Below are 57671 nucleotides of genomic sequence, written 5' to 3' on the forward strand. Positions count from 1 at the left end.
CCTCTGTTGACCCGAACGCTGCTGTTCCAAATGCCGTTGTTCCGACCTCTGTTGACCCGAACGCTGCTGTTCCAAATGCCGTTGTTCCGACCTCTGTTGATCCGAACGCTGTTGCCCCGAGCGCTGTTGACCCGAACGCTGCTGTTCCAAATGCCGTTGTTCCGACCTCTGTTGATCCGAACGCTGTTGACCCGAGCGCTGTTGACCCGAACACCGTTGTTCCAACTGCTGTTGTCCCGAGCGCTGCTGTTCCCGGATTTCTCGGATTCCCATCGCGAGCCATTCCCGGGCTCCTCACGTAAAGGAATCATTCCGGGAGCAAACGCGAACGCTGCGCTTCTCCGGAACATGCGCGTTGTGGCCGACCACGCTGATGATTCCCTTGTTCAACTTTTATCGATGGGGCTTGTCCCGTTTTATCGATGGGGCTTGTCCCGGGCCCCGGGGCTATCTGCGCCGATAGAGTACGGTCGCGCCGTCCGCGCCCGTCTCCTCCGCAGCCCGGCCCGCTTCGCGCAGCCAAATCAGATGAGCGATCGTCTCCGACAGCGCGAAGCGGAGCTGGTGCAGGCTGAGTTTGTCGCCGAACGCCTCCCGGCAAACGTCGTATGCCGTCTTCGGCGAGGCGGCCATGGCCAGCATCGTCTCCAGCCGTTCCCCGTGATGGCGGATCAGCTCGGCCGCCCGCTCCCCGAAACGGGAGAACGGCTCCCGGTGGCCGGGGTACGCCATGCGCACCGGCAGCGTGCGGACGCTATCCAGGCTGGCCAAATAGCTGGCCAGAGGATTCTCGTCCACTCCCGGCAAATAGCTTACGTTCGGGGAAATTTGCGGCAGCACGTGATCTCCGCAAAACACGACTTCCTCCTCGCGGCGGTAAAAGCACAGATGGCCCGCCGCATGCCCCGGCATCTCCAGCGCCTCGTATTCGGCCGCTCCGAGCCGGATTCGCTCGCCGCGCGCGATGACCGTTACCTCCGGCTGCGGCGATACGAGCGGCACGAAGCTGTCCATATGCTCCCGCATCGGGGCCAGCTGCTCCTCCGGCATGCCGTGCCGCCGGAACAGTTCGAGCAGCCTGGCGGTCATCGGCTCGCCCTCGCCCCACAGCAGCTTCACCTGCTCCAGGCCGGTCCCGGACAGCAGCACGGGAGCTCCCGTCCGCTCCTGAAACCAGCCGGCGAGCCCGTAATGATCGGGATGATGATGCGTCAGCACGATGCGGTCGATATCCCGCCAGCCGATCCCGAGCTCGGCCAGCGCCTGCGTCCACAGCGCCTCTGCCGCTGCCGTCCGCAAGCCAGGATCGATCAGCGTCCAGCCATCGCCGCCGCGCAGCAAATACGCATTGACCCAGCGCAGCGGGAATGGCAAGGGCACCTTGACCTGTATGGCGTGCTCCCGCCTGATGACAGCCTGCTTCGTGTGCAGCACAGCCTGCGTCTCCATCGTCATCATTCTCCTTTGCGGCCTACAAATATCATTCGGGGCGACGCCTCCGGTTCGTAGGGGGACGCGTCATATCCGCCATACAACCGGTCTGCCGCCAGCCCCGCCTCCTTGAGCAGCGCCTCGAACCGCTCTCGGTCGTAGAGCTTCACCCGCTCCTCGTACGTTCGCTCCGCGCCGCCTTCGCTCAGGACGATCTGCTTCTTGACGAAGCCGTTCTCGATGCGACGCTGCTCCCGAATGAGCACCGAACCGTCCGTCCGTTCCGATTCCGGCACGAGATGAGCCTTAACGTACGGCGGGTTCAAATAATCGATGATGAAGGAGCCGCCCGGCTTCAGCAGCCGCTTGATTTCGCGCAGCACGCGGACGTTCTCGGCGTCGTCCTCAAAATAGCCGAACGACGTGAACAAGTTAACTACCGCATCGAACGTATCGGCAAGCGGCACCTCTCTCATATCGCCGCGAACCCATCTCACTTCGCCGGCCGCATCCTTCCTGCGGGCTTCCGCAAGCAACGCTTCGGACAGATCGACGCCGGTCACCTTGAAGCCGAAGTCGGTCAGCACCAGCGAATGCCGACCCATGCCGCAGCATAAATCGAGCACCTCCGAGCCTTCCGGCAGCTCGAGCCATTCCATCATAGAGCGCACTTCATTGTAAGCGCCCTGAAGATCTCTATGTTTGTAGACGAGCAAATAATCGCTGCCGAAGCTCTTCTCATACCACTCCGCCATACCGAATCTCCCTTTCTGTAATCGCCTGCCGCCCCGGCGCTGCCGCTTGAGCAGGCGCGCGGGCCGGGTCTGTCATTCTTTTTATTGTATCAGTCCCTCGCCCGCAAATCACTAATGTTTCGTTATCGATGTTAAAATTCAGTTGTTTCTTTGAATGAAAACCTTTTCTATGATGAAGATGACACTGATCCAATCTTTGTTTCAAGGGGGAGAAAGCAATGAGAACACATGGTTTCGTAAAGCTCGCCGCAGTGGTTGCAACCACCGTCTCGTTAGCTGCCTGCAGCGGCGCCGGCGGCAATGGAGGTGCAGGAGCGCCGCAGGACGGCGCCGCTTCCGCTCCGGGGAGCGACAAACCGCTCGCCGGCACGGAGCTCGTGCTCGTGACCGCCAACCATCCGTGGTCCGAAGCGTTGACCCCGCTGCTGCCGGAATTCGAGCAGGCGACCGGCATTAAAGTCAAGGTCGAAAATTACTTTGAAGACCAGCTGACGCAGAAGCTGACCGTGCAGTTTACGGCCGGTTCGGCGACGCCGGATGTGTTCATGTACCGCCCGCTGCAGGAAGGGCGCTTGTTCTTCAAGAACGGCTGGGTAACGCCGCTCAACGATTACGTCAACCAAAATGCGGACTACGATTTTGCGGACTTCTCGCAATCCGCCGTCGGAACGACGACGGTAGATGGCAAGATCGCCGGCATCCCGATCGTCACGGAGCGCGAAATTCTCTACTACCGCAAAGATTTGCTGGAAGCGGCGGGAATCGAGGCGCCGAAGACGATCGACGACCTCATTGCGGCAGCGAAGCAGCTGCACGATCCAAGCAGGGAAATGTACGGATTCGTCGCCAGAGGCCAGCGGTCGCCTCTCGTTACCCAGCTGTCTTCCTTCATCTTCTCCGAAGGCGGCGATTTCATCACGGACGGCCAAGCCTCGATTCATACGCCGGAAGCGGTGAAAGCGATGACGACCTACGGCACGCTGCTCAAGGAAGCCGGTCCTCCCGGCGTGCTGAATATGGCCTGGCCGCAAGCGTTCGGCGTCTTTGCGCAAGGCAAAGCGGCATTCCTGACAGACGCCGATTCCTTGTATACGAACTTGACCGACCCGCAAAAATCGACGGTCAGCGACAAGGTCGGGTTCGCGGTATTCCCGGCCGGCAGCGCGGGCTCCAAGCCGTTCAACATCACGTCTTGGGGACTGGCGATCAATGAGAGGTCCGAGAAGAAAGAGGCGGCATGGGCGTTCATCGAATGGGCGACCGGCAAGGACATCGTGCTCAAGCAGCAGCAAAAAGGCAATCCGGGCGCCCGCAGCTCCGTATGGGACAATCCGGAAGGCGTCAAGGCGTTCCCTGACGAGCTCGTGCCGGTCATCCGGGAGTCGATGGAGCTCGGCGTCGGCCACGACCGTCCGCTCGTCATCAGCGTCGGCGAAGCGCGCGACGCGGTAGGCGAGGTCGTTATGAGAGTGATTACAGGCGAAGGGGACATCCAGGCGGCGGCCAACCGGGCGAACGAATTGCTGCAGGCCGTCATCGACAAAGACAACAAGTAATCGGCAACAGCTTCTTGCGCCGTCTTCAAAAGGCCTTGGCCATGGAGGCCTTTTGAAGCGGCTGAAGGGAAAGGGGGAAATATGCAGTACAGCTGGTTTAACCGCAACCTGAGATGGATCTATGTTCTTCCGGCACTATTATTTGTGCTGCTGATGATGGTTGTTCCGGTGTTGTATACGGTGCGTCTAAGCTTGTTCGAGTGGAGCATGTCCGCGGTTTCACCGCCCGTATTCGTCGGGTTCGCCAATTATGCCGCATTGTTTCGGGACCAGCGGTTTTGGGACGCGACGGTCAATACGTTTTATTTCACCATCGTCGCGCTGGCGATCGAGGTAGCGCTCGGACTTGCCGTCGCCCTTCTGCTCAACCGCAAATTCAAAGGCAAAAACATCGCCAAAACGGTCATGCTGCTGCCGATGGTGGCAACTCCCGTCGCCATGGGCATGGTCTGGATGCTCATGTACGAGCCAAGCATCGGCGCGGCGAACATGCTGTTGAAAGCGATCGGCCTGGAGCCGCAGCTTTTTCTCGCGTCGATGACGCAGGTCATTCCGTCGCTGATCCTGGTCGACGTGTGGCAATGGACGCCGATGGTCTCCCTTATTTTGTTGGCCGGGTTGTCGACACTGCCGACCGATCCTTACGAATCCGCCGACGTCGACGGGGCGAACGCCTGGCAAAAGTTCATTCATATTACGCTGCCGCTGCTCATGCCGACAATCATCATCGCCACGATGCTGCGCCTCATCGATGTGCTGAAAACGTACGACATCATCTATGCGACGACACAGGGCGGCCCGAACCTCAAATCGGAAACGCTGAATATCTACGGGTATGTGCTCGGCTTCCAATATTTTAAATTCGGATACGCTTCTGCCCTGCTCGTCGTCTTCTTCCTGATCGTTCTGGCGCTTACGCTGCTTTTGATCATGTTTAGAAACCGAACGAGGGATGCGCTATGAGAAGAAAAAATACAGCGAATGTTCTATGGGGCCTGTTGACCGCCGCTATCCTTCTGATATTTATTTTTCCGTTTCTCTGGATGCTGCTCGCCTCCTTCAAAACGCAGGCGCAGATCATGTCGGGCGAACTGACTCTGCTTTTTGCGCCTACCGGACAAAATTACTTGAGCGTCTTTCAGCAGTACGATTTTCTCCGGTATATCGCGAACAGCATGATCGTGGCTGTCGCTTCGACCCTGCTGTCGCTGCTCATCGGGCTGCCGGCCGCGTATTCGATCGCCAAATTCCGGATGCACAAATTAAGCGTCATCATTTTGATCGCGCGCATCGTGCCGGGCATTTCTTTTTTGGTGCCGTGGTATATCATTTTCTCGCAGCTGCGCCTGGTGGACACCTACGCGGCTTTGGTGCTCAGCCATATGCTGGTCGGATTGCCGTTTATCGTATGGATCATGATTTCGTTCTTCGAATCGCTGCCGTACGAAGTCGAGGAAGCGGGACTTATGGACGGCTGCACGCCGCATCATGTGTTCTGCCGAATCGCGCTGCCGATGTCGGTGCCAGGGATCGTGACGTCCTCCTTGCTGTCGTTCATATTCTCCTGGAACAACTTCATGTTCTCGATCATCCTTGCCGGAGACAAAACGAAAACGCTTCCTATTGCAGTATTCAATTTTATGTCCTATGCTGAAATCAATTGGGGCGGCTTGATGGCCGCGGCCTGCATCATCACGCTTCCGGTGCTCGCGATCGCCCTGATGGCGCAGCGGTACGTGATCAGCGGACTGTCGGCGGGAGCCGTCAAAGGATAATCTCCGCAGGGGAGCGGGAATTTCATGCACAGCATCTTTAGAAAAACCGTACTTATGATCGTCCTTCTCCTCGTGCCGATCTTGGTGTTATACAGCGTATCCACGATGACAAGCACGGAAGTGGTGCGCAAGCAGATCGAATCGACTAATTTGAGCCAGCTTATATTTTTGATGGATCAGATCGATACGAATATCGAGCAGTTGTCCATGTTCCCCGTGCTGCTCAGCTATGACCCGAACATTCGGGAATTTCTGAATCACCGTCCCGCCAATCGGATTGACGCGCTGAACGCCGAATACCGGATCATCTCGAAGTTAGGTTCGCAAAGCGTATCGAGCGGATGGCAGAACGACTTGTCGCTCATCCTGCCGCAAGAAAAGCGGTCGATTACGTCCGGCATGTTCGTGCAGCGGTCGGACGAAGATTGGCGAGGGCCGGTTTACACCCGCTGGTTATTTGTTGCGGATGGAACCGGCAGCGGCGCGAGCCGCCATTTTGTTCGCGAGATTGCGGAACCGCTCATAGAAACAAACAAGGAAGCAGCGAGCGCCGTGTTTCGCGTCCGCTTCTCGGCAAGCAATGTGACCGCCATGCTGGACTCTTACAAAATCGGAAAGGAGAACAATCCTTTTCTTTACTTTCCGGGCGAGCCTCCCATCTTAAACAGCTCCTCGTCCGCGGAAATGGTCTCCCAGCTGATCGGCCAGCTGCATTTGCCGGAAGGCGGCGGCAGGAGCTCCGGGCAGCAGTTGGTCCGTCTCGACGGGGAGCAGTTTCTTGTCAGCTTCGCCGTATCCGAGCAGCTCGGCTGGTATTTGATCGACTACGCGCCGTATCAGAGCATCATCACGCCGATCCTGGAACAGCGCAATTTCTTTTATTGGATAATCGGCCTATTGCTTTTGCTCGCGATCGGCGCATCGTTCTCGCTGTACCGCAATGTGCAGCGCCCGCTTGCGCAGCTCATCTCCGGCGTCAAGCGCATCAAGCACGGCGATTACTCGGCGCGCGTCTGCGTAAAGGCGAACAACGAGTTCGACTATCTCGGATTTCATTTCAACGAAATGGCGGAGCAAATTCAGCTGCTGATCGAGGACGTGTACGCGGAGAAGCTTCGTTCCCGCGAAGCTACGCTCAAGCAGCTGCAATCCCAAATCAACCCGCATTTTTTGTACAATTCGCTGTTTTTTATCATCAACTCCGCGATGCTGGGCAACCGGGAATCGGTCGTCAAAATGGCGCAAAATTTGGCGGCATTTTTCCGCTATTCGACCCGGGTGGAGAATCAGTCCGTATCGCTCAGGGATGAATTGGATCTGGTGCGCAGCTATCTCGTCATTCAAAACTTGCGCATGAACCGCCTTATGTTTGAAATCGACGTGCCCGAGCCGATGCTGGAGCTGGCCATGCCGCGGCTTATTGTGCAGCCGATCGTCGAGAACGCCATCGTTCATGGAATCGAGCCGTCCGTGGACGGCGGCATGATCACGATCACCGGCAAGCAAACCAGGCGGTACAACCTGCTGTTTATCGAGGACGACGGCGTCGGTATGACGCCGGAGCAAATCCGCAAGCTGAGCGCCGAATTGGAACAGCCGCTCACGGAAGAAGCGGGCACGGGCACATGGAATGTGCACAGGCGCTTGCAGTATCAATTCGGCGAAGAATCAGGGCTCGCCTTCGAACCGATCCCGACGGGAGGTCTGCGAACGACGATCCGTTGGGCACGCTTTCGCAGCATGGACGGACGGACAACAGACTGACGACCAGGGAGGCGGATGGCATGCATCTGTTGATCGTGGATGACGAAACGCATGTGGTCGACCGGCTGGAGAAGACGGTTCCGTGGCAGAAGGCCGGCATCGATCATATTTACTGCGCCTATTCCGCGCGGGAAGCGCTCGCCCTCATGCAGCAATGTCCGGCGGACATCGTGGTGACCGACATCCGCATGCCGGGCATGTCGGGCCTTGAACTCATCGCGGAAATCCGGCGCCGCTGGAACCGGACCAAATGTGTGCTGCTGTCGGGATATTCCGATTTCCACTACGCCAAAGAAGCGATTCGGCAGCAGGTGGAGGAATACCTGCTCAAGCCGGTCACCGAAGAGGAGCTGCTGCAGACGGTATCGCGGCTGTGCCGGAAAATCGCCCAGGAGTGGGAAGAGGTATGCTCGCTCCGCACTTTGACCAGGACGCTGGCCGACAATCTGCCTCTGCTGAAAGCGAATTTGCTCAATGAGCTGCTGCAGGGATGCGCCTGGGGCGAACAGCAGCTGCGAGAAAAAATGGCCGCGCTCTCGCTGCCGGATCTGTATGGCCGCCCCTGCGCGGTCATGCTGATTCGGCTGGAGGAGCCTTTTATTAACGATGATTTCCGCAGCTTCTCTCTGATTGAATATGCGGTGTGCAATATCGCCGAGGAGCTGTTCCGGGATCAATTCGATTTATGGCAGGCAAAAGACGCCCATGACTACTTGATTTTCGTGGCGGCCAGCAAACAGGGGAGCGATCCTGACTCGAGCGCGCTACGGTTTGAACAAACCGCCGTCAAGCTTCAGGCTGTCGCGCAGTCGCTTCTGAAGGGGCGCATCTCCGTGATCGTCAGCGATTTTGGCCTGTTTCCCCGCGAGCTGCCGGCCAAATACGACAACTGCGTATCGGCGGCGCGCAAGCGGGTCGCAAGCCGACAAAGCTTATTCCTCCGCACCGAGGGCGAGCCTGCCGCCGCGGCGGTCCAATCGATTCGCAGCCTGTACGAGCCCCCCACATTGATTCACCTGCTGGAAGCGGGGCGCTGGGGGGAGCTGGAGGAGAAGCTGGCGTGCATTATGCGCGAGCTTGAGGATAACCGGCCGCAATCGCAGGAGCATTTGCTGGAAGTGTATTTTGCCGTTTCCTCCGCTTTTACGTATATTGCCCATAAAAACGGACAGCCGCTATCCGAACTGATCGGCAAAGATTACGAAAAGCTGGCCAGCGGCATTCCGCCCCGCTCCATCTCCCAGCTGAGGAATTGGTGCGGGCACATCCTGCAGCGGCTGAAGGAAGACACGGATCGCGAGAACAGGGACAGCCGCGCCGCGCTGATCCGGGACATTCATCGGTTTATCGAAGCAAATTTGTCGCGCGACGTGACCTTGCAGAGCATCGCCGATCATGTGCATATGCATCCGGTGTACATTTCCAAAATATACAAGCTGGAGACAGGCGAAAATATTAGCGAGCATATTCATAAGCTGCGGATGGAAAAAGCCGTCTATGCGCTCGCCAACAGCCAGGAGAAAACGTATGAAATCGCCGAAAAATTAGGCTATCAGCGCTCCCATTCGTTCATTCACGCCTTCAAAAAGCATTACGGCCTCACGCCGCAGGAATACCGGGAACGGCTGACCAAGGCTTCTTTCGCGAGCGAAGCGCGCGCCCCCCGTTGAATAACAAGGACTGCTCAGGCCCCGACACGACCTGGACGGTCCTTTCTTCTTTTCCTTTTTATCACATTGGAATTAAGGAGACGACAAAGACGTGTTGCACTTAATAATCCTATGGAAATAGTCGGTTTAAACAGCCGTTATTGCATCGAAATCAAAAAATTTGTCCCCTCCTGTCAATAGTTTATTCCAAAATGAAATTAAGTGTGATATACTGGCATCAGCAGACAAGGGGGGACGAAATCTTGAAAGGGCAGCAGCAATGGAAACTGCTTCGCGACATTTTTATTTCTTTCTTCAAAATCGGCCCCGTCACATTCGGCGGCGGCTATGCGATGATCCCGCTCATCGAACGGGAGGTGGTCGAGCGGCGCGGCTGGGTGAAGTCCCGCGATATTGCCGATGTGTTCGCCATATCCGAATCGATTCCGGGCGCGATCGCCGTCAATTCGGCTGTCTTCGTCGGCTATCGGATCGCCAGGGTGCCCGGCGCGCTGGCCGCCATGATCGGCGTGGTGCTCCCTACCTTTTTAATCGTTATCGCCCTGTGCGTCCTCTTCATGCAGGTACACGATCACCCGAAGGTGGAGGCGGCCTTCCAGGGAATCCGCGCGGCGACCGTCGCGCTGATCGCCTACGCAGGCATCAAGATCGGCAAAACGGCCGTGCTGGACAAAGCGACGCTGGCTGCCGCCCTCGCGACGACCGCCGTGCTGTACTTCCTGCACCTGAACCCGGTCTTGATCATTGCCGCCGGCGCTTTGACGGGGATCGCTCTGGTCAGGATCAAGCAGCGGCTCGGCCTTCAGGTGAAGCTGGAGCATGAGGAAACGATGAAATACAAATACAAGGATTACTTCATAGGAGACGGGATCTGATCGTTTTCTTATCGGAAGCAAGGAGGCGGGTAGGTTGGTTTTATGGGAACTGTTCACAACGTTTTTGGTCATTGGCTTCGTGTCGTTCGGCGGCGGCTATGCGATGATTCCGGTGATCGAGCAGCAAGTATCCTCCCATGGCTGGATGACGACGCAGGAGTTTACGGATGCCATCGCCGTGGCCGGGATGTCGCCCGGGCCGATCGGCACGAACAGCGCGATCTTCGTCGGCTACAAGACGGCCGGTCTGCCCGGGGCGATCGCTTCCGCCGCCGGCATGGTCGTCCCTTCGCTTATCATCGTCATCGCCGTTGCGGCCTTTTTTTATAAAATCCATCACAACCACTGGGTCAAAGCCGCATTTTACGGACTGCGCCCCATTATCACCGGGTTGATCATCTACGGCGCCATTCGCTTCGCCGTCAGCAACGGAGTCATCGGCACCATGTCGGCACATACCGTGATCGCTCTGCTGCTGTTTGCCGCCTCGCTGTTCGCGCTGCTGTACGTCCGGCTGCACCCCTTCTTCGTGATCGTCCTCTCGGGCCTCGTCGGGATCGCCATATACGGCTAGGGATTCCTGCCTTTCCCATTCTGTTGTATAATATATGCTTGATCCGGTATGCTGCGGTCAATCCGTCCCGGGAGGGCTTACAACAATGGAACGCAAGGCAATTGAAGAACGAATTGGCGGCCGCAAGGCCAAAGATATTTATGAGCTGATCCGCAGGCAGGGCACCGTGTCGAAGCAGGAGCTGCTGGAGCAGAGTGGCCTGACCGGCAGCACGCTGACGCGAACGCTGGAGGACCTGTCAGCCCAGGGGCTGATCCTGGAGGCGGGGTTCGGCGACTCGACGGGCGGGCGCCGGCCGATTCTGTACGAGACGAATCCCGCCTACGGTTACGTGTTCGGCCTCGATATTTCCAGGGTATATTCCAGGCTCAACCTGTACGATCTGCATTTGAACCGCCTTGAATCGGAGCGCTGGGTCATGACGGAGGACGCGACGCCGGACAAGCTGCTCGCCGACATCGTCCGCTCGGCCAAGGCGATGCTGCAGCGCAGAGGGCTTCGGCCGCAGGATGTCATCGGCATGGGCATCGGCGCCGTCGGGCCGATCGACCGCTCGGCGGGGACGATTCTCGAGCCGCTTCATTTTGCCGCGCCGGGCTGGAACCACATTCCGATCGTCTCCCGGCTCGAGGACGAGCTCGGCTTTCCGGCGCTGCTGGACAACGGCGCCAACACGGCCATCATCGGAGAATGGTGGGCCGACCGGGAGCGGGAATACCGTCATTTGCTGTACGTGCATGTCGGCGTCGGACTGCGCTCGTCGATGATGACCGGAGGCAAGATCGTGTACGGGGCCGTTGACATGGAAGGCTCCGTCGGCCAGATGATTATTCAGACGAACGGAGACCGGCTGAGAAATCACGGCAACTACGGCTCGCTCGAATCGTACGTATCGGTGCACGCGCTGGAGGAGCAGGCCCGCTCGAGGCTGAAGCAGGGCCGCGACAGTCTGCTTCGCGAGCTGGAGCCCGATCCGGACAAAATATCCTACATGCATCTGGAGCAGGCGCTGCAAAGCGGCGATCCACTGGCTGCCGAGCTGTTCACCCAGGCCGCCACCTATTTCGGAATCGGCCTGGCCAATTTGCTGAACGTGCTTCATCCGGAGAAGGTCGTTCTCGGCGGCACGCTGATCGGCAGCCATCCTTCCTTCTTCCATACGGCGACCCGGGTGGCGATTCGCAACACGTACCATTATCCGAAGTACCAGGTCGTGTTCAGTCTGGGCCGGCTCGGCGATGAGGCGCTGGCGGCAGGGGCCGCCACGATGGTCATCAACCGGATGACAGAGCAGTAAGCAGTAATCAGTAAGCCCTCGCCAAAGGCGCGCGTTAAGCAATTCATCATCATTGTCTCAGAAAACCATCGGAGGCCCCGGGGAGCCTAAAGCTGTACTCCCGGCCTTTTGAAACGACAACAGCCCCAAGCGGCGGCAGTATGCCGAACGCTTGGGGCTTTTTGGGCAGCTTGCGTTTAAGCCGTCGCTTCGTCTTCTTCGATGGGATCGCCGTGCATTTGCTGGAACAGCCGCACGAATTTGGCGTGCTTGCGCAGCGACTTCTCGTGGATCAGGTTCAGCTTGCCGTTGTCCAGCTTGCCGAACTCCTCGATCAGCATCTCGTTATCGTGCGTCCAATCGAAGCCCTCGAAGATGCTCAGGCAGGAGGTCCAGTTCTTCACATACTTGCCGTCCGAGAACAGATGGCGGTGGGCATACAGGGCGATGCTTTCCTGCATGGCGCGCGACGACGAGCTGTACTGCGGCAGGCCCGGCTGCTCGGGCATGAGCGGCAGCAGCGTGCTGTAGAACTGATGCAAAATCTCGATGTACGTCGACGGGTCCTGCTTGATCTTTCTCGCCAGCTCGTAGGACGGCTGCATTTTTCCGGTGAACAGCATCGTCGCCGTCGAATAAATCCAGCTGAACGAGGTGAAATTTTTGTTGTACGCCGTCAGGTTGGCCCGCCGCTCGACGCCGGCCCCTTTGAGGAACACGTTGTGATCGACGACCTGCTGAATGATCACATTGAGCGGATCGATCGAGTCGAACGAGTGGCCGAGCTCCTTGCTGACGAGCTGCACTTTGGAGTTGATATCTCCGAACAGCTGCTTCTCCTGCTCTTCATCCAGCCCGATGTACAGCTGTACGGCCAGCTCGCTTTCCATGAGCTCCAGGCGGCGCTGCTCCAGTTGGCGCACCTGTCCTTCCAGCTGCTCCAACTCCTGGGCCAGCTCGGCGATGTCCGGATTTTTGCGGCACTTGATCTTGAGCGCCGCCACCTTCTTGTCGAGGCTGCGCGCTTCCTTCAGCATCTGCTCGTTGACATAGCCGAGCGCCAGGATGCGGTGCTGGCCGTCGAGAATGCTCAGCTTCGCGCCGGGACGCAAATACAGCCCTTCCTCGGCCTTGGCCAAGCTGCTGACATCGCGCAGCGACAGCGTCACCGGTCCGAAAAAGACGCGGTCCAGGTCGCGCTCCTGCAAGTAATTGGATATTTTCCGGCGCTGGCCGGCGCTGAGCTTCCGCTGAACCATCGGATCGATCGTCGTGTAGTTGAGCAGATCCTGCACCTGGATCGCTACGGTTGCCAAGCCGAATTTATCGCAGAACGGATGAATCGTCATCCGCAGACAAAGTCCGTCCATCATACGACGTCCTCCTTATCCCGAATCAGGAACAGATGGTGCTCCTGATAAAATTCTTTGACGTACTGATAAGCCTTCATGATGCGCGTGCGCCGCGGCAGACGGTCCTTCTCGTCGCCCGAATAGATCGCGTTCCAATCGATATGCGGCAAAATTTTGACGGCATAATCCAGCGCGTATTTGTTGAAGGTGCCGGTCTTCTTCACTTCCTCGTGGAAGAACATCGCCAGCGCGATCTGCAGGTTCTCCGTCCAGCAAAGCTCGCCCTTCTCCGGCTCGGGCAAATATTTCAGCAACGCCTCGAAGTAGGCGGAGGCCAGCTTCAGATGCTCTTCAATCTCGGCATCGGTGAAGTAGTAGCCGTTGTTGCGGGCGGCCGATTTCAGGCGACCCTCGAACAAGCCGATCAAAATCTCGATCAACAGGTGATACGAGAACAAATATTCCGGCCCTTTGCCCCGTTCGGTGAACATATCGACCGGGATGCGCTTCATCACCGGCGCGCTCTCCACCAGCTTCGAAGCAAGCACGTGATAGAAGCGGCGCTGCTCGCGGAGCACGGCCAGGTTGCCGCCGATTTTGCGCGGAAGCTTGTTGATGTCGGAGAACAGCTGGCGCTCCTGGCGGGCGTTAATATCCAGATAGATCATGGTGGACATCGGGAAAGCGTACAGCTTCCGCATCTTGTCCGTAATCTCTTCCATTCGATCGTACTCGCGCCGGTCTTTAGCCCTGGCCATGGCGCTTTGCAGCGTTTCCATCAGCCGCTGAAAGGCAGCCAGACGATGCTGCCCGTCGACGACGTACAGCTTCTCGATCGCCTGCAGACGGTACACCTGCGCCGCCTCGTCGTATTCTCCCGCGCCTCTCGCCGACAGAATGATGCCCGGGAAATAGATCGTCTGTCCGTGATCGAGATACAGCATGATGTAATCCATCAGCTTGGACAAGTTTTGCGGCACGATCGAGCGCTGCACCTCGAGATCCACCTCATAAATAGAAAAAAGCTTGCTCATCGGCAGCGTCGTTGAAAGCGTCGTTTGCCCGAACGTGCGGGAGAGAACTCCCGGAATTTCGATGAAAGAAGACGCTTTTTGCTCTGCCAGCAGTTCCGATAAAGATGAAACCGGATCCATTCATACTCCTCCTTCTATATGCGTTGTCAGCTTTAAAAGCCGAACCGAAAGCCGCGCCAGAATGCCACCGGAATGCCAAAAGCTTGAAACTGGATGCGCTTCAGCGAAAGCCATAAGATCGGGCAATGCAAATCCGTCGAAAGCTTCTTGACACAAGGCAGATATACTAATTTTACGTTAGTAGGTTCATATAGTTCCATTATACACCGATTTGTCACGAAACATTCAGCATATTGGTATAAAAATGTAGGATTTATTGCCCGCTTGTTTGCAGACGCCGCAGAAGGCTCTGCGTCAGGCGACGGCTTCCCTCCCCAGCCTTCCATAAACATAAAAGCGTTTCCTATTCTTTACAGGCTTCAGGGCGCTCGAACCCGTCATTCGAGCGGGAGGCAAGCGATCGGATGCCAATAGCCGCAGCCGGTTCACGGACCGCTCGAAAGGCATTCCGAATGATCAGCCTATTCTATTTTACTGATTGTGCGGCAGAAATTAAAGTCATACTTTAACGATTCATGAAGAAATGGGCGGCGATTGGCGACGGCAGGCCGCAAAAAACCGAAATGAAGCTGCCGACATCGGCCCAGCGGCGTTGCCCGAGGGGATGCTTTACGGTTTGACAATCTTTAACTAGCTTTCATGAGGAATAATTTGCTATAATAGACAGTATCAAATTATGGTAATCAAGGGGCTTTTTTCATGATTCCTATGTCGTATGCATTCAACTTCTTTCTGGAAAGAAATGAGGAAATCAATACGGCTGTGCCGCCGCTCCCGATACCTATAGAATACCACATCCTGATTCTGGCCGTGCTGCTCGCCGCCTGTTATTGGGCCGACCGCAAATACCGCCGCAACAGCAAGAACAAAAACAAGGATTCCAAGGATTGATCCGCCTTGTCAACCGGGGCGGGGAACACGGTCCGCAGGCTGCCAGCCGTCTCCCGCATTTTTCCAGACGAAGCAGGGCTGTATTCCGCCGCTCCATCTGCGGAATGCAGCCCTGCATCTTGCCTGCCGCTGTTGCCGGAGCCGGTCTAACGGTCCAACTGGTAGCCGAGCGCCTGCTTCCAGCCGGAATAGACGGACTCCCGGTATTCCTCGCTTCGCTCCGGCTTAAACGTGCGGTCGTAGCCTGACAGCTGCCCGATCTCCTCCAGCCCGCTCCAGAAGCCGACCGCCAGGCCGGCAAGCAGCGCCGCTCCGAGCGCCGTCGTCTCGACCACTGCCGGCCTCGTGACGGCCACGCCCAGCAAATCCGCCTGGAACTGCATCAGGAACCCGTTCCTGGCCGCTCCGCCGTCGACGCGCAGCTCGCTCAGCTTGGTGCCCGACTCCTGCTGCATCACCTCCAGCACGTCGCGGCTCTGGTAAGCGATCGCTTCCAGCGCGGCGCGCACCAGATGAGCGCGGCCGGTACCCCGCGACAGCCCCGAGATCATGCCGCGGGCGTTCGGCTGCCAATGCGGCGTGCCGAGCCCGGCAAAGGCGGGCACGAAATAGACGCCGCCGGTGTCGGGCACCGACAAGGCCAAGCTTTCGGTTTCGGCGGAATCGCCGATGAGGCCGAGCCCGTCGCGCAGCCACTGAACGACCGCCCCGGCGATGAATACGCTGCCCTCCAGGGCGTAGGTCACCTCGTCGCCGATCTGCCAGCCGACCGTCGTCAGCAAGCCGTTTTGCGACATGACCGGCTTGCCGCCCGTATTGGCCAGGATGAAGCAGCCGGTGCCGTACGTATTCTTGGCCATACCTGCGCGGAAGCAGCCTTGGCCGAACAGAGCGGCCTGCTGGTCGCCGGCGACTCCGCCGATCGGAATGGCGCTGCCTTCTCCAAGCAGCGCGGTATGCCCGTACAAGCCGCTCGACGGGCGGACCTCCGGCAGCATCGCTCTAGGAACGCCCAGCTCCCGCAGCAGCTCGTCGTCCCATTGCAGCGTATGGATGTTGAACATGAGCGTGCGCGAGGCGTTGGACACGTCGGTGGCGTGCACCGCTCCGCCGGTCAGCCGCCAAATAAGCCAGGAATCGATCGTCCCGAACAGCGCCTCTCCCCGCTCCGCTTTCTCGCGAATTTCGGGGTGACGGTCGAGAATCCACTTCAGCTTCGTACCGGAAAAGTACGGATCAAGCACAAGTCCCGTCTTCTGCCGGAACAGATCCGTCAGCCCGCGCGCCTTCAGGCTCTCGCACAGCTCCGCCGTCCTGCGGCACTGCCATACGATGGCCGGATGTAGCGGCTTGCCCGTCGCCTTGTCCCAGACGACGGTCGTCTCCCGCTGATTCGTAATGCCGAGCGCGGCGATGTCGGACGGCGCGATGCCTGCTGCGGCCTGCTTCATCACTTCCAGCTGCACCTGCCATATTTCTTCGGGATCGTGCTCGACCCAACCGGCCACCGGGAACCGCTGGGTGAATTCCTGCTGCGCGGTTCGCACGACGGCTCCGCGATGATCGAACATAATGGCCCGGCAGCTCGTCGTTCCCTGATCGAGCGCCAACACGTATTTCGGTTTCGCCGCCACGGGTAATCTCCTCCTTAAGAGCGCTTTCTTTATTTCGAGCATCCGGGCACAATGCGCGCAAAACTATAGGGCGCGGCCGGGCTCGGGGAAGCAGTCTCGATTCATGTAAAATAAATCACAACCGACAAGAACAGTTCATCGGCAATCTAACATAGCGCTCTTCGGCCTGTCAAGACCCGGGCGGGCGCAACCAAAGCGGGAGGCCTGGCGCAAACGCGGGGAAGCAGCGTACCCGATGCCGTCCAAAAGCGTACCAGAAGCCGCTAAAGGGCGCACCGAAGCTGCTAATGAGCTTCCGAAGCCGCCAAAGGGCACCACGGCTGCTAATGTGCTTACCGAAGCCGCTAAAGGGCGCGCCAAAGCTGCTAAAAGGTGTACCAATGCCGCCAAAGGGCGCTCCGAAGCCGCTAAAAAAGGTTGCGCCGATCCCCCCGCTCGTGCTATAGTAACGTTAACAAGTTAATTACGTACGGGTCAGAGATCAAGAGAAGACCGCAGCAAGCTCTACGCTTGCTCTTTCATCGGCATTTGCTGCCGGGAAGGGCTACGCCACGCATAGAGCTCGTTCTGCGTGTCTTCTTTTTGTTTGCTCCGGCCCGGGAAGGATGATGACCGATGAGCAATATCCGATTTTCCGGAAACAACCGACAAGAAATCATCCGGCGCATGGCCGCCGCGAAGCTGGACCTGCTCGTTATCGGAGGAGGCATCACCGGGGCGGGGATCGCGCTCGACGCGCAAACCCGGGGGATGAAGACAGGGCTGATCGAAATGCAGGACTTCGGCGCCGGCACCTCCAGCCGCTCCACCAAGCTGATTCACGGCGGGCTACGCTACCTGAAGCAGCTGGAATTCAAGCTGGTGGCGGAGGTCGGCAAGGAGCGCGCGATCGTCTACGAGAACGCGCCGCACGTGACGACGCCCGAATGGATGCTGCTGCCCATTATCGAAGGAGGCACCTACGGCAAGCTGGCGACATCCGTCGGCCTGCTCGTGTACGATATGCTGGCTGGCGTGAAGCGCGAGGAGCGCCGCATCATGCTGTCGAAGGACGAAACGCTGCGCCGCGAGCCGCTGCTGCGAACCGACAAGCTGAAGGGCGGCGGCTATTACGTCGAATACCGCACGGACGACGCCCGGCTAACGATCGAGACGATGAAGGCGGCGGCCGACCGCGGCGCGCTGGCGGTGAACTATGCCAAAGCTGACGAGCTGTTGTACGACAACGGCAAGCTGGTTGGCGTCCGCGTGAAGGACCAGCTGAGCGGCGAAACGTTCGACATTTTTGCCAAAAAAATCGTCAACGCCGCCGGGCCGTGGGTCGATACGATCCGCGAGATGGACAAGTCGAAGCAGGGCAAGCGGCTGCACCTTACCAAGGGCGTTCACCTGGTTATCGACGGCGGCAGGTTCCCGCTCAAGCAGGCGATCTATTTCGATACGCCGGACGGCCGGATGGTGTTCGCCATACCGCGGGACGGCAAAACCTACATCGGCACGACCGATACGAACTATCAAGGCGACATCGTGCATCCGCGCATGACGACGGCCGACCGGGATTATCTCGTAGCCGCCGCCAACTTCATGTTCCCGTCGCTCAAGCTGACGGCCGCCGACGTCGAGTCGAGCTGGTGCGGCCTGCGTCCGCTCATTCACGAGGACGGCAAATCGCCTTCCGAGCTGTCGCGCAAGGACGAAATTTTCATCGCGCCGTCCGGGCTGATCACGATTGCCGGCGGCAAGCTGACCGGCTACCGCAAGATGGCCGAGCGGATCGTCGATCTGGTCGGCAAGCAGCTCGGGCAGGAAGGCGCGGGCTCCTATCCGGCCTGCTCCACCGACCGCATCCGCCTCTCCGGCGGGGACGTGGGCGGCTCCAGCGCCTTCCCGGATTATGTGCGGAAGCAGACCGAGGCGGCCGTGAAGCGCGGCTGGGACCGCCAGGAAGCGCAGCGGCTGGCCGAGCGGTACGGCTCCAATGCGGAGCGCGTCTTCGCCATGTACGAGTCGCGGCGCGGCGAAGCGGAAGCAAGCGGCCTGCCTGCCGCGGTGTTCGCCCAGCTGCTGTACGCGATGGAAGAGGAGATGGCCGTGACGCCGCAAGACTTCTTCATTCGCCGTACCGGAGCGCTCTACTTCAACAGAGCCTGGGTGGAGCGATGGAAGGAGCCGGTTGCCGCCTTTATGGCGAACTATTTCGGCATGTCGCCGGCGGCGATCGGCGCGCACATGGAATGGCTGGACAGCCAGCTGCATGACGCGGTAGTACCGGCCGAGACGGAGTAAAGCCGAGACGGAATAACGCGGGCGGCGGGGCTCGGAAAGCGCTGGCGGAGCGGCTCGGCCGGGGACCGGCCGCCTGAGGAACCGCAGGCCGGGCGCGCTTGCCGTTCCATGCGCAGGCGACCTGTGCGCCGCGGGCTCCGGCCGCAATCAGCGATGGCGATTATCCGCCATGAGTACGACAAGACCGCCGATCAGCGCTGCGGTCGGGATCAATCCGCCGAACGAGGCGCCGGGCGCTACGAGGCCAACAAAGCCGAATCGCCCCGGCGACGACGACGGCCGACCCGGCCAGCGCCACGCTGATGAACAGCAGCACCCGCGCGGTGCCGCTCCAGCGGCGAGCCCAGTCCCATGGCGACACTGTCCCCAATTTCCCTCCCGCCTTCAACACCAGGCTTGCTCGCGCAAATTCCCCAAGTAATGAAAAAAAATCATCTTACTTCCCCCGCTTGCTCCGTTGCGGAAGAAATAAGATGATTCATCCGTCCCGAGGCGGAACGGGCTTTTAAGAAGAACCGGGCGCATAGCGCTCCCAAATCTCTTTCTGGGACGTCGTCACGGCGACGGCCCCGGCCGACAGCGCCTGCTCGACCTCCGCCGAAGTGCGGATCAGCCCGCCGGCCAGAATAGGGACGGCGACGCGCTCCCGAATTTCGGCAATGATGTGCGGCATCACGCCAGGCATCAGCTCGATATAATCCGGCCGGATCTTCTCGCTCATGCGGCAGCTGGATTCCACGGCCGTCGAATCGAGCAGAAAATGCCGCTGGATCGCGATCATTTTCAGCTTCTTGGCGGTCGCTACGGCGCTCGATCTTGTCGAGATCATCCCGGCCGGCCTGACTGTCTGGCTCAAAAATTCGATAGCGTGCTCGTCGTTCTTCAGTCCGTGAATGAGATCGACATGAACGAGAAGCTGCTTCCTCGCTTTGCGGGCGAGTCCCGCGATGCCGATCAATTGAGATACGTGGCTGTCCAGCAGGACGAGCCAGCGGTACGGGCTTTGCAGCAGCTGCTCCAAATCTTTCGGCTTTCTGATCGCCGGAAGCACCTGCTGCCCGTCGAAATGGTTCATCCCTGCTCTCCTTTCCTTCCTGCGGCTGGCCCGCTCGCGGCATTTCCGCGGCGGCAGCCCTTAGGCGCGGCTTGCTGCCAGCTGCGCCTCCAATCGTTCCAATTGGCGAAGATGATGCCGAAAATGCATGTCGACCAGACAAAACCACTCTTTCGCGTTAAGTGCGCCAAGCGCGGGATGGCGAACAGTCTGCGCAGGCGGAATGGCGTCCAGCGTCGGCTCAAGCTCCCGCATCCGCTCGGCTACGCGATGCAAGCCTTCGACAATTTGCCGCTTGCTTTCCGGCTGCGGAGGGGCAGCCTGCTTGTCGGCCGGAACCCGAATCCGGATCGGCGGAAACGAACCTGCGGCGAACACTGCCTGTCCGTTCTCCGTTTTCCCCTCCCCGCCAGCCGCCGCTTCCTGCGGATTGCCGCACAGCTCGGCATTTCTGAGCTGCATATACAGCGCCGATTGGATCAAATGCATGTACATTTGCCCAATCGACCAGTCGTCCTCCGCCGTAACGCGGGTCAGCTCCTCCAGATCGAAGCGGTCCAGAGCGCGGAGATAAGTTTCTTGTACCTGTTCAAAGCTTTGCAGTGCTGCTTTCGTATTCATAGGGGGTATCGCTCCCTTCACTTTAGTTAAGCTTACGATACCAGACCGCTGCTGACAGCAGTATGTCAGTAGCGATTCAGCATCTTTTCCGCCTCCTCGCGAAGTTTGCGGCGCAAAGCTTCCGGTTCAAGCACGACGGCTTCCGCCCCCCATCCAAGCACAGTGGGCAGCACCTCTTCAACCCGGCGCACGCGCAGCGTCAGCACCAGCCCCTCGTCCTCCGCTTCCTCCGTTTCGATCCAAAACGCGGCGTCTTCCTTCACCCTGTCGGCAAACTCGCTTCTCACCCGAATGCGCACGCGCAGCGTCCGGTCATCTGGAGGCGTGTACGCTTCCAGGTCGAAGCCGGCGGGACGCTTGAACCGCTCGTCCGTCAGCTCCAGATCGCTCATCCGGCTCAGCCGGAAATGCCTGATCCCCTGCCTGAACCGGCAAAAAGCAAGCAGCATCCAGACGCCCCCCGCAAATGCGAGGCCGTACGGATCGGCTTCGCGGACGCTTTCCCGGGTGCCGTCCGGGCCGGCGATTTTTTTCACGTAGCGAAAGCGGACGGTGCGTTCCTCCAATACGGCCCGGCGCAGCAGCTCGAGCTTGCGCTCTTCCTCCGGCCGGCTGCCATCCCGCCGCGGGGCGATCAGCTTCATGCCGGCGATGACCCGAGCCGCATCCGCCTTCACGGCCTCCGGCAAGATCGCCTCAAGCTTGGCCTTGGAGCTCTCCGCAGCGGCGCGGTACCCGGCGTCAAAATAGCGCTCTATGAAGCTGGCGCCCATGAGCAGCGCTACAGCCTCCTCCGCCGTAAAGCTGACCGGCGGCAAAAAATACCCCTCCGCCAGCCAATAGCCTTGCCCCGGCGAACCGACGATCGGCACGCCTGCCTCGCACAGCGCCTGTACGTCCCTGTATATCGTGCGCGTACTCGTCTCGAACGTCTGGGCCAAATCGGCGGCGCGCTGCCTTCCTTTGCGCTGCAGCTCGAGAACGAGGGCGAGCATTCGGTCGGTTTTGTTCATCGGCGCTGCAGCCTTTCGGAATAGGATGCCGCGAACCATTCGTAATTGTCGGCAATGCGCTGCCGCTCCGTTTCGTCTAGGCCGTCGTATCGTCCGGCAATGGCAAGAAGCAGCCCGCGCGGAAGCTGCCGGCCGAACGGCTGCAGGCTATCGGCAGACAGGCAGTCCATGATCGTGCCGAGCACGGCGGCGGGCACTTCTTGCGGCATATCGCTCATGAACAGCATCGCCTTCTCCCGGTCGCCGTAATACAGCACATGCAGCGCCATCGCCTGTACATAATCGTCGCCGAGGCTTTTGGCAAGAATGGTGGTTGACAAAGACAATGCCATCGCCGAATTGCGGCTGGACAGCTCTGTCAAAGCGCAGGTCGCCTCCTCCTCATTTTCCATCCGCAGGACGATTTCCGCCAATTCGTGTTCTGTCATCCGCCCGATATAATGCTCGAAGTTGACGATGCGGTCGACAGCACCAGCGATATCGATACTGCGCTTATCCAAGCTTTTCCCCCCCAAGGTGCAGCATGTTCCAGGCACTGCGATGAGCACTAACCAGGCCCTCGCCGGGCGCGCCCCGTCAATCTGTTCAATTTGTTTGTTCCATTGTATCACTTGGATCTGCGGATTCAAACGGGACGAGGACAAAATATTTCGGCCAGAAGCCTGCAACATACTCGCATAGCGTTGCTCGCGAGCCTTATGCCGCAAGGAATTTTCCAAGCATAATCCGGTTTCCGATGTGCAACATGAAAGGGGGTTACTCGTCTGCTGCTGCCGCGGACTCTCCCCGAAAATTCAGCGGTATCTCGCGAGCCGAATTTTCAACACCGAAGGTAACGACCGATGACAGTAGAAATCGCTGCGTCATCGGCGTCCATATGAAACGAGGAGTAAACGAATGAGAAAAACAATGCTGCTGGCGATCGGCGGAATGTCCTTGTGGGCCTTGCTGCTCGTTCCGCCCAAGCCGCACGCCGCCGCGTCGCCGCAGACGGAACGTATCGTGCTGACGGTGCAGTCCGCTCCCGAAGCCTCCTTCCGCTCGGAGCTGGAAATCCGTTCGGACAGCTTGAGCCGGGCGCTTCGCAAGGAAGGACGGCGAATGAGGGTCCCGGGCATTCCGTTTACGGACGCAACGCTAACGATCGAGGGGAAGACAGTTGCCCGTTATTGGGTGGACGGCCGCGGAAGACTCTACGATGGCAGCCGCGGGGAGATGCAGGTGCTGCCAAGCTCTGCTCGGGACGAGCTGAGCCGGCTTGTCGGCGCTTTGCGCCAAGCGCATTACGGACGGATCGTTCCCTGGAGCGAAGCGGAGAAGCTGATCCCCCGCAAGTCTGTGCTCACCATCGTCGATCCGGTCACGGGCCTTAAGTTTCGCGCCCAGCGCAGAGCCGGCTCGAGCCATGCCGACGCGCAGCCGTTGACGAAGGAAGATACAGCCGTCATGAAGCGGATTTACGGGGGCGACTGGAGCTGGAAGCGCAAGGCGATTCTTGTCCGCACCGAAAGCCAGGTGCTGGCCGCCTCGATGCACGGGATGCCGCACGGCGGCGACGGCATTCCGAACAACAATTTTTCCGGCCACTTTTGCATCCATTTTCTGGGCAGCACAACGCATGGATCAGGCCATATCGATCCCGAGCATCAGACGATGATCCGCAAGGCGGGCGGGCAATTAGAGGAATACATTCGGCAGGCGTCGCCTACTCAAATCGCCGAGCTGTTCGTCATGGCTCTCAATCTGCAGGATGCCGAACTGCTGAGAATGCTTTTCCCGCATGACGCTCACCCTCAGTTTGCCGCTTATTTAGCCGAGCTGCCGAAGATCGGCGGCATGCGCCAAACGAAGGAATCGACCGCGGCCGACTTCGCCGATTCGCTCGCGGCGGAAATTCCCGTGCACGTCTCCATGCTGCGCGCCGGCGAAAAGGAGCAGCGGCTAACGCTTACGTTCACATTAACAAGAAATTCGCTTGCCGAGCCGTGGAAAATCGATCATATTGCGCAAGTTTCCGCTCGTTCAGGGCATACTACCAGCAAATCCGAAAAGGGAGGTCGAATGAGATGAATCAACGTTTGCTTAAAGCGGGCGTCGCTTTAAGCGCGGCGGCCTTGCTGATGACGACAGGCTGCATGAACGGCGGCAATAATAATGGAGCGAATCAAGGCGGCACTGCGCAGCAGCAAAGCGCCGTGCAGCAGCAAGGGCAGCACGCCGGGGCAATGCAGGATCATGCCGGAGGCGCTCAAGCCCAAATGGATAACCGGATCGAAATCGCCGATCAAGCGTCCAAAAATATCACCCGGTTGAACAACGTGAAGCAGGCGAATGTGCTGATCACTAATCGCAATGCTTACGTCGCTGCTGTCGTGCAGGATGAGCAGGGACAGCTGTCTCGCGAGTTGGAGAACCAGATTGCGCAGCAGGTACGCGCAGCCAAGCCCGACGTGCTGAACGTCTACGTCACGACGAACCCGGATTTCGTCAGCCGCGTCAACTCCTATGTTGCCGCTGTGCAGCAAGGGCAGCCGGTCTCCGGATTCGTTAGCCAACTGAACGAAATGATTCAGCGCGTCTTCCCGGAAGCCCGATAACCGTCCAGGACGAAAAACGCTGATCCGCGGCAAGCCGGAGGCTCAACAAAGCCTCCGGCTTTTTCGGTTCGATTCGCCGTCTATCGATGCCCTTTCAAGGATGAGCGACCGCGGTTAAAGCGGTATAAAAAACACCGCCCTTCGCGCGGGCGGCAATTTTTACGTTTTTCAGCGGATTAACAAAGGTTTCACCTCGTCGATCACTCGCTGCATCTGCTCGGAGCAGCGCTCGTACATAAATTTGGCCCCCTCGTCGTCCGTCGACAGGCCGAACATTTCCAGGTCAGCTTCGCATTTTTTGAGCTGGGCCAGCAGCTTTGCCTTTTGCTGAGGCAAAGGCACCTGCAGCTGATCGTCGTACAAATCGACGTAGAGCTGGCCGTAAGCATCGACTTGACCCAAAAACACGTTTTCCAGCGGGATGCCCAGCTTTTCCAGTTCCGTATGAAGCCATTCGCGGCTTAACCCCATCGTGGCCAGCGGCTCGTCCATCATTTTGGCGTCCATGATCACAGTTTGCGGCTCCTGCTCCGGCCCGACCTTGACCCCTAGATGGTGAGGAGTCAGCGGCTGATGCTCCTTTTTAAGAAGCACGCTCAGCTCGCCGCTCGTCTCCAGAACGGCGAATTCGACGTCGGCGGCGCGGAACACGTTCTTTCTGCGCAGTTGCTCCAGCAGCTCGTCGGTGGTCAGCCGTTCCTTCTTCATATTGTCTTCGAGAATTTTGCCGTCCTTGATAATGACCCGCGCCTTGCTGTCGACGAGATCCCGGGCGAGCTTGCTTTTCAGCTGAAGCACCTCGAATCCGTACGATACCAGCACCCAGACGACCAGCGAGACGAGCCCGAGATACCAGTTGGCCTCAAGGTCCAAGGAAATGTAGGCGGCAAGGCTGCCGATCGTGATGCCGGTAATGTATTCGAATAAGGATAATTGGGATACCTGCCGTTTGCCAAGCAGTCTCGTCAGCGCTAAAAGAACGACGACAGCGAACAAGGTTCGTAAAGCTACCTCCAACCATTCGGGCATCGTGTTCACCTTCCTCGTTCAAAATTACACATCCGCCTGGACAACAACATTATTTTACAGCAGGCATCCTTTTAACCGCCGCGGCGGCTGCTAATTATTGGGGAACCACCTATCGCATAAGAAAAACGTCTATCGAAGTCCATTCAAGGTGAGCGACCGCGGTTTAGCGGTTGTTTTTCTTGGTACAGAAAGTCGCACTTCGCTTTAATCCGAAGTTAGACAAAAACGCGCCTTGCGGCCGTCTGGCGACAGCCCAGGGCGCGTTTGGCAGGCGTGACCATATGGTTATAATGCTGCGACGTCGATCTGCTGCAAGAGCGCATCGACATCTTCGCGGCGGACGAACCCCGCCTGCGGATGAAGCGCATTGGCCCCGCCCGCCGCCGCGGCGTGCCGGAGCGACTCCTGGGGCGGCAGACCGCGCACCCAGGCGGCGGCCAAGCCGGCGACGAAGGCGTCGCCGGAGCCGACGGCGTTGACCGCCTGAAGGGGCGGCGGCTTCACGCGGTACAGCGTGCCATCAACGCTGGCGATCGCCCCCTGCGCGCCGAGCGACAGCACCGCGCAGCGAATGCCGCGCGCCGCCAGGCGATTTAGCAGCTGCAGCCGCTCTTCCCCCGTCCGGCAAGATCCGCCGGCCAAAGCGGATGCTTCTGCCTCGTTCGGCTTGATCATATCCGGCCCGGCTTCGATACCGAAGCGGAGAGCAGCGCCGCTCGCATCAAGGAAGACGTCCGCCCCTTCGCCGCGGGCGAGACGAATCAGCTCGGCATAGGCCAACTTCGGCAAGCCGGCGGGCAAGCTGCCGCTGAAGCAGACGAGCCTGGAGCGCCGCGCCAGCCGAACGAGCCGTTCGCAAAACGCAGCGTATTCCGCTGCGGCGACCTGCGGCCCCGGCTCCAGCAGTTCGGTCGATACGCCCGTGCTTTCCTCGATCACGTTCAGGCAGCTGCGCGATTCTCCCGCGACCGGCTGCATGTCGTGGCGAATGCCGAGCCTGTCCAGGTCGACGGCGATCAACCGGCCGCTGGCGCCTCCGGCCAGGCCGGTAACGGTTACCGGCTCGCCGAGCAGATGCAGCACCCGCGCTACATTGATGCCTTTGCCTCCGGCGACGGCGATCGCCCGCTCGACCCGCGTCGTCATGCCCTTCTCAAAGCGCGAGACGAAGTAGGTTTTGTCGACCGCCGCGTTCAAGGTGACCGTCGTGATCATCCGCCGCCCTCATCTCAGCTCGGGCGCCCGGCCGATGCAGCCGAGCATCGCCATCTTGCCGATGGCTGCCGCTTTTACCGCCTGCTTGGCCGGTACCATGTATTTGCGCGGATCGTTCTCGTCCGGATGCTCCGCAAACACGCGCTTGATCGCATCGGAGAAAATGATGCGGATCTCGGTCGCGATGTTCATTTTGGCCATGCCGAGGGAGACGCAGCGCTTCACCTGCGCTTCCGGAATGCCGGAGCCGCCGTGAAGCACGAGCGGCACTGCGACCCGGGCGGCGATCGCCGCGATCCGCTCGAAATCGATGCGCGGCTCGCCCTTGTAGATGCCGTGCGCCGTGCCGATGGCCGGCGCCAGCGTCGGCACGCCGGTCAGCTCGACGAACCGCGCGCATTCGTCCGGATCGGCCATCAGCGCCTCATGCTCGGCCACGACGATGTCGTCCTCCACGCCGCCGACTTTGCCGAGCTCGGCTTCCACATTGACGCCGGCCGCCGCCGCAATCTCCGCGACCTTGCGGGTCCGCCGGACATTGTCGTCGAACGGATGCATGGAAGCGTCGATCATGACGGAGGTGTACCCCGCCCGAATGCATCTTATGATCAGTTCAAAATCGGTGCAATGGTCCAGGTGCAGGGCGATCGGCACCCGCGAACGGCTCGCCGCCGCCCGGGCGGCGGCCGCGATATAGTCTTCGCCGAGATGCTTGACGGTGCCGACCGTCGTCTGCAAAATAAGCGGCGAGTTCGTCTCCTCCGCCGCTTCCACTACCGCCTGCAGCATCTCCAGTGTATGCACGTTGAACGCTCCGATGCCGTAACCGCCCGCGCGGGCCGCCTGCAGCATCGGAGTCGAGGATACGAGTGGCATGTTTGGTGCTCCCTTCCGAGTAAATGACAAGCATCGCTTTCGGCCGCCAGCTAGCTTCGCTCTGCGCTTCGCTTGGCGTAGATGGCGCTGCCGACGACGCCTGCTTCTTCCAGCAGCGCCGCGGTCCGGATGCCAAGCTGGTTCCAATATGCGGGCAGCAGCCGCCGCTGCAGCTCTTCGCGCATCGGCGCCAACAGCCGCTCTCCCGCCCGGGCGGCGCCGCCGCCGATCACCAGCATTTGCGGACTGTACAGCGTGATCGCGGCGGTCAGCCCTAAGGCCAGCGCCCGGCCGGTGCGATCCATAATCTCATGGGCCAAGGCATCGCCGGCATCCCATGCCCGGGTGACGTCGGCGGCCGTCAGCCTGCCTGCTTCTTCCCCCGGGAACCAATCGGCCAACACCGTCTGCCTCCCCTGTTCCATCGCCTGCCGCGCCTGCCGCACGAGGCCGTTCGCGGAGGCGACGGTTTCCAGGCAGCCGGTGAGGCCGCAGTTGCAGCGAAACGATATGCCCGGCACAGGAATATGGCCGATCTCCCCGGCGATCCCGCCGCCGCCGTAGAACAGCTCCCCTTCCTGCACAAGCGCGCCGGCCATGCCGGTCCCCAGCGTGATGCCGTAGACGTGGCTGACGTCCTTTCCCGCGCCCGCCATCGCTTCGCCGTACACATACATGCGCACGTCGTTATTGATATAGACGGGCGCCCCGATGCGGCCGGCAAGCTCCTCCGCCAGCGGGAAACCTCGCCAGCCGAGGTTCACCGCCAGCTCGACGACGCCCCGCTCATGGTCGACAAAGCCGGGCACGCCGATACCGACGGCCGTCCAGCGGCCTTCGCCGAGCGTCTCCCGCCTCAGCTGCTCTGCCGCAGCGGCGATGCGGCTGACGACGTCAGCGCTGCCGCGGTCCGCTTCGGTGGCCAGCTTGCGCATGCCGATAAGCCGGCCCGCTTCGTCCACCGCGCCGCAGACGATATTCGTCCCGCCGATATCGATCCCCAAATAATGAGCCATTTGTCGCTGTCCTCCCCAACCTATCTTGAAAAATCAGCTTAGCCTACAAGCCGAATTTTCAACACCGAAGGTGACGACCAATGACGAAAGGAATCGCTCGTCATAGGCCGTCTATCTTGAAAAATTGGACGGAACCCTCCGGCGAATTTTTCAACACCGAAGGTGACGACCGATGACGAAAGGAATCGCTCGTCATAGGCGTCTATCTTGAAAATAGCCCCTGGCCCGCAGCCCATCATCTGATGGTGCTGCGCCAGCGGCATGGGCGTTATACGTTATCCAGAAAATTCGGCAACGTCCCTCTGGCCGAATTTTCTGGCACCGCATATGACGACCGATGCTATGCCCCCGGCCGATTACGGGACCGCGGCGGTCTCCGCCACATAGACAGGGATGCCCCGTTCCTCCAAATAACGTCCGACCTCGCCCTCTGGCTGCCGGTCCGTGACGCAACCGCTGACGGCATCCAATCCAGCGAAGCTGAACAAGGAAGCTCTGCCTACCTTCGTATGGTCGAACACCGCGTAAGAAGATACCGACCGCTTCAGCATCAGCCGCGCGATGACGGCCTCCTGCTCCGAATATGTCGTTAGCCCCTGTTCGGCCGTCACCCCGTCCACGCCGGCGAACATGATGCCGATGTTCAGCCCCTCGACGACCTTCTCCGCCAACGGTCCGCACAGCTCGTAGCTGTTCTGACGCATCACGCCGCCTGTCAGCACCAGCTGAATCCCGTCGCAGTCGGCCAGCTCCATAGCAATGTTGACCGCATTGGTGACGACCGTAATGCCGCGCAGCTCCTTGAGCGCCTTGGCGATCAAATACGTCGTCGTCCCTCCCGTCAGCCCGACGACGTCGCCAGGCTTCACCATCGCTGCCGCCTTGGCGGCGATCGCTTCCTTCTCCAACAGCAGCAGCTGCTTCTTCTCATGGAACGGAATTTCCCGGCTTGCCGGCAAATGGTCCAGCTGCGCGCCGCCGATCGTCCGGATCAAGCTTCCTTGCCTGGCAAGCGAATCGAGGTCCCGGCGGGCGGTCGCCTCCGAGCAGTGCAGAGCGTCGATAATCTCCTGTATCGTAATTTTCCCCTGCCTTTTCAGCATGGTCATAATGCGCTCCCGCCGCTTGTCGCCCTTGTTCGGCCCCCGTTCGCTCATCCTCATTCACCTTTCCTTATCCTCTGCAGTTAAATAATGACCACCTGGGTCAAATTGCGCGGCTGATCCGGGTCCACGTCCCGCTTCAGCGCCGTATATAAGCCGAGATATTGCACCGCCGGCATGTACAGCACGCCGCGCGCCTCGTCGCTCAGCGCCTCCCCGCCGACCTCGAATACCGCATCGGCGAACGCCGTATCGTCCCCCGCCCGGGCCGTCAGAAGCACGACAAAGGCGCCGTAGCCCTTCATCTCCTCCGCCACCTTCAGCTCGTACGACCGGGCTCGCTCGGAGACAAGCAGACAGACGAGCGTCCCCGGATCGACGATCGCTTTCGGCCCGTGCCGAAACTCGAGCGTGCCATAGCTTTCCGTCCATACATAGGACATTTCCTTGATTTTCAGCATCGCTTCCTGGGCAAGGCCCTGGTATGCGCCCATGCCCAAATAAATATATTTGTTGAATGCGCCGTTTGCAACGAGCTGCTTCGCGAAGGCGTCGGCCTTCGGCACGACCGCTTCGTCCAGCTCCGCGACCTGCTTCAATTCTTCTACTATTGTATCATTCCCGGCAGCTTGCGCAATGGCGGCCTGCATCATGAAGGTCATGCTGCTGAACGATTTGGTCATCACCGTGCTTTGCTCCTTGCCGAGCGGTGAGAGGAGACAGTCCGCCTTCTTCGCCATCGTGCTGTCCTCATGGCAGGTAATGCCGGCAACCGTATAGCCCGGCGTATCCTTCACGGCATCGAGCGCCAGCACGACTTCCGACGACTCGCCGGAGCGTGATACGCCGACGACGAGCACCTGGCGGCCGGCGGCAACGTGGCTGTCCCTGAACAGCAGCAGCTCGGAGGACGGCAACGCTGCGGCGCTGCGCCTGGTCCAGCGGCGATATGTCGCCGCCATCGCGATCGCCTGGTAATAGGACGAACCCGAGCCGATGAACACCACTTCGTCGAAAGCCTGGTTGCCGATATAGCGGCGAACCCAGTCCTGCTGCCGTTCCAGCTGCCGCAGCGCCGCCTGCAGCGCCTCCGGCTGCGCCGTAATTTCAGGATAAGTCTGTTGTCCGTAATTTGACATACACTTTACCCCTCTCCTCATAATAATGAAATATTAAATCATTTTTTTGACTTTTTCAATCATTTTTCATTTAAAAAATTTGATATCCCCGTGCTCCGACAGGAATTTTCGCCAGCTGTGCAGAATTGGACTATGATAACATCCCTACGAAAAAAGGACCGGTGCCTGCCATGTCGCGAACGTCTTCGCCAGCCTCGCCGAATTCGTCTTCACGCCGAGACTGGGCCATGCTTTTATCGATGCCTGTGCTGTCATGGGCGTTGTACGATTTTGCCAACACGATCTTCTCGTCCAATCTGGTCACGATCTTTTTCCCGCTGTATTTGCAGGCGCAGGTCGGCGGCAGCGAGACGACGAATCAGATCGCCAGCACCTTTGTGACGTATACGAATGCGGCGGCGAGCCTGTTGCTCGTGCTCCTCTCGCCGCTGTACGGCGTTTGGGTCGACCGGACGGGACGAAAAAAAGCATTTCTCGTGCCGTTCACGCTCGCCTGCATTATCTCCACACTGCTGATGGGAGCCGCCGCCTATTGGCAGACCGATCTGACGATCGCCGGCTTGCCCGCTTCGCTGGCTGCCGTGCTGCTCTTGTTCATGGTCGCCAAGTTCGCCTACAATTCCGGGCTCGTGTTCTACGATGCCATGATTTCCGATATCGGCAAAGGGCGGAGCTTGTCTGTCATCTCCGGCTTCGGCGTGGCGGTCGGCTACATCGGCACGCTGGCGGGGCTCATCGTCTATCCGCTCGTAAGTGGCGGCGGCTTCCACCATACGTTCATTCCGAGCGCCCTGATGTTCCTCGTCTTTGCGCTGCCGCTGTTTTTGTTGTACCGGGACCCTCTCCCGGCTCATCCTGCAGCAGGGGCGAGAACAGGCGGCAGCGGGAGGCGCTCCTTCTTCAGCGGTTATGCCGAAATTGCCGACACGTTCCGCGAAGCGCGCGCTTATCGGCCGATCTTTCTGTTCATGATCGCTTATTTTTTCTTCAATGACGCGGTGGCTACGGCGATCGCCGTGATGGGCGTCTACGCGACAGGCGTTATGGGCTTCTCGACGGGCCAATTCATCCTGCTCTATCTCGTATCGACCGTCTCCAGCATCGTCGGCTCGTTCGCTTTCGGCTACGTGACCCGCGCAACCGGAGCCAAAACGTCGGTCGGCATCGTCGCCGCCGTCATGATGCTGTCCATCCTGCTCGCTTCCATCGCCCGAGGAGGACCGATGTTTTGGGCCGCCGGCAGCCTGTACGGCGTGGCGATGGGCGCGATGTGGGTGACATCGCGCACGATGATCGTGGAACTGTCGCCCGAAGGCAAGCGGGGGCAATTTTTCGGCCTGTTCGCCTTCTCCGGTAAAGTTTCCTCCATCGTCGGCCCCTTGCTGTACGGCTCGATCACGTGGGCGCTTGCCGATTGGGGCAATCTCGCCAGCCGGCTGGCGCTCGGCTCGCTCTTCGTGCTGGTGCTCGTCGGCCTGCTTGTGCATATGAAGGTGCCTTACCGGAAGATAAGCCAGCAGATCGAGCCAAAAACACCGTAAGAGTCGTCTAACGGACTTAGGTCGTCATTTTCGTTGCAATCGGCGGTTTGTAAACGGACGCCGGAGGGCATAATGGGCGCGGATGAGCCAATACGCCGCCTTTTTCGAGTCCATGATTGCTCTCCTGTTCGTTGTTTACACTCCAATCGCCGCGGTCCCGCTTTAACGCAGCTCAGTACGCCTTGCCCCCAAACCAAAAAGCCCTCCGCTTACGTTCCCGCCAGGAGGAAGCGTAAACAGAAGGCTTTTGTTCGGAACATTCAAATGACCTCAAATGTAAAGCTCACCGAGCTTGATCAGCTCGACGACCGCTTGCGAACGCCCCTTGACATTTAATTTTTGCATGACGTTCGTCATGTGTTTTGAAATACTTTCCATGACAAAATTTCTGGCAATGGTGGTTTACCGGAAGGACAATTTATGACATTATTATACATGGAAGCCCCCATCTTGTTATACAAGAGATTCCCATTCGGGAATATGACTAATCAACAGGGATACTATCCCTACTCCTGACCTAGGTGTATACCTAGGTAATAATCGTAACCTTATTTGAGGGCTTTCTTTTCACATTGATCTTTTGGGTGATTATCTAAATGAGCGAATTTACTGTCTCAGAAAGATTAGATGTACTACTTAACAAAATCTATCGAACACGGAAGGCTCGAATCAAAGCAGAAGAACGGCTGAATAAATATGACTTCATAGCACAGATACTTCTTAATTATATACAACGAAGGGGAACTGTTAAAAATCGATGTTAGTTCACTTAAACCTATATTCAATCGACTCTTTTGTGAAAAATCAGTAAAAGAATGCTATCTCAATAAAATTAAGAACAAATGTTCCCCAGGGATAGATAGAATTAATCGACTTTCATTTGAGAGCAGAATTGATGATTACATTAGGGTCATCTCTACCAAAGCACTTAACGGAACTTACAAATATATACCTTATAAGGAAAAACTTATATCTAAAGGAGCCGCTCGCCCACCACGACAAATTTCAATCCCTACAATAAGAGATAAAATTACATTGAGGTTATTAAATGACTTCTTAATAAAGGTTTTCGAAAAAGAAACTAATCAGAAAATCATCCAAACAATCATTGATGAACTCAAATTTTCTATTAATTCTGGCAAATACGATCACTTTATTAAAATTGATATCACTGATTTCTACCCATCAATACATCACGATATACTATTGAAAAAGACGCAGGCAACTCAGTTCCTGCTCTAATAACACTTCAAACTCATCAAGCCTTTCAAACTTCCTGTAATTGGTCAGTCGTTATTTTCATTCTATATGTAGTTCTTATGACTACTTCTCCCTCCCTCGATACAGTAATTCTCTCCACCAACTTCCTCAAGATAAGATGCAATTCGTCAAAATCCTCATCGTCGTCATAATTCAATTCAAGCAGATCGTCCAATGCCTCCCTGACTTCCTGATACAGGCGAAAAATGTTTTCTCTTTTCTGCTGGTTCTCCCGTTTCTCTACAAGTCGCTGCTCCAATTGCCGAATTTCCTTTTCGAACTGCTGTTTTTCATATTCCATTTGCTCCTGATCAATCCGGCCATCCACTAAGTCTTTGCGAAGGGAGAAGATCGCTTCCCGGTAGCGCTTTATTTTTGCGTTTAATTCAGCGATTTCCTTTTCATGGTCATGACGGTCGCTTTGTATCAACCCTTGATGCTTCTCAAACAATTCATCAACCGAAGTAATGGCGGATAACTGTTCGGAAAGGTCTGCCAACAACGTATCCCTAAATTCTTCATAGGGCAGCCAGTAATCGTTTTGACAGCCGGCATCTCCTTGCCTTCTTCGTCTTGAACAGATCAGATAACGATACTCCTTACCATTCGATCGAGAACGGGAAGATTTTGACTTCATGCTTACCATTGATGCGCCGCAGTGCTCGCAGAATATCAGCCCTGCAAATATATTTTTGCGGTTGCGAATTCCGCCGCGCCTGCCGCCGCCTCGTTTCAATCGGATTTCTTGTGCTGCACGAAATACTTCGGGCTCAATAATGGCTTCATGTGTCTGACCAATTGCGGAACGTTCCCAGTCTGTCTTGTTGCGCTGAACAAGCTTTTTTCTCCGGTCGTGCAAATCAGTCAAACTGTGAACTTTGATCGTTTCGTACTTGCTGAAAACATTGACGCCGGTATACGCTTCATTTTGCAAGATGCGCTGAATTGTGGTAATGCCCCACACACCGCCCTTGGGCGATGGAATGAATCGTTCGTTTAGCACTTTAACAATGGCTTTTTCTCCAAGCTTGTGAGCTGTATACAATTCAAATATTTCTCGGACAATTTTGCTTTCATTTTCATCAGGAACAAGCGTTTTTCTCCCGTTGATAACAGCTTTCTTATACCCATACGGGGGGATGCTCCCGGTAAAATTCCCTTTCATGGCTGACTGCCTAATGCCGCGGCGCGAGCTTAAACTAATCATTTCACTTTGCTTCTGATTGACCGCCGAAAAAATCTGAAATTTGAATTCATCCTGGTCAATGCCGGAGTCATAGTTCTCATCTATAGAAATAAGCCGGATTTTCAACGAATCTACCAGCATTCTTTTTAATGCCATTGAGTCGACCAAATCGCGGGAAAATCTGGATAAAGAGGCGAATATGACCGCTTGAAATCGTCCCGCTTGCGCATCTTCCAACAGTTTTTGAATCGCCGGACGCTCAATGATACTGGTGCCGCTGTCGCGGTCCTCATAAACCCAATCGTCCAGAACTTCCAGTCCCATTAACCGTGCTTTTTCCCTGCATATCCCCTCTTGATGTTCCGGACTGTCTTTCTGACTTTCTTTTGTCGTACTGACCCGCACATAAATAGCAGCGACTGGTTTATACTTCTGTGACAACTTTTTCGCCTCCCCCAATGATGCAGATGAAAAGAGCCGTTTGACTGTTCATCAAACGACCCTTGTTCGGCTATGATACGACTTGTACGAGTTTGGGCATTTTTTTTGCCCGTAGATGGATTGCGTTAGGATAACCGTTTTTCATCACCGTATCTCTGGCCATATCATTCACGATCTCGTAAAGGTCGCCCGAACCGTATTGATATTGAATTTGAAACGGAATCCGCCGATTTCGCATGGGTTCCCCTCCCGAATGACTTTTTAGATTATATTCCTGTCATAGCTTGGCATATGAGATGGGCGGGTTTGACAGTGAAAATTGCCTTAGGCGAAATTTGCCTAGCATCGTAACATAACACTTTTCCTTTGAAATTTTTAAGGTGCGCGTTAAAAAATTGTTGATTGTCTCATTCGTGATCCCTCTTCTCCGAAAACGGCAAGTTCCATCCAAGTCGCAAATCCATTCCTGCCGAGCCGCGAACCATAAATTTCAAACAAGCGAGCCGTTACACACTCAATGTTTCAAGTGGGATCAAAAATTCGGGAATACCGAAAAATGAAGGGACTTTCACAGGAACAGCTTGGAGAAATATGCGGATTTCGTTTTTCATACATCGGAGGCGTTGAACGCGGGGAACGAAACATTTCCCTTGAGAATATTGAAAAGATTGCCCAAGCTTTGGGTATTGAAACCAAATAATTATTCGAGTTCGACGAGTCGCTGCAAATGTCGGAATTGAACGAAAGCAAAACCTTACTTAATGAGATTCATACTCTCCTACAAGGAAGGGACTTGAAAGAAATCCGGATGGCTAAGAACATTCTGGTTGAAATTTTCAATTGTTTCCCCCGCAAATAAAAAACAGGCTTGCCTGAAGCCTGTTCATCCCACCTATTCGACGAATCCAAGATCGTTACGAACTTCCTCCTCCAATTGCCGCAGCTTTTGCTTCTTTTTGACAAGCTCCTCAAACTATTGCTTGTCTTTCATGATCAGAGCCAGCTCGATCAAAGCGTCATAATCCCCGGAGGCAACAAAACGACCTTGTTTCATCTTGCTTTCCCTACTCCCACCGAAAAGATTATGACCGGATGACATATAATTCCTGCTTCCGCATATTGATGATCATTCCGACTGAAAGCAAAAAGTCTGTTCCAAGAATGCCGTTCATGCTCATCCCGTAATCCATTGCACCGATCTGTATCGTAAAATGCCTGGCAGCAGCAGCATCCACCTGCAAGCAATCAATGATTTTTTCATAAACAAATTCCGCTCCGCCAATACCGTACATCGTACGGATCACATCCGTGGACTCAGGCTCCAGTCCCAAGTCAAGCGCGACCTCAGCGGAAAGTAGTGTCGCCGCAGAACCGGTATCGATCAGCACGTTGGAAACCCGTTTCTCAATGCCTCGATGAGTGAAAATAACCTCTACAAAAGGCAGACCATATTTTACTTCGAACTTCATGGGGCCGCACGTACTCCTGTCCACGTTGTCACTTCAACATCCAATTGATCGCGGGAAGTATTAACGACGTAAAGTTCGCGTTCCTTGTTCTCCCTATGCAACTTCAAATACTTTTTCATTGCTTCTTTGCTGTCGTCTCCAAACGTATCTACTACGGACATTTGCTCAATGACCCGTTTATGATCTTTTGTTGAAGCTTCAATCGCTTCAACCAGCACCCACTGGGACGGATAATGGCTTCTGACTTGGGACCATTTCATGAGAGATTCCCTCCGTTCGTTAAAACCGATTACTCTTATTATAACAAAATCCTGACAGGTTAGTACCACGATCTGTACAGGGTTGCCAAATTAAGTACGTCAATTGCGGATAAATCGCAGGTGCATCAGCCCTTTTGACGTCATGCATTTCAAAACACATGACGTTCGAGATATGGTTACGCACCGTTTTTTCGCTGATAAACAACTGCTGCGCGATGTCTTTCGTAGTTTTGTCTTGGACCAAAAGCTCGAATACCTCGCGTTCGCGATTGGTCAGCAAAAATTTGCTTTTATGTTCGCTGCCCTTCAAAGTGTCACCCCTCCTTGCCCGGGTTTAGTTTCATTACAAGGTTTAGGGATACAGTCAAATTCAGTTTATGAAAGGGCTCAAGCAATGGTGCGGTACGTATAGGCCTTATTCAAAAAATGGGCTGCTCTCCCCGGCGGTATCGACAGCTTCGCCCTTCTTCTCTGTAAACGTACAAAAAATGCCGCCGGAACAATCGTTCGTTCCCGCGGCATACATTGCGTTCAGACACCGGCTTGGGCAGCGGCGTCAGGCTGTTCGGCTGTGCAGTACTTGCAGCGCTTCGCCTTCTCCGGAATCTCGGACAAGCATTCGGCACATTCCTTAAGACCGGCCTTCGGATCAGGCTGCTCCTCCTTCTTCTCTCTGCGCAGCCGGTTCATCTGTTTCACGGCGATAAAAATGACGAAGGAGACGATAAAAAAGTCCAGCAGCGTGCTGATGAACAGGCCATAATTCAGCGTCGGAGCGCTGGCTTGTTTGGCCTGTTCCAACGTATCGTAGTGCTGGCCGTTGAGGCTGATGAACAAATCCTGGAAGTCCACCTGCCCCAGCAGCAATCCGATCGGCGGCATCACCACATCGTTGACGATGGAAGTCACGACTTTGCCGAAGGCTCCGCCGATGATGACCCCTACGGCAAGATCAATCATGTTGCCTTTTATTGCAAATTCCTTAAATTCTTTCCAAACGTTCGAAGCCATCGATATGAGACCTACCTTCGTTTTTTACAACCATGCTATCACGAAGGAAGGGGCTGAACAAGCCCCTAAAGACTTAGGTCTGGCCGATGCCCGAGCTCGCCCTATAACCTGCGGAGCTCCCGCAGCACAAGCGCTCGCCGCTCCTCGATATAACGGCGAATAAATTGCGGCTCGGCGTCGAATTCCCGAACGGACCATTTGCGGGAAGAGTCGAAATAAATATGCGGGCGTATTTGCAGATAAAGCCGGTCGATGACGGGACCGAGCTCCTGCAAGGTGAACTGCTTGCGCAAAAACCGCCTGAGCAGCCGCTTGTAGCTGCGGCGCACCCGGCGATACGACAGCAGCTTGTCGGTCAGCTTATTGTAGCCTCGCACGCTGACGAGATCGCTGCCGCACGCTCTGCCGTAGCAATTGCGGCCCCATGTTCCTTCATAATCCCAAGGGATGATCCGGTATTTGCGTTTCGCCGCATGCAAGTACAATGCGTAATTTTGCTCGAAGCCGTCGAAATTGCCAGTCAGCACTGCGCCGGCGAGCCAGCGCAAATAGTTGTCGATATCGACTTTTTGGCGCAAATAAGCTTCTGCGGCAGGATCGCCCCGGCGGTTCAGGCGGCGAATAAACATCGTCAGCCGCCTCCTGTCCCGATCGCTCCCTATGATTTGCGTGTAGCCCGCGTCCAAAGATGCTTTCTTGTTCTGCGTATCGGAATCCCGCAGCCCGAAATTGGCCAAGTTGTTGACCGCGTAAAAGAGAGCTCGGACGGGGATGCCCCGCCTGCGGAAAAAGGCCCGCTTCACTCCCTCGATCTCCAAGTAGACGCCCAGACTTCTGCCGTTCAGCGTCAGCAGACAATGGCGGGCCCGCGGCGCGGGAACGCCGATCGCCCGAAAAAAATGAAACGACAGCGCGTTTCGGAGCATGGACGGATCGTCGTATTCGGCGTTATAATGGTACGTTTTCCCTGCCCGAATCACTTCGTAGGAACGCTTCGGATATTCGCGTGTATGGCCGCCGCGGTATCTCACCTTCGCCGCATATCGCCGGTTTCCGGCAATCACCGCGGCAGGCACGTACCGCTCGCTCCATACGTCCTTCTCCAGCTGGCGCAGCGCCTCTCCGTCCATCCATAGCTGCCTCACAGGCAATTCCCCAGGAATTCGCAACACCGCCTTTCCGCACCAAAACAGCGTAGCCCGCCCGGCCGGCGGCCGAACGAACTGTGCTGTTATACCATATGCTTTAGCCTGGAAGGGCGCCACCCGACACCTTTCGCCTTGGCAGCGATCCAGAAGCGAGCCGCAGGTCATGGCATTCTATCGTGGCCTCCTTTGCAAAGCAGCAGCTGCAAACGATTGTTCCATGGCTTCCTTCACAGGCCGGCAACTGCAGCCTGCTTCCGTTCTCCCCATCTCCGAAAATGCATTATATTTAAAAAAGGGCTGGACAGTACGCGCAGGCGTCTGCCAACCCTTTTTGCAGCGATATCCACTAACCTCCCGCTTACGCTAATCAGCGCGATGCGCGTCCCCGCGCGAGCGAGATCACCAGCGACAGCGCGCCGAGCACCAGTGCGGCGATCGACAAATACAGAGGGGTCTGCGACCCGCCTGCCGGCGCCGCGGCAGCCGGCTTCCCTTCTCCTTCGCCAGCCGGAGCGGTCGTATGCCCATGGCTGTCGGTTGCCGCGCCCGCCGGCTTCGGAGCAACCTTCGTCACGGAAGCCGGATAGTCCGAGCCGTCCGCGCCGACCCATTCCACGACGCTGCCGTCCGCGTACGTCTGGTAAGCTTTCCACGTGATAGCCGTCGCCGTATCCGCTACCTTGCCCTGCATATAGAACTCGACGAATTCCGTCGGACCGATGCCTTCGCCTTCCGCCGTCCATATGACTCCGGTTGCCTTACCGTCCGCATCTTTCACGATCTCGTAGGACCAGCCCGGTTTCGGCTCGAAGCGGGAGATGCTGACCGAGTCGGTCTGGAATTTCACCTCAACCTTGACCGTGGCGCTATCTTTGCTCTCCGACGGTACCCGCACCGTGAATTTCTCGTATGCTCCCTGCACGGCTTGCGCCGGCTGCACTGTGACATGCGCGCTGGCGGCAGACGCCCCGAGCAGCGACACGATCAGCGCCAGCGCGAACCCCCAATAATATTTTTTCATGAGTGTCCTCATCCTTTCGGCGATCAGTATGACCAATATTTAAGGTACTTTAACCGCCGAAGCCGGTGAATGGCCCGATCGGGCTATTTTCCCGCCGATTTATGTCCAACCTGTGTCAAGCCGTGGCGCACCGCATAGGCGGTCAGCTGCACCCGGTTGTCGAGCGACAGCTTGGCCAATATGTTTTTCAAATGATTTTTGACGGTATTCTCGGTGATGACCAAGGTCTCCGCGATTTGCCGGTTGCTCAGTCCTCCGGCGACAAGACCGACAATTTCGGATTCCCTGGGGGATAGTACTCCCGGACCTGTCTCCGAAATCGCCGGCACCTCCGCGGAACGGAACGACTGAAACAACCGGTCGGCCATGCCCCGGGAAATTTCGCTGTTGTCGTCCAGCAGGCCGCGCAGATAGGCGATCCAATCGTCCGGGTCCATATTTTTCAGCAGGTAGCCCTGCGCGCCGTAACGAATCGCCGCGAACAAATCCGCCACGTCGTCAGAGACGGTCAGCATGACGACGCGGATATGCGGATGCTGCTGCTTGATGCGCTTCGTCGCCTCCAGGCCGTCCATGACCGGCATTTGAATATCCATCAGCACGAGGTCGGGCAGCAGCTCGTCGGCCCGCTCCACCGCTTCCTTGCCGTTAGCGGCCTCGCCGATCCATTCGAAGCCCGCTTCCCCCTCGAGCAATGTCCGCACCGCCCGCCGCGACAGCGGATGATCATCGGCTACCAGCACCCGAAAATTCACAGCTTCCACCCTCCCGTCATCGTAAGCTTCAGACCGCCCTCGTCCCCGCTGCCGATCGCCAGCTCGCCCCCCAGCGACTCCACGCGCCTGCGCATCATGGACAAGCCGTAGCGGTAAGCACCCGCCCCGCCTTCCCCATACTCCTGGCCAAGGCCGATGCCGTTGTCGGCGATGACGAGCTTCCAGCCGTCTGCCGATGGCCCCAGCTCGATGGACGCATGATCCGCCTGCGAATGCTTGCGGATATTGGTGAAGGCTTCGCGGATAATGGAGAACAGCTGCACCTCGGCCGCGGGCGAAATGCCGCTAAAGTCCGCCGCGATGCGCCGCTCCACCGCGATGCCGCTGAGACCGCTCCATTCCTCCAGCCAAGCTTCCAGGCGCGACGCGAAGTTGGCTCCTTCGACGGGAGGCGTGCGCAGGTTGAAGATCGCCTGCCGCACATGATGATCGATCTCCGAGACGGCGGACCGCGCCTCCTCGATCTGCCCTTTTTTCAGCTGTACATTAAGGAAAAACAAAATTTGCGCGATGTTGTCGTGAAGCTCCTGCGCCAGCCTCTCGCGCTCCTCGTACACCGCCCGCTTCGCTTCCTCTGCGGCAAGTTTCTCATTGCTCTGGCGAATTTGGCGGAATACCCACGTCGAGAACAGGAAGGACAGCAGCAGGGTCAGCAGCGTAATGTATACGTTTCCTGCCTCCATCGACAGCATCTGCAGCAAAAATTCGTGCCGCACATATTCAAACCCGCCGATGAGCAGCGGCGGAAGAAGAACGGTGAGCCATTTCAGCGTCCGTAAGGTCACCTTGCTTTCCCCACCTTTTCTCTTCAAATCTTGCCGGGCAGTCTTCGGCGCATTCATCATGGAACATGCCGCAGCCCGGCGACAAGCTCTATTATACATGGACGCCGGGAAGACTTCGAGCGCCGGAATCCATCGCTGCCCTCCCTCGCCTTAGAAGACGCCCGATGTAACCCGCCAATTGTCCGTCAGTAAAGATGCAGACGATCCGGGCGGCACGGGGGTCTGTTGAGGCCTGTCTATCTGTAGTATCGAAACCTATTTGCGGCGAGCTTTCATGTTCGTCCCTGAACAGGAAGAGGATGTCCGCGATATTTCCCCTAACACCCGCATTGACAAAACGAATCGATGCGGTATATGCTTATTTTAACACTTGGTTCTAATATCTAATTATAATACCAAGTGACAAATCGTTCTCTTGAAAATGCGGCGGCGATCCGCCGACCAACATTTCAACACCGCAGGTGACGCCGGCTGACGAAGAGATTCGGTCGCCGCCGCTGTCAATTCCCGAAAAACGAGGTGGTCCGTCATGTCCGATGCCGCTTTCCCGGCACGCATACTGTATCCGCAAGCACGCATCACCGCGATCGGCAGCTATGTTCCCGAACGCAGGCTAACCAACGCCGATCTCGAACGGATCGTGGACACGAGCGATCGGTGGATCATCGAAAGAACCGGCATCAAGGAACGCCGGATCTGCGCTCCGGACGAATTTACGAGCGATTTGTGCATCGCTGCCGTGCAAAATATGAAAGATCGCTTTCAGCCCGATTTGAGCGATGTGGACCTGGTGCTCGTCAGCACCAGCACGCCCGACTTCGCCTTCCCTTCGACAGCCGCGCTCGTGCAGGCTCACTTTGCCATTCCGCATGCCGGCACGATGGATTTGTCCGCCGCCTGCGCCGGATTCGTCAACGGCCTGCTGACGGCTTTCGGCATGGTCACGGCCGGCTTTCACCGCAAAATCATCGTCATCGGAGCGGATGCGCTATCGAAAATGACGGATTATACCGACCGTTCGACCTGCATCCTGTTCGGCGACGGCGCGGGAGCGGTGCTGGTCGAACGGACGGACGAGCCCAGGCCGCAGCCCGTTGTCTGCGTGCAAGGCTCGGACGGAGACGGCGGCATCCATCTTTACCAGACGCACACGACCGGGTCGATGCGGGGAAGGCCAGTTACGGCGAACGGCAAAATTATTCAGAACGGCCGGGAAGTATACAAATTCGCCGTGCAGACGATTCCCCGCGGCGTGGCGGCGATGCTGTCCGCAGCCGGGCTCGCGCCTGCCGACGTCGACTGGTTCCTGCCGCACAGCGCCAACTTGCGCATCATCGAGTCGGTCTGCGAGAAAACAGGCATCCCCCTGAACCGCACGCTTCACACGATCGAGCGTTACGGCAATACGTCCGCAGCCACGATTCCGCTGGCGATGGACGAAGGCGTCCGCCAGGGGCGGTTCAAGGCCGGCGACGCCATGCTGCTGTTCGGCTTCGGCGGCGGGCTTGTCCACACCGGCATGCTCATGAGATGGGCCGGCCTGGGGCAATAAGAACAACAGGAGAGTGTGCCTTGGCAGCTGCAAAGTCCCTCCGCTTGCAGAGGCTGCGAGGGGACTATGGTTTCGCAGCCCCCGCTCTTCTTCCCGGCCTCAGCTTATCCGAAAACCACACCTTGCCCGGGCGGCCGCGGCGGATGCGGCGAAACCGCACGCCGGCGATGTTCGCGGCGATCGCGCGCTGGCAGCGGGCGATCGCCTCCGCGTGCTCCGCCAAATCGCGGGCCGCGGCGCCGCTAATCTCCGACAAGTCCGCCATGCTCTCGATCATCCTTGCCAAAGCCCGTTGACTGCGCGCCAAAGATTGCAAAATATGAAGCTTGACGAGCTCCTGCGCTTCCAGCCGGTTCATCGGCTATCTCCTCCGAACGGGAACATATCGCCAAAATCGCTTGTGCTGGAATCTCCCCCTTCGCTATCGCCGCTGTCTCCGAGGATGACCGACAAATGCTTGGCGAGCGCCTGCTCCATCTTGGTTAACCCGTCGATCACTTCAATCAGCTGTTCGTGAACCTCCAGCGTCTTTTTCACCTGGCTGTCATGATCCTCAAAGTGAATATTGCCGAGGTGATTTACGATCCATTGGGTCGACCGCGCCGCCTCCACGGCCTTGGCCTCCAAAATTAGCGCCACATTGTGCTGGAAATGGCTGGACGCCATCAGCATCTTCTGATAAGACTCCGTTCTGCTCATCCAGATCCCACCTTGCTCTCGCATTCAGACGCCCTGACGATCACTCTTCCCCTTCCGGGATATTCACCTCTTTGAGCAAATAACTCAAATGATCGGCCAGCGTATCCTCCAAATCGGCCAGACTGTTCAAATAGGCGGCGACATTTTTGGTAACGGCCAGCGAATTTCCCATCAGCTCCTCAATCCCGCCAAAGCCTGGATTATGGGGCGGAATGTCGTGAACAAGCTGGGCCATGTGGACCGCAGTATGCCGCTCTGCCGCAATGATTTTGGCCATCTCCGTCTGGGAAACGGCCATGTTTTCGATCATTTTCGTAATTTCCCGCTGCACGCTGCTTCCTCCCTGCTCCCGACCCGATTCGATCATATGTCTTTTCCCAATCACAACATATGCATTCGCAGGCCGGGAAGATACCGACAGCCGCCCAGGCGCCGGCAGGCGGACCTTGGCGCTACATCATCCCGGCAGGATCGACGCCCCACTTGTCGACGAATTTTTGCCGGTTGAGCTCAATGAGCCGCTGCATGAGCTCGCTCCCTTCCTTCCGGAAGCTTGCGCTGCCGTGATGGAAGACGAACGAATCTCCGGCAATCATCAGTCTGTAGCCTGCCTGGCGGGCCCGGTAGCAATAATCGTCGTCCTCGTAATGGCCTGGCGAGAACCGTTCGTCAAGCAGTCCGATGCGCTCCATCAGCACGCGGCGGAACAGAAAGCACAGGCCGACGATGCGCTGCACCTCCTGCCATTTGCCGCTGTCCGGCACGTTCCAGCGCGCGGCCATCTCGTCGACCGAGGTGAACGGCTCCTGGATTTGCTGCCTGCCGCTGGCGTAATTGGACATCGGCCCGACGATGCCGATATCGTCCCTGCTGTACAAACAGCGAAGCATATTGTCCAGCGCGCCGCGCGTCATGAGCGTATCGTTGTTCAAAAGCAGCAGCTCGTCGCCGATCGCCGCCAGCATGCCCAAGTTGCACGCTGCGGGAAATCCCCGGTTGTCGGGAAGGGAAATGACCCGCAGCCGCTGATTCAGGCAATACTCGGCGGAGCCGTCCCGCGACCCGTTATCGACGACGATCACTTCATACGGCATATGCACGTGCCGAATGATCGATTCGACGCACGGCTTCAGTACGGATAACCCGTTATAATTCGGGATGATAATGCTCGTCAACGTCATTGCGGCACCTCCCCGGCCATGCTTCGGCGGCGTATCGTATCGTCGTAGCGCAGCCGCGCTCCCGCCAAAGCGCTGGCCATATGCAGCGCCTCGATATGATCGCCGACGATCAGTTGGGCCATCCTGTTGTTCATCCCGCGATTCGCAGGCCGGCGCTTGTTGGCGCGAATGACGTTTACGCTGCCCGCCGTGCCTACGGCCAGCCCCGACAGCAAGGCTCGCGCTTGCGCCTTCGGCGGCACCATGAAGGACTGGGGACCGAGCGTATCGATCGCCTTCCGCGAGACGGCGTGAGGCACGGCGGTCAGCGAAGCGGCCCGCAGATCGGGACGGCCGAGCGCCGTGTTGAGAAATTGCTTCCAGCCGGTAACCGCGTCCTGGCGATAAAAGGGGCCGAGATACGGTCCGATATCGTTCAGCGCCACATCGAGCCCGCTCCCGATGCCATGCAGGAACGGAACCAGCTGCTCCGCGCTGACGGCAAAGTCGCCGTCAAGGAACAGCACCGTATCGGCACGGGCCAGCTTCGCCCCCAGAGCCCGCCCGACATCGTGCCCGAGCGGCTGCGGCTCGTTGACGACGATAGCCCCGGGCACCGACCGCGCCCGCCGAAAGCTGGCGTCGACGGAGCCGTTCACGACGACGATCAGCTCGTCGGCAGGGAGCCGGCTGATCTGGGCCAGCACCGCGCCCAGCGTCCTCCCCTCATTCATCGCGGTGACGACGACGGCGAACGACCGGTCTGTCGGCACAAGCACCCAGGCGGGCGCCGGGCGGCGAAGAGCATGGAAAAAGCCGCGCACATACCCTTTCATCATCGCATGATACCTGGGCCAGGACATCGCCTCCATCGCCCGGCCGGCCGCCAGCCGCGATGCCCATAATCGGTTCAACGCTTTGGGGTGAACGCGCTCCCTGGCGGCCGCATGCTTCAACCCATCCTCGCGTCCCCAGCGAAAGCCGAGCCGGTAAGCCGGGGACGAACGGCCCGGCTGCGGCCGGAGCCTGACAAGCGGCCGCCCGGAGCGCGTCCTGCCGGCCGTCTTCCCGGCAGACGCTCTTCGGGGCGGCCCGGATTGCCGTAATGGCTGGCGGTGCCGACGTCGTATGCTCATTCGTTTTGCTCACCTCACCATATTCCGCTTGCGCGTCAAATCCGTATGTCGGCCTCTTTCATCGGTCTGTTCCGTCAACCACTGCATCGCTTCCAAATGATCCCCGACGATTAATGCCGCGAGCGGATCGCCTCCCTGAGTCCGCGCGCGGCGAACCGGGTTGAGCGGCGCCACATTGACCAGGTGAACCGCTTGTACGCGCAGCCCGAAGATGACAGCCATAGCCAGCGCCTTGGGAGGCACGCACAGCGAATCGGCGCCGATCGCGTTCAGCGCCCTGCGGCTGAGCGCATGGGGAACGGTCGTCAACGACGCCCCCCGCAGATCCGCCCTGCCGAGCGCCGCATTCAGCGCGTGCTTGGCAACGACGACGGGATGCGGATATTTGCTGCGCACCGGGCCGAGGTAGCGGTTCAATGCGACGTCTGTTCCTTTCGCGACCGCCGCGATAAAAGGCCGAAGCTGCGATGCCGCAATGCGCATATCGCCGTCCACAAACAAAATAATGTCGCCGGTCGCATGCCTCGCCCCGACGCTTCGGCCGACGTCGTGACCGAGAGGCTCGGCGAACCGGATGACGTTCACGCCAAGCGCATGCGCCAGCTCATCGGAGCCGTCCGTGCTGCCGTTGGCGACAACGATGATTTCCGGCGGCGGCAAGGTCAGCTTGCGCACTTCGCGAAGCACATATGGCAAAGTCCGGCGCTCATTCATGACCGGGACGACGACGGATACCTTGAGCCCCGAGAGGGCCGCGGGCCTGAGCGGCCGGCCGCAGGCGCTTCGCTTGAGTCTGGTTCGCATATCTCCCTCCCCCTATCCTGATCGTGCGACGAAATCCGTCGGCGAATTTTCGGCAAGCCGCGGGCGGGCGACCGGTGACGATGCATTCGCGCGTCGTCAGCCGCTTGCCAGCCCGGCGCGCAAGCCTTCTTGATAACCTTTCTGAAACGCTTCGTCATAGGCCTGATCGAAAGCGGCGTTGTACGCCTGCGCATAGGTGATTCCCGGCGTACGCTTCGGCTTCCTTTTAGCCGTTCTCCGCCGCGTCCGCACAGCTCGCTTGCGCAAGCGTTGCGGACGTTTGCGCCTGAGCGAGCCCGTCCTGCGAACCCGTCGTCTGACTTTTCGCAATCTGATTCCCTCCTTCGCGCGGGCCCATTCGCTCCGGTGGTTCGTCCTGCCTGCGAATCCGAAGCCCGGTTTTACCCGAACAAAATGCCCAGCATGCGGTCCAGCCGATGCACGTACGTATGCTCCTGCAGCGTCCGGCGCAGCGCATTCAAGGCGATGGCCGTCCGCTCCTCCTCATGAGCGAGATAGTAATCGATTTTTTGCATCAGCTCCTCCGGCGAGGAATAAGTGACGATTTCCTTGCCCGGCTCATAGAAGCGTCCGAGGTCGCTGCGGACATCGGTCATCTGCAGCGTCCCGCTGCCGGCGATCTCGAACGTGCGCGGGTTGGGGGACACCGCGCCGATCCCTTGCGTGTTCTTGTTGTAGGTCGGATCGATCGTCGAGCGGTGAAGATTGATGACGATTTTGGAGCCGTAATAGTAGGAAGCCGTCTCTTCGGCCTCCATCCATTTGCCCAGCTCGATCTTCGAGGCCAGCTGCTTGTAGTGGCGCAGCCGGTCCCACCAAATTCCTGAAATATACGTGTGCCTTTCCGCGAGAAACGAGGCGATGCGGTCGAAGAAATCGACCCGCGACCAGTAGGCGGAACCGATAAAGCTGATATCGTAACGGTAATTCACCGGAATCGGCTTCGGCCGGTATATCGCCGGATTGGCCGCGAAGGGCAAATAATGCACCTGCCGGCAGCCGCGGTCCAGGTAGAAGGGCACGCATTCCAGCTCCAGAGTAAAGATGACATCGTAATGCTCTGCCAGCAATGCCGTGACATCCGTATAATACGGATCGTCGGTAAACCAGATCGCCGTGCGGATGCCCGCTTCGCGAATGGCGTCGATGTGCTCGACCGGGCAGGCCAGCCCTTCCAGCACAAGCACCACATCGGGCCGGTGCCGCATAGCCACCTTGACCAGGTTGTCGTTCGGGCTTAGAACGAGCAGCTTGCGCACCAGTCCCTGCAATGTTTCAATGATCGATTGATCGAGCGGGGAATAGGGAAATCCTTTGCCCGATGTCACATACATCAGCTTGACGTCCCGCCGGGCCGGCGCCGGATCGGGCACCTGCTGCCGGACCGCTTCGCACAGGCCGAGGTGATAACCGAGGGGCAGCCCCGTCCGGTATCCGTGTTCCCAGCCTCGACTCCATCCGATCGATGCTCGCGGTTTGCGTTGCGCCACCTTGCGTTCACCTCCTTGGTTAATAACCGAGCCGGCTCAGCAGCTGATCGGCGCGCACGACGAACGAATGCTGCTGCAGCGTCCGTTTCAAGCCGTTGTAAGCCAAAGCGCGGCGTTCATCCTCGTGCTTCAAATAATAATCGATCCGGCCGGCCAGCTCCTCCGGGGAGTTATATGTGGCGATGTCGATGCCAGGCGCATAATGCAGCGGCAAATCTTGTCTGACGTCGGTCAACTGGAACGCGCCGCAGGCGGCGATTTCGTAAGTTCGGGGATTGACCGACAGCCCCTTGATCCCCCGGGAATTCCGATTATCCTCCGAATGCTCCCAGCCGCGATGCAGATTGATAACGATTTTGGCGCCGTTGTAATATTTGATCGATTCCTCCACCGGCACGCCGCTGCCGATGATCTGGTTTTGCAGCAGCCGGAACTTCGCCATTCGTTCCCATTTCCCGCCGGCGATCACGACTTTTTTGCCGACCAAATACGGCGCCAAACGGTCGAAAAACCGGATTCGATTCCAAAATCCGGTCCCGACAAAACAGACGTCGCTGCGGTACGACGGCGGCACGGGCTGAGGCCGGAACAGCTCGGCGTTCACCGCCAGCGGCATATAGAAGACGTTCGGGCAGCCGAGAGATTTGTAAAAATCGATGCAGCCCTGCTCGTGAGTGGCGACGAAGTCGTAATGCGGAGCGATGGCCGCCGTTTCATCGGTAAAATACGGATCGTCGGCAAACCAGATTGCGGTCTTGATCCCCAGCTTGCGGATCGTATCGATCTGCGCCAGATGGTCCTGCGGAAAAACGTGCAGGCCGTTCATAACGAGCACCAGGTGCGGCTTGTGCACGGCGGCCTGGGCGGCCATCCCGCTCGGCGAGCCGACAATCAGTTCGCCGACGCATCGCTCCAGTCCGCTGGCGGCTCCGTTGTCGATTGCCGGAAAGCCCTGAGGAATAAACAACACTTTCACATTCCGGACAGGGGGCGCCCAGGAAGGGGTCAGACGGCGAACCGCCTCGCACCGTCCGCAATGGTACCCGCTTTCCCAACCCAGCTGTTCCCCGTCCCACCGTCCGCGCTGGCTTCCGGCCGCTGCGGCGCGGGAGGAACGATTCGAGCGAACCATGAGATACGCCTCCTTCCGCTTGAATATCCCGATCTTGGCTGCCAGGCGACAAGCTCAGCGGAACCGGGTCGTCCAGTCGAAGCCGATGGTCGGATCGTCGTAGGCAATCCTGAACTCGTCGGGCTGCTTCGGATCATAAGCTTGATTCGTGAAATAAACGATCGTAACGGGCTTCGTCCCGAGCACTCTGTAGCCGTGCGCCACGCCGCGGGGAATAAGCAGCAAATACGGCGTCTCCTCGCCCATGTAGTATACGGCCGTCTTCCCTTTGGTCGCCGAATGGGGACGCAAGTCGTGAAGCACGACCTGCGCGTGTCCGCTCGGAAAAAACCAGATGTCGTCCTGCCGCTCGTGGTAATGAAAAGCTTTGATGACGCCCGGAAAAGTCATCGACAGCGACGCTTGACCGAAATGCTCGAACATGTCGTCGTCCTCCCGCAGCAGCTCCATAAAATACCCGCGGTCGTCGCTGTGCTTGACGAGCATTTTCTGCGCTACGCCTTCAATCGTGCTCATGAATCCCGCTCCTTTCTTCTGCTGTAGCCCAGATCATCCTGCACAAAGGCTTTCAGCGCCGGCTGCCATTCCCGCATCCGGGCTAGCCCGGCGTGCCGCAGGGCGGCGTCGTCCAGCGCCGAATAGGCCGGCCTTGCCGCAGGCAGCGCAAGCTGATCGGAGCGGATCGGCACCACCCTGACATCGTCCCACCCACCCAGCCGGACGATGGCTTCGGCGAACTGGGCGCGCGAGCACCAGCCGCGATTGGCCGCATGATAGACGCCGTACCGCTCCGTTGGCAGCAGCCAGCCGATGCATTCGGCCAGATCGTACGTATAGGTGGGCGATCCGACTTCATCGTCTACCACCGTCAGCTCTTTGCGCCGCTCGGCCTGCGCCAATATTTTGGTCACGAAATTGCTGCCGTGCTTCCCGTAAAGCCAGGACGTGCGCACGATAAAATGCTTGCTGCAAAACGCGCGGACGAACTTCTCTCCGAGCAGCTTCGACTCCCCGTAGGCGCTGAGCGGGTTCGTCGGATCATGCTCGGTATACGGCTCGCCCTTGCGCCCGTCAAACACATAGTCGGTGCTGACATATACCAGCTTCGCATCGATCGCCGCGGCCGCCTGCGCCATATGGCAGGCGCCGAACGCATTAACCATGAAGGCATCGTCCGGGTGCGCTTCGGCCAGGTCGACCTGCGTATAGGCGGCTGCATGCACGATGGCGTCAGGCCTGAGCCACGCCGTCCGCTCCTGCACGAGCCGGCGGTCGGTGACATCGAACTCCTGGCGCGTCCAGCCAATGCATTCATGCCGGGGGGCCAGCACCCGCAGCAAATCTTGGCCGAGCTGCCCTCCGGCTCCCGTAATGAGCACCTTCATGACGCACCTCCGGCTCCGTTCTCCGCCGAAGCAGGGGAGGCTGGGGATTTCAGCAGCGGACGCCACCAGTCCTGCCGCTCGATGTACCATTCCACCGTCCGCGCGATGCCTTCCTCAAGCGAATAGCGGGGCTGCCAGCCGAGCTCCCGGCGGATTTTGCCGGCATCGATAGCGTAGCGGCGATCGTGCCCCGGCCGGTCGGCGACGAAGCGCAGCAGCGATTCCGGCTTGCCGAGCAGGCCGAGGATCGTCCGGGCAATCTCCACATTCGTGCGCTCGTTGCCGCCTCCGACATTGTAGACTTGCCCGGGCTTGCCGCCGAGCAGAGCGAGCTCGACGGCGGAGCAGTGATCCTCCACATACAGCCAATCGCGAACGTTAAGGCCGTCTCCGTACACAGGGATCGGCTGATCGTCCAGCGCCCGGGTAATGATCGTCGGAATCAGCTTTTCCGGATATTGATAAGGCCCGTAATTGTTGGAGCAGCGGGTAATGATGACGGGTAGCCCGTACGTCTCGCCGTACGCCCGGACCATCAGATCCGAGCCGGCCTTGCTTGCGGAGTACGGGCTGTTCGGGGCCAGCGGCGTTTCCTCCGTGAACAGCCCTTCCGGCCCCAAGGTGCCGTACACTTCATCTGTGGAAATATGCACAAAACGGCGCACGCCCTTGCTCCGGGCCGCCTCAAGCAAACATTGCGTGCCCAGGACGTTCGTGCGGACGAATGCCGAAGGCTCGCTAATGCTGCGGTCGACATGGGATTCGGCGGCAAAATGCACGACGGTCGCGACGTTCTCCTCGGCGAATACCCGGTTTACCGCAGCCGCATCCGCGATATCGCCGCGCACAAACCGGTAGCCGGGATAGCCTTGCAGCGCGGCTAAATTGGCCGGATTTCCGGCATACGTCAGCAAATCATAATTCACCACCCGGTCCTCCGGATGGCGCCGCATCCAGTATCGAATGAAATGGCTGCCGATAAACCCCATTCCGCCGGTAACGAGCAGCGTGCTCATGCTTCATCACGCCCGATCATGCGAGTTCCCGCTTCCAGCAGCGCGTTGTGCGTGCCCGCATCGGTCCACCAGCCGCAGAGCATGCTGTGCGTCAGCTTGCCCTGCCTGGCATACACGTTGTTGACATCTGTAATTTCCATCTCCCCCCGCGCCGACGGCTTCAGCGTGCGGATAATGTCGAATACCGATGAATCGTACATGTATAATCCGGTCACCGCATAATCGCATGACGGCGTATCCGGCTTCTCGACGATCTTGACGATCCGTCCATCGACGATCTCCGGCACGCCGTACGCTTTCGGATCGTCTACCTTTTTCAGAAAAACATGAGCCCCTTCCCCTCGCGCGCAGAACTCCTCCACCGCCAGCCGAAGCGAATCTTCAAACAGGTTGTCGCCCAGCAGCACGAGCAGCTTCTCCCGAGGAGCGACGAAGGCTTCCGCCATCTCCAGAGCATGAGCGATCCCCCCCGCGTGTTCCTGTACCCGGTACGATACTCTGGCGCCGAAAGCTTCTCCGCTGCCGATATATTCCGCATAAATTCCCGCCGATTGCTTGCCTGTAATCAGCAGGATATCGTTCACTCCCGCATCGGTCATTTTATGGATTGCGTAATGAATCATCGGGTATTTTCCTACAGGCAGCAGGTGTTTGTTGATAATATTGGTCATCGGCCTAAGCCGCGTACCGGTTCCGCCGGCCAGTATAATTCCTTTCATCGTAGTGCTCCTTTCCCGCCGCAGCCTAGTATATACGCATAACCTGCTCTTATCTTATGCGCCCTAACGGGAAGTCAAGTGGACGGATAACACGCCTAAAGTAAAATTGGGTACATGACTCGCAAAGCACAACATTCGCTGACGACCTTGAAAAATTGCTGTTGCTGTCAAGCGTTTCTTCCTCGCGGAATCCGAATCCGTATCGGATCAGAACTCAAACCAGGCCGTCGGGGTCGGGGCAGCCCTTATCCCGCTCCCTCCCGACAAGGCAAGGGATGGCCTTAAGCAGCATCTATCGAGGGCGAAAAGCGGGCCAAGCGGGCCTTCCGGAAGCTTCTGAACTACAGCATCATCTCTAACGCTTGTGACGAGCGCTATTTTGATGAATCGCCCCCTTATTAAAATGTAACGAAACGGAGTAACGCTATTTTGTCAAAAACGGTGAATTGGGTAGCCCAAAATGCGAAATAAGGCTGCTCACAAGCGTTAGGATGCCGAATCGGCCGTTTTGGGAAAAATAAGCTCTGTGGCAAGCGTTAACCCGGCAAGACACTAATCGAAGGTTAGTGCGAGGCGAGCGATCTGCCTTTGTCGCGACCAAGAAGCGAGCTGCAGGCTATGGCCTCTTTCGCAGACCGGCTTCAAGCCATTCCTCCGTTCCCCGCATCCCCGGAATGCGTCGGCTTCCTTGATCCCATTAGGCCTCGGTCTGAATGCTTTTGGTTTTGGCCGCAAACCGTTCCCGGTGTCCATGATGCTCCTTCAAAGATAAGCAAAAACTTTTAGCCGATAAAACAACTTAAGAGGCCCCTGTCAAGGAGCCTCTTTGTGCTGAGGATGCTATTTATGCTTTACGCCTCGCCGATTGCGATCCAGTTGATAACGCCCTGAATGTCCGGAGAAAATTTACTTCTAATGATTTCCAGCACAGCTCCGTCTGTGCTTTTTTCCTTAATCGCCACATAGCAGCAGGAATGGTTGCTGTTTGCCACCAGTGCATAGGCGTCGCTGGCAAACGGTCGGTCGAAGCGGATGCTCACCTGCGCCGTCTCCATGATCGCGCCGAGTTCAAATGACGCCAATCCGAAGAACTGGACGGGAGCGGCGGGAAGCGAAGCTTGATGCTGCGGCGCCTCGGCCTTGCCGGCTGAATTCTCCGCGGCCTCCGCCTTATCGGTCAATGCTTCGGAGGCCGCGTTGCCCGCAGGCTGCTGCTCCGCGACAGTCTGACCGTTCCCTTGCTCGTTCCGGAGCTCGCTGACGACATTGTGGCTGAGCTGTTTCCAAAGCAGAGGGTCCAGATGGAGCGCGGAAATGCTGCCGGGCAGCAGGTGATACCCCGAGATGCTCTCCGCTTTAATGTGCATCCCGTCGATTTCTTCGACGGCAATATGCTCGCCGGTGATCGAACGAAGCGCCATCTTTTCCCGCGTAATCGCCCCGTCGGCCAACGCCTTCGTCGTCACCGAGCCGGCAGCCAGCGCTTCCGACGTCACCGCGCCCGGAGCCAATGCCCATGATGTCACCGCGCCGGCAACGAGCGATTTGGACGTCACCGTATTGGCGGCCAGCGCTTCCGACGTCACGGCCCCGGGGGCGATCGCCTTCGATGTTACCGAGCCGGCGGCCAGCACAGCTTTCGTTACTGCTCCTTTGGCTAGCGCCTTCGACGTCACAGCGCCTGCGGCCAAGGCCTCCGACGTTACTGCGCCGGCGGCCAACGCTTCCGTCGTCACCGAGCCGGCAGCCAACGCCTCCGACGTTACCGAGCCTGCAGCCAGAGACTCCGACGTCACCGAGCCGGCAGCCAGAGACTCCGACGTCACCGAGCCCGCGGCCAAAGCCTCCGTCGTCACCGAGCCCGCGGCCAGCGCTTCCGATGTCACCGAACCTGCGGCCAAGGCCTCTGACGTCACTGCGCCTTCTGCCAGCGCCTCCGACGTCACCGCACCTGCGGCCAACGCTTCCGACGTTACCGAGCCGGCGGCCAGCGCTTCCGATGTCACCGAACCTGCGGCCAAGGCCTCTGACGTCACCGAGCCCGCGGCCAACGCCTCCGACGTCACCGAGCCTGCAGCCAGGGCTTCCGATGTTACGGAGCCTGCGGCCAGCGCTTTCGACGTTACCGCGCCTGCGGCCAAGGCCTCTGACGTCACCGAGCCCGCGGCTAAGGCTTCTGACGTCACCGAGCCCGCGGCCAACGCTTTCGACGTTACCGCGCCTGCGGCCAAGGCCTCTGACGTCACCGCGCCCGCGGCTAAGGCTTCTGACGTCACCGAGCCCGCGGCCAACGCTTCCGATGTCACCGAACCTGCAGCCAAGGCTTCCGACGTTACCGAGCCTGCAGCCAGAGACTCCGACGTCACCGAGCCTGCAGCCAGAGACTCCGACGTCACCGAGCCTGCAGCCAGGGCTTCCGACGTCACCGAGCCTGCAGCCAGGGCTTCCGATGTTACGGAGCCTGCGGCCAACGCCTCCGTCGTCACCGAGCCTGCAGCCAACGCCTCCGACGTCACCGAGCCTGCGGCCAACGCTTCCGATGTCACCGAACCTGCAGCCAAGGCTTCCGACGTTACCGAGCCTGCGGCCAAGGCCTCTGACGTCACCGAGCCCGCGGCTAAGGCTTCTGACGTCACCGAGCCCGCGGCTAAGGCTTCTGACGTCACCGAGCCCGCGGCCAACGCTTCCCGCGTTACCGAACCCGCAGCCAACGCCTCCGACGTCACTGCTCCCGCAGCCAACGCTTCCGATGTCACCGCGCCGGCGGCCAATGCCTCTGACGTCACCGCGCCGGCGGCCAACGCCTCCGTCGTCACCGAGCCGGCGGCCAACGCTTCCGGCGTCACCGAACCTGCGGCCAGCGCTTCCGACGTCACCGAGCCGGCGGCCAACGCCTCCGACGTCACTGCTCCCGCAGCCAACGCTTCCGATGTCACCGCGCCGGCGGCCAATGCCTCTGACGTCACCGCGCCGGCGGCCAACGCCTCCGACGTCACCGAGCCTGCGGCCAACGCTTCCGGCGTCACCGAGCCCGCGGCCAACGCCTCCGTCGTCACCGAGCCCGCGGCCAGCGCCTCCGACGTTACCGCACGTGCGGCCAAGGCCTCCGACGTCACCGAGCCTGCGGCCAGCGCTTCCGACGTCACCGAGCCTTCCGCAAGCGTCCAGGCTTTGACCGCTCCGGCAGCCAACGCCTCGGAGGTGACGGCTCCGGAGGCCAGCGCCCATGACGTGACCGATCCTTCAGCCAGCGCTTTCGGCGTCACCGCGCCTGCGGCCAGCGACCCTGCCGTCACGGATTCCGCCGCCAGCGCTTCCGACGTCACCGAGCCGGCGCTCAGCGCTTCCCGCGTAATCGCCCCGGGGGCAATCGTCCATGACTTGACAGCTCCCTCGGCCAGCGCATCGGAGGTGACGGCACCGGAGGCCAACGCCCACGCCGTTACTGCTCCCCCGGCCAGCGCTTTCGGCGTCACTGAGCCGGCAGCCAAAGCCTTCGACGTCACCGATTCTGCCGCCAGCGCCATTGCCGTCACCGAACCCGCCGCCAACGCTTCCGGCGTTACCGCGCCCGCGGCCAACGCTTCCGACGTCACCGCGCCCGCAGCCAACGCCTCCGACGTCACCGAGTCCGCGGCCAGCGCTTCCGACGTCACCGAGTCCGCAGCCAACGCCTCCGACGTCACCGCGCCCGCAGCCAACGCCTCCGACGTTACCGCGCCAGCAGCCAGCGCTTCTGACGTCACCGCGCCCACGGCCAACGCTTCCGACGTTACCGCGCCAGCAGCCAACGCCTCCGGCGTTACCGCGCCCGCAGCCAACGCTTCCCGCGTTACCGCGCCAGCAGCCAGCGAATCCGGCGTTACCGCCCCGGCAGCCAACGCTTCCGGCGTCACCGCGCCAGCGGCCAACGCCTCCGACGTCACCGCGCCGGCGGCCAGCGCTTCCGAGGTGACCGCTCTCGCGGCTAACGCCTCCGCTGTCACCGCGCCCGCAGCCAACACCTCCGACGTCACCGAACCTGCCGCCAACGCTTCCCGCGTTACCGCGCCCGCAGCCAGCGCTTCCCGCGTTACCACGCCCGCGGCCAACGCTTCCGACGTCACCGCGCCCGCAGCCAACGCCTCCGGCGTCACCGCGCCCGCAGCCAACGCCTCCGGCGTCACCGCGCCTGCGGCCAACGCTTCCGACGTCACCGCGCCCGTGGCCAACGCTTCCGACGTCACCGCGCCCGCAGCCAACGCCTCCGGCGTCACCGCGCCGGGAGCGATCGTCCATGGCTTGACGGCTCCGGACGCCAAAGCCTCACTCGTGACCGCTCCCGCGGCCAGCGCCCATGACGTGACCGCTCCTTCGGCCAGCGCGCTCGGCGTTACCGCTCCCGAAGCCAGCGCCTCCGGCGTCACGGCGCCCGCAGCCAGCGCCGCGGCAGTTACCGCCCCCGCGGCCAGCGCTCGCGCCGTTACCGCGCCCTCAGCCAGCGCTTCCGGCGTTACCGCTCCCGCGGCCAACGAATCCGACGTCACCGAGCCTGCGGCCAGCGCTTCCGAGGTGACCGCTCCCGCGGCTAACGCCCCAGGCGTCACCGCGCCTGCGGCCAGCGAATCCGACGTCACCGCGCCGGCGGCTAACGCCCCAGGCGTCACCGCGCCCGCAGCCAACGCCTCCGACGTCACCGCGCCGGAGCCGATCGCTTCTCTCGTTACCGCTCCGGGGGCCAGCGTCCACGACTTGACAGCTCCGGCCGCCAAAGTCTCGCTGGTTACCGCGCCGGCAGCCAGCGCCCATGATGTCACCGCGCCTTCAGCCAGCGCTTTCGGCGTTACCGCCCCTGTCGCCAGCGACTCTGACGTCACGGCGCCGGCGGCCAGCGCAGCCGAGGTGACCGCGCCGGCGGCTAACGCCCCAGGCGTCACCGAGCCTGCGGCCAAAGCCTCCGCTGTCACCGCGCCCGCAGCCAACGCTTCCGACGTCACCGAGCCTGCGGCCAGCGACTGCGCCGA

54 protein-coding genes and 1 pseudogene (1 of these 55 only partly in view) are annotated in these 57671 nt (G+C 58.8%); 16 read left to right on the top strand and 39 right to left on the bottom strand.

The window, feature by feature from the left end:
- Window positions 1–302, top strand: a 302-nt coding sequence (locus F591_RS32205; protein WP_425414335.1) for a hypothetical protein, incomplete at its 5' end; no start/stop codon positions are given.
- A gap of 145 nt (window positions 303–447) precedes the next feature.
- On the opposite strand, the gene F591_RS0101355 is transcribed toward F591_RS32205, so the two are convergent.
- Window positions 448–1449: an MBL fold metallo-hydrolase gene (locus F591_RS0101355; protein WP_040740731.1), complete on the bottom strand. Its 1002-nt coding sequence runs from the start codon at window positions 1447–1449 to the stop codon at window positions 448–450.
- A gap of 5 nt (window positions 1450–1454) precedes the next feature.
- Window positions 1455–2186 carry a class I SAM-dependent methyltransferase gene (locus F591_RS0101360; protein WP_019532785.1) on the bottom strand — a complete coding sequence of 244 codons (732 nt, stop codon included), beginning with the start codon at window positions 2184–2186 and terminating at the stop codon, window positions 1455–1457.
- 218 nt (window positions 2187–2404) lie between these two features.
- Between F591_RS0101360 and F591_RS0101365 the strand changes: the two genes are divergently transcribed.
- The 8 genes from F591_RS0101365 (at window position 2405) to F591_RS0101400 (ending at window position 11697) form a co-directional block, all read left to right on the top strand.
- A complete protein-coding gene (locus F591_RS0101365) occupies window positions 2405–3742 on the top strand; it encodes an ABC transporter substrate-binding protein (protein ID WP_019532786.1) in 1338 nt (445 codons plus the stop codon).
- An 81-nt stretch (window positions 3743–3823) separates the two neighbouring features.
- Complete coding sequence (locus tag F591_RS0101370) at window positions 3824–4705, top strand: carbohydrate ABC transporter permease (RefSeq protein ID WP_019532787.1); 882 nt, start codon at window positions 3824–3826, stop codon at window positions 4703–4705.
- The gene (locus tag F591_RS0101375; protein ID WP_019532788.1) at window positions 4702–5517 is read left to right on the top strand and encodes a carbohydrate ABC transporter permease; all 816 of its coding nucleotides are present in this window, start codon (window positions 4702–4704) and stop codon (window positions 5515–5517) included. Before F591_RS0101370 ends, F591_RS0101375 begins: the two co-directional genes overlap by 4 nt.
- A gap of 24 nt (window positions 5518–5541) precedes the next feature.
- Complete coding sequence (locus F591_RS27115) at window positions 5542–7281, top strand: sensor histidine kinase (RefSeq protein ID WP_019532789.1); 1740 nt, start codon at window positions 5542–5544, stop codon at window positions 7279–7281.
- Window positions 7282–7301: 20 nt separating this feature from the next.
- Complete coding sequence (locus F591_RS0101385) at window positions 7302–8951, top strand: response regulator transcription factor (RefSeq protein WP_019532790.1); 1650 nt, start codon at window positions 7302–7304, stop codon at window positions 8949–8951.
- Between the two features lie 242 nt (window positions 8952–9193).
- Window positions 9194–9826 carry a chromate transporter gene (locus F591_RS0101390; protein ID WP_019532791.1) on the top strand — a complete coding sequence of 211 codons (633 nt, stop codon included), beginning with the start codon at window positions 9194–9196 and terminating at the stop codon, window positions 9824–9826.
- Window positions 9827–9860: 34 nt separating this feature from the next.
- A complete protein-coding gene (locus F591_RS0101395; protein ID WP_019532792.1) occupies window positions 9861–10400 on the top strand; it encodes a chromate transporter in 540 nt (179 codons plus the stop codon).
- An 85-nt stretch (window positions 10401–10485) separates the two neighbouring features.
- A complete protein-coding gene (locus F591_RS0101400; RefSeq protein ID WP_019532793.1) occupies window positions 10486–11697 on the top strand; it encodes an ROK family protein in 1212 nt (403 codons plus the stop codon).
- Between the two features lie 176 nt (window positions 11698–11873).
- Here F591_RS0101400 and F591_RS0101405 read toward each other — a convergent pair whose 3' ends face one another.
- Window positions 11874–13046 carry a DNA sulfur modification protein DndB gene (locus F591_RS0101405; RefSeq protein ID WP_026326303.1) on the bottom strand — a complete coding sequence of 391 codons (1173 nt, stop codon included), beginning with the start codon at window positions 13044–13046 and terminating at the stop codon, window positions 11874–11876.
- Entirely contained in the window at window positions 13046–14182 is a 1137-nt protein-coding gene (locus F591_RS0101410) for a DGQHR domain-containing protein (protein WP_019532795.1), read from the bottom strand. Before F591_RS0101410 ends, F591_RS0101405 begins: the two co-directional genes overlap by 1 nt.
- Window positions 14183–14881: 699 nt before the next feature.
- Between F591_RS0101410 and F591_RS0101420 the strand changes: the two genes are divergently transcribed.
- Window positions 14882–15073, top strand: a complete 192-nt coding sequence (locus F591_RS0101420) for a hypothetical protein (RefSeq protein WP_019532797.1) — start codon at window positions 14882–14884, stop codon at window positions 15071–15073.
- Window positions 15074–15219: 146 nt separating this feature from the next.
- Here the strand turns inward: F591_RS0101420 and glpK are convergent, their stop codons facing one another.
- Window positions 15220–16707: a glycerol kinase GlpK gene (glpK, locus tag F591_RS0101425; RefSeq protein WP_019532798.1), complete on the bottom strand. Its 1488-nt coding sequence runs from the start codon at window positions 16705–16707 to the stop codon at window positions 15220–15222.
- Between the two features lie 615 nt (window positions 16708–17322).
- Between glpK and F591_RS0101430 the strand changes: the two genes are divergently transcribed.
- Window positions 17323–18993 (top strand): glycerol-3-phosphate dehydrogenase/oxidase, encoded by a 1671-nt coding sequence (locus F591_RS0101430; protein ID WP_019532799.1) that lies wholly within the window; start codon window positions 17323–17325, stop codon window positions 18991–18993.
- A gap of 505 nt (window positions 18994–19498) precedes the next feature.
- Here the strand turns inward: F591_RS0101430 and F591_RS0101435 are convergent.
- The 4 genes from F591_RS0101435 to F591_RS0101450 form a co-directional block, all read right to left on the bottom strand.
- Window positions 19499–20068, bottom strand: a complete 570-nt coding sequence (locus tag F591_RS0101435) for a glycerol-3-phosphate responsive antiterminator (protein WP_019532800.1) — start codon at window positions 20066–20068, stop codon at window positions 19499–19501.
- Between the two features lie 60 nt (window positions 20069–20128).
- Window positions 20129–20668 carry a DinB family protein gene (locus F591_RS0101440; protein WP_019532801.1) on the bottom strand — a complete coding sequence of 180 codons (540 nt, stop codon included), beginning with the start codon at window positions 20666–20668 and terminating at the stop codon, window positions 20129–20131.
- A gap of 65 nt (window positions 20669–20733) precedes the next feature.
- Window positions 20734–21681: a helix-turn-helix transcriptional regulator gene (locus F591_RS0101445; RefSeq protein WP_019532802.1), complete on the bottom strand. Its 948-nt coding sequence runs from the start codon at window positions 21679–21681 to the stop codon at window positions 20734–20736.
- Entirely contained in the window at window positions 21678–22181 is a 504-nt protein-coding gene (locus F591_RS0101450) for a hypothetical protein (RefSeq protein ID WP_019532803.1), read from the bottom strand. The genes F591_RS0101445 and F591_RS0101450 overlap by 4 nt, the downstream gene beginning before the upstream one ends.
- A gap of 397 nt (window positions 22182–22578) precedes the next feature.
- Here F591_RS0101450 and F591_RS27120 point away from each other — a divergent pair, with 397 nt between their 5' ends.
- Together F591_RS27120 and F591_RS29360 are read left to right on the top strand one after the other, a co-directional pair.
- A complete protein-coding gene (locus F591_RS27120) occupies window positions 22579–23751 on the top strand; it encodes a hypothetical protein (protein WP_019532804.1) in 1173 nt (390 codons plus the stop codon).
- A complete protein-coding gene (locus F591_RS29360; protein WP_019532805.1) occupies window positions 23748–24278 on the top strand; it encodes a YhcN/YlaJ family sporulation lipoprotein in 531 nt (176 codons plus the stop codon). Before F591_RS27120 ends, F591_RS29360 begins: the two co-directional genes overlap by 4 nt.
- 168 nt (window positions 24279–24446) lie before the next feature.
- On the opposite strand, the gene F591_RS0101465 is transcribed toward F591_RS29360, so the two are convergent.
- The 6 genes from F591_RS0101465 to F591_RS0101490 form a co-directional block, all read right to left on the bottom strand.
- On the bottom strand, window positions 24447–25307 hold the full coding sequence (locus tag F591_RS0101465) for a DUF421 domain-containing protein (protein WP_019532806.1): 861 nt from the start codon (window positions 25305–25307) through the stop codon (window positions 24447–24449).
- A 285-nt stretch (window positions 25308–25592) separates the two neighbouring features.
- On the bottom strand, window positions 25593–26522 hold the full coding sequence (locus F591_RS0101470) for a 1-phosphofructokinase family hexose kinase (RefSeq protein ID WP_019532807.1): 930 nt from the start codon (window positions 26520–26522) through the stop codon (window positions 25593–25595).
- A 9-nt stretch (window positions 26523–26531) separates the two neighbouring features.
- Window positions 26532–27398: a class II fructose-bisphosphate aldolase gene (locus F591_RS0101475; protein WP_026326304.1), complete on the bottom strand. Its 867-nt coding sequence runs from the start codon at window positions 27396–27398 to the stop codon at window positions 26532–26534.
- A gap of 50 nt (window positions 27399–27448) precedes the next feature.
- Window positions 27449–28414 carry an ROK family protein gene (locus F591_RS0101480; protein WP_019532809.1) on the bottom strand — a complete coding sequence of 322 codons (966 nt, stop codon included), beginning with the start codon at window positions 28412–28414 and terminating at the stop codon, window positions 27449–27451.
- A gap of 356 nt (window positions 28415–28770) precedes the next feature.
- Window positions 28771–29571 carry a DeoR/GlpR family DNA-binding transcription regulator gene (locus F591_RS0101485; protein ID WP_019532810.1) on the bottom strand — a complete coding sequence of 267 codons (801 nt, stop codon included), beginning with the start codon at window positions 29569–29571 and terminating at the stop codon, window positions 28771–28773.
- 29 nt (window positions 29572–29600) lie between these two features.
- Window positions 29601–30656: an SIS domain-containing protein gene (locus F591_RS0101490; RefSeq protein WP_019532811.1), complete on the bottom strand. Its 1056-nt coding sequence runs from the start codon at window positions 30654–30656 to the stop codon at window positions 29601–29603.
- A gap of 227 nt (window positions 30657–30883) precedes the next feature.
- Here F591_RS0101490 and F591_RS0101495 point away from each other — a divergent pair, with 227 nt between their 5' ends.
- Entirely contained in the window at window positions 30884–32197 is a 1314-nt protein-coding gene (locus tag F591_RS0101495; RefSeq protein WP_019532812.1) for an MFS transporter, read from the top strand.
- 270 nt (window positions 32198–32467) lie between these two features.
- Here the strand turns inward: F591_RS0101495 and F591_RS29885 are convergent.
- Window positions 32468–32581, bottom strand: a pseudogene (locus F591_RS29885) (LuxR C-terminal-related transcriptional regulator); the annotation flags it as partial.
- Window positions 32582–33464: 883 nt separating this feature from the next.
- On the bottom strand, window positions 33465–35084 hold the full coding sequence (locus F591_RS0101515) for a recombinase family protein (protein WP_019532814.1): 1620 nt from the start codon (window positions 35082–35084) through the stop codon (window positions 33465–33467).
- Between the two features lie 556 nt (window positions 35085–35640).
- Here F591_RS0101515 and F591_RS31160 point away from each other — a divergent pair.
- Window positions 35641–35784 (top strand): helix-turn-helix domain-containing protein, encoded by a 144-nt coding sequence (locus F591_RS31160; protein ID WP_425414336.1) that lies wholly within the window; start codon window positions 35641–35643, stop codon window positions 35782–35784.
- Between the two features lie 382 nt (window positions 35785–36166).
- On the opposite strand, the gene F591_RS0101530 is transcribed toward F591_RS31160, so the two are convergent.
- The 8 genes from F591_RS0101530 to F591_RS0101565 all read right to left on the bottom strand — a co-directional run bounded on the left by F591_RS0101530 (window position 36167) and on the right by F591_RS0101565 (window position 41554).
- Window positions 36167–36553, bottom strand: coding sequence for a retropepsin-like aspartic protease (locus F591_RS0101530; protein WP_019532816.1), 387 nt, complete (start codon window positions 36551–36553; stop codon window positions 36167–36169).
- The gene (locus F591_RS0101535) at window positions 36550–36813 is read right to left on the bottom strand and encodes a hypothetical protein (RefSeq protein ID WP_019532817.1); all 264 of its coding nucleotides are present in this window, start codon (window positions 36811–36813) and stop codon (window positions 36550–36552) included. The genes F591_RS0101530 and F591_RS0101535 overlap by 4 nt, the downstream gene beginning before the upstream one ends.
- Before the next feature lie 19 nt (window positions 36814–36832).
- A complete protein-coding gene (locus F591_RS32545) occupies window positions 36833–37123 on the bottom strand; it encodes a helix-turn-helix domain-containing protein (RefSeq protein ID WP_019532818.1) in 291 nt (96 codons plus the stop codon).
- A gap of 221 nt (window positions 37124–37344) precedes the next feature.
- The gene (gene mscL, locus F591_RS0101545; protein ID WP_019532820.1) at window positions 37345–37824 is read right to left on the bottom strand and encodes a large conductance mechanosensitive channel protein MscL; all 480 of its coding nucleotides are present in this window, start codon (window positions 37822–37824) and stop codon (window positions 37345–37347) included.
- A 101-nt stretch (window positions 37825–37925) separates the two neighbouring features.
- Window positions 37926–38954: a CotH kinase family protein gene (locus F591_RS0101550; RefSeq protein WP_019532821.1), complete on the bottom strand. Its 1029-nt coding sequence runs from the start codon at window positions 38952–38954 to the stop codon at window positions 37926–37928.
- A 385-nt stretch (window positions 38955–39339) separates the two neighbouring features.
- Window positions 39340–39993 (bottom strand): YcnI family copper-binding membrane protein, encoded by a 654-nt coding sequence (locus tag F591_RS0101555; protein ID WP_019532822.1) that lies wholly within the window; start codon window positions 39991–39993, stop codon window positions 39340–39342.
- Window positions 39994–40076: 83 nt separating this feature from the next.
- Window positions 40077–40748: a response regulator gene (locus F591_RS0101560; protein WP_019532823.1), complete on the bottom strand. Its 672-nt coding sequence runs from the start codon at window positions 40746–40748 to the stop codon at window positions 40077–40079.
- Window positions 40745–41554 carry a sensor histidine kinase gene (locus tag F591_RS0101565; RefSeq protein ID WP_019532824.1) on the bottom strand — a complete coding sequence of 270 codons (810 nt, stop codon included), beginning with the start codon at window positions 41552–41554 and terminating at the stop codon, window positions 40745–40747. Before F591_RS0101565 ends, F591_RS0101560 begins: the two co-directional genes overlap by 4 nt.
- A 529-nt stretch (window positions 41555–42083) precedes the next feature.
- On the opposite strand from F591_RS0101565, the gene F591_RS0101570 reads away from it, so the two are divergent.
- A complete protein-coding gene (locus F591_RS0101570; protein WP_019532825.1) occupies window positions 42084–43106 on the top strand; it encodes a ketoacyl-ACP synthase III in 1023 nt (340 codons plus the stop codon).
- A 64-nt stretch (window positions 43107–43170) separates the two neighbouring features.
- Here F591_RS0101570 and F591_RS0101575 read toward each other — a convergent pair whose 3' ends face one another.
- The 14 genes from F591_RS0101575 to F591_RS27150 all read right to left on the bottom strand — a co-directional run.
- The gene (locus F591_RS0101575) at window positions 43171–43464 is read right to left on the bottom strand and encodes a hypothetical protein (protein ID WP_019532826.1); all 294 of its coding nucleotides are present in this window, start codon (window positions 43462–43464) and stop codon (window positions 43171–43173) included.
- Complete coding sequence (locus F591_RS0101580) at window positions 43461–43805, bottom strand: alpha-helical endospore appendage domain-containing protein (RefSeq protein ID WP_019532827.1); 345 nt, start codon at window positions 43803–43805, stop codon at window positions 43461–43463. The genes F591_RS0101575 and F591_RS0101580 overlap by 4 nt, the downstream gene beginning before the upstream one ends.
- A gap of 40 nt (window positions 43806–43845) precedes the next feature.
- A complete protein-coding gene (locus F591_RS0101585; RefSeq protein WP_019532828.1) occupies window positions 43846–44172 on the bottom strand; it encodes a hypothetical protein in 327 nt (108 codons plus the stop codon).
- Between the two features lie 85 nt (window positions 44173–44257).
- A complete protein-coding gene (locus F591_RS0101590; protein WP_019532829.1) occupies window positions 44258–44986 on the bottom strand; it encodes a glycosyltransferase family 2 protein in 729 nt (242 codons plus the stop codon).
- Window positions 44983–46101 (bottom strand): glycosyltransferase, encoded by a 1119-nt coding sequence (locus F591_RS27145; RefSeq protein WP_019532830.1) that lies wholly within the window; start codon window positions 46099–46101, stop codon window positions 44983–44985. The genes F591_RS0101590 and F591_RS27145 overlap by 4 nt, the downstream gene beginning before the upstream one ends.
- Before the next feature lie 9 nt (window positions 46102–46110).
- Entirely contained in the window at window positions 46111–46905 is a 795-nt protein-coding gene (locus tag F591_RS0101600) for a glycosyltransferase family 2 protein (RefSeq protein ID WP_019532831.1), read from the bottom strand.
- A 96-nt stretch (window positions 46906–47001) separates the two neighbouring features.
- On the bottom strand, window positions 47002–47235 hold the full coding sequence (locus F591_RS0101605) for a hypothetical protein (RefSeq protein ID WP_019532832.1): 234 nt from the start codon (window positions 47233–47235) through the stop codon (window positions 47002–47004).
- Between the two features lie 71 nt (window positions 47236–47306).
- Window positions 47307–48416 (bottom strand): CgeB family protein, encoded by a 1110-nt coding sequence (locus F591_RS0101610; protein ID WP_019532833.1) that lies wholly within the window; start codon window positions 48414–48416, stop codon window positions 47307–47309.
- Between the two features lie 19 nt (window positions 48417–48435).
- A complete protein-coding gene (locus F591_RS0101615) occupies window positions 48436–49548 on the bottom strand; it encodes a CgeB family protein (protein ID WP_019532834.1) in 1113 nt (370 codons plus the stop codon).
- A 54-nt stretch (window positions 49549–49602) separates the two neighbouring features.
- Window positions 49603–50064: a dTDP-4-dehydrorhamnose 3,5-epimerase family protein gene (locus F591_RS0101620; protein ID WP_019532835.1), complete on the bottom strand. Its 462-nt coding sequence runs from the start codon at window positions 50062–50064 to the stop codon at window positions 49603–49605.
- Window positions 50061–50933 (bottom strand): dTDP-4-dehydrorhamnose reductase, encoded by an 873-nt coding sequence (gene rfbD, locus F591_RS0101625; protein ID WP_019532836.1) that lies wholly within the window; start codon window positions 50931–50933, stop codon window positions 50061–50063. Before rfbD ends, F591_RS0101620 begins: the two co-directional genes overlap by 4 nt.
- Window positions 50930–51949: a dTDP-glucose 4,6-dehydratase gene (gene rfbB, locus F591_RS0101630; protein WP_019532837.1), complete on the bottom strand. Its 1020-nt coding sequence runs from the start codon at window positions 51947–51949 to the stop codon at window positions 50930–50932. The genes rfbD and rfbB overlap by 4 nt, the downstream gene beginning before the upstream one ends.
- Complete coding sequence (locus tag F591_RS0101635; RefSeq protein WP_019532838.1) at window positions 51946–52668, bottom strand: sugar phosphate nucleotidyltransferase; 723 nt, start codon at window positions 52666–52668, stop codon at window positions 51946–51948. The genes rfbB and F591_RS0101635 overlap by 4 nt, the downstream gene beginning before the upstream one ends.
- An 851-nt stretch (window positions 52669–53519) precedes the next feature.
- Window positions 53520–57671, bottom strand: the 3' portion of a protein-coding gene (locus F591_RS27150; RefSeq protein WP_040740736.1) for a WIAG-tail domain. Its footprint extends 2229 nt past the window's final position; the window shows 4152 of its 6381 coding nt (coding positions 2230–6381); its start codon lies beyond the right edge, outside the window; its stop codon occupies window positions 53520–53522.

This window comes from Paenibacillus ginsengihumi DSM 21568 (assembly GCF_000380965.1).
Taxonomy (GTDB): Bacteria; Bacillota; Bacilli; order Paenibacillales; family NBRC-103111; genus Paenibacillus_G; species Paenibacillus_G ginsengihumi.

What these genes read in the sequence shown, in the direction of transcription:
- F591_RS0101405 (WP_026326303.1), bottom strand. Translation starts at nt 13,046, where the DNA reads ATGGACGGACTTTGTCTGCGGATGACGATTCATCCGTTCTGCGATAAA.
- F591_RS0101410 (WP_019532795.1), bottom strand. Translation starts at nt 14,182, where the DNA reads ATGGATCCGGTTTCATCTTTATCGGAACTGCTGGCAGAGCAAAAAGCG.
- F591_RS0101535 (WP_019532817.1), bottom strand. Translation starts at nt 36,813, where the DNA reads ATGAAATGGTCCCAAGTCAGAAGCCATTATCCGTCCCAGTGGGTGCTG.
- F591_RS0101370 (WP_019532787.1), top strand. Translation starts at nt 3,824, where the DNA reads ATGCAGTACAGCTGGTTTAACCGCAACCTGAGATGGATCTATGTTCTT.
- F591_RS0101435 (WP_019532800.1), bottom strand. Translation starts at nt 20,068, where the DNA reads ATGAACCATTTCGACGGGCAGCAGGTGCTTCCGGCGATCAGAAAGCCG.
- F591_RS0101600 (WP_019532831.1), bottom strand. Translation starts at nt 46,905, where the DNA reads ATGCGAACCAGACTCAAGCGAAGCGCCTGCGGCCGGCCGCTCAGGCCC.
- F591_RS0101360 (WP_019532785.1), bottom strand. Translation starts at nt 2,186, where the DNA reads ATGGCGGAGTGGTATGAGAAGAGCTTCGGCAGCGATTATTTGCTCGTC.
- F591_RS0101570 (WP_019532825.1), top strand. Translation starts at nt 42,084, where the DNA reads ATGTCCGATGCCGCTTTCCCGGCACGCATACTGTATCCGCAAGCACGC.
- F591_RS0101490 (WP_019532811.1), bottom strand. Translation starts at nt 30,656, where the DNA reads ATGTCAAATTACGGACAACAGACTTATCCTGAAATTACGGCGCAGCCG.
- F591_RS27115 (WP_019532789.1), top strand. Translation starts at nt 5,542, where the DNA reads ATGCACAGCATCTTTAGAAAAACCGTACTTATGATCGTCCTTCTCCTC.
- F591_RS0101440 (WP_019532801.1), bottom strand. Translation starts at nt 20,668, where the DNA reads ATGAATACGAAAGCAGCACTGCAAAGCTTTGAACAGGTACAAGAAACT.
- F591_RS0101590 (WP_019532829.1), bottom strand. Translation starts at nt 44,986, where the DNA reads ATGACGTTGACGAGCATTATCATCCCGAATTATAACGGGTTATCCGTA.
- mscL (WP_019532820.1), bottom strand. Translation starts at nt 37,824, where the DNA reads ATGGCTTCGAACGTTTGGAAAGAATTTAAGGAATTTGCAATAAAAGGC.
- F591_RS0101480 (WP_019532809.1), bottom strand. Translation starts at nt 28,414, where the DNA reads ATGGCTCATTATTTGGGGATCGATATCGGCGGGACGAATATCGTCTGC.
- F591_RS0101550 (WP_019532821.1), bottom strand. Translation starts at nt 38,954, where the DNA reads ATGGACGGAGAGGCGCTGCGCCAGCTGGAGAAGGACGTATGGAGCGAG.
- F591_RS0101615 (WP_019532834.1), bottom strand. Translation starts at nt 49,548, where the DNA reads ATGGTTCGCTCGAATCGTTCCTCCCGCGCCGCAGCGGCCGGAAGCCAG.
- F591_RS0101430 (WP_019532799.1), top strand. Translation starts at nt 17,323, where the DNA reads ATGAGCAATATCCGATTTTCCGGAAACAACCGACAAGAAATCATCCGG.
- F591_RS0101635 (WP_019532838.1), bottom strand. Translation starts at nt 52,668, where the DNA reads ATGAAAGGAATTATACTGGCCGGCGGAACCGGTACGCGGCTTAGGCCG.
- F591_RS27120 (WP_019532804.1), top strand. Translation starts at nt 22,579, where the DNA reads ATGAGAAAAACAATGCTGCTGGCGATCGGCGGAATGTCCTTGTGGGCC.
- F591_RS0101420 (WP_019532797.1), top strand. Translation starts at nt 14,882, where the DNA reads ATGATTCCTATGTCGTATGCATTCAACTTCTTTCTGGAAAGAAATGAG.
- F591_RS0101495 (WP_019532812.1), top strand. Translation starts at nt 30,884, where the DNA reads ATGCTTTTATCGATGCCTGTGCTGTCATGGGCGTTGTACGATTTTGCC.
- F591_RS0101465 (WP_019532806.1), bottom strand. Translation starts at nt 25,307, where the DNA reads ATGCCCGAATGGTTGGAGGTAGCTTTACGAACCTTGTTCGCTGTCGTC.
- F591_RS0101365 (WP_019532786.1), top strand. Translation starts at nt 2,405, where the DNA reads ATGAGAACACATGGTTTCGTAAAGCTCGCCGCAGTGGTTGCAACCACC.
- F591_RS0101400 (WP_019532793.1), top strand. Translation starts at nt 10,486, where the DNA reads ATGGAACGCAAGGCAATTGAAGAACGAATTGGCGGCCGCAAGGCCAAA.
- F591_RS0101445 (WP_019532802.1), bottom strand. Translation starts at nt 21,681, where the DNA reads ATGAACAAAACCGACCGAATGCTCGCCCTCGTTCTCGAGCTGCAGCGC.
- F591_RS0101555 (WP_019532822.1), bottom strand. Translation starts at nt 39,993, where the DNA reads ATGAAAAAATATTATTGGGGGTTCGCGCTGGCGCTGATCGTGTCGCTG.
- F591_RS0101475 (WP_026326304.1), bottom strand. Translation starts at nt 27,398, where the DNA reads ATGCCACTCGTATCCTCGACTCCGATGCTGCAGGCGGCCCGCGCGGGC.
- rfbD (WP_019532836.1), bottom strand. Translation starts at nt 50,933, where the DNA reads ATGAAGGTGCTCATTACGGGAGCCGGAGGGCAGCTCGGCCAAGATTTG.
- F591_RS0101530 (WP_019532816.1), bottom strand. Translation starts at nt 36,553, where the DNA reads ATGAAGTTCGAAGTAAAATATGGTCTGCCTTTTGTAGAGGTTATTTTC.
- F591_RS0101385 (WP_019532790.1), top strand. Translation starts at nt 7,302, where the DNA reads ATGCATCTGTTGATCGTGGATGACGAAACGCATGTGGTCGACCGGCTG.
- F591_RS0101485 (WP_019532810.1), bottom strand. Translation starts at nt 29,571, where the DNA reads ATGAGCGAACGGGGGCCGAACAAGGGCGACAAGCGGCGGGAGCGCATT.
- F591_RS0101580 (WP_019532827.1), bottom strand. Translation starts at nt 43,805, where the DNA reads ATGAGCAGAACGGAGTCTTATCAGAAGATGCTGATGGCGTCCAGCCAT.
- F591_RS27145 (WP_019532830.1), bottom strand. Translation starts at nt 46,101, where the DNA reads ATGAGCATACGACGTCGGCACCGCCAGCCATTACGGCAATCCGGGCCG.
- F591_RS0101575 (WP_019532826.1), bottom strand. Translation starts at nt 43,464, where the DNA reads ATGAACCGGCTGGAAGCGCAGGAGCTCGTCAAGCTTCATATTTTGCAA.
- F591_RS31160 (WP_425414336.1), top strand. Translation starts at nt 35,641, where the DNA reads ATGAAGGGACTTTCACAGGAACAGCTTGGAGAAATATGCGGATTTCGT.
- rfbB (WP_019532837.1), bottom strand. Translation starts at nt 51,949, where the DNA reads ATGAGCACGCTGCTCGTTACCGGCGGAATGGGGTTTATCGGCAGCCAT.
- F591_RS0101375 (WP_019532788.1), top strand. Translation starts at nt 4,702, where the DNA reads ATGAGAAGAAAAAATACAGCGAATGTTCTATGGGGCCTGTTGACCGCC.
- F591_RS0101355 (WP_040740731.1), bottom strand. Translation starts at nt 1,449, where the DNA reads ATGGAGACGCAGGCTGTGCTGCACACGAAGCAGGCTGTCATCAGGCGG.
- F591_RS0101585 (WP_019532828.1), bottom strand. Translation starts at nt 44,172, where the DNA reads ATGATCGAATCGGGTCGGGAGCAGGGAGGAAGCAGCGTGCAGCGGGAA.
- F591_RS29360 (WP_019532805.1), top strand. Translation starts at nt 23,748, where the DNA reads ATGAATCAACGTTTGCTTAAAGCGGGCGTCGCTTTAAGCGCGGCGGCC.
- F591_RS0101470 (WP_019532807.1), bottom strand. Translation starts at nt 26,522, where the DNA reads ATGATCACGACGGTCACCTTGAACGCGGCGGTCGACAAAACCTACTTC.
- F591_RS0101620 (WP_019532835.1), bottom strand. Translation starts at nt 50,064, where the DNA reads ATGAGCACGATTGAAGGCGTAGCGCAGAAAATGCTCGTCAAGCACAGC.